Source organism: Thiococcus pfennigii, from assembly GCF_016583835.1.
Lineage (GTDB): Bacteria > Pseudomonadota > Gammaproteobacteria > Chromatiales > Chromatiaceae > Thiococcus > Thiococcus pfennigii.
Window position 1 is genome coordinate 1 of record NZ_NRRW01000013.1, and the last position, 56125, is coordinate 56125.

At 68.7% G+C, this 56125-nt stretch carries 54 protein-coding genes (1 of these 54 cut by a window edge); 21 read left to right on the forward strand and 33 right to left on the reverse strand.

Annotation, left to right across the window (positions count from 1 at the left end):
• The first annotated feature begins 222 nt into the window (after positions 1 to 222).
• Complete coding sequence (guaB, locus tag CKO41_RS06310; protein ID WP_200381587.1) at positions 223 to 1689, forward strand: IMP dehydrogenase; 1467 nt, start codon at positions 223 to 225, stop codon at positions 1687 to 1689.
• 10 nt (positions 1690 to 1699) lie between these two features.
• Positions 1700 to 3280 carry a glutamine-hydrolyzing GMP synthase gene (guaA, locus tag CKO41_RS06315; RefSeq protein WP_200381588.1) on the forward strand — a complete coding sequence of 527 codons (1581 nt, stop codon included), beginning with the start codon at positions 1700 to 1702 and terminating at the stop codon, positions 3278 to 3280.
• A 236-nt stretch (positions 3281 to 3516) separates the two neighbouring features.
• Here the strand turns inward: guaA and CKO41_RS06320 are convergent, their stop codons facing one another.
• From CKO41_RS06320 to zapD, 6 genes are all read right to left on the reverse strand, one after another.
• Positions 3517 to 4740, reverse strand: a complete 1224-nt coding sequence (locus CKO41_RS06320) for an LbtU family siderophore porin (protein ID WP_200381589.1) — start codon at positions 4738 to 4740, stop codon at positions 3517 to 3519.
• Positions 4741 to 5469: 729 nt separating this feature from the next.
• Positions 5470 to 6477: an NAD-dependent epimerase gene (locus CKO41_RS06325; RefSeq protein ID WP_200254483.1), complete on the reverse strand. Its 1008-nt coding sequence runs from the start codon at positions 6475 to 6477 to the stop codon at positions 5470 to 5472.
• A 262-nt stretch (positions 6478 to 6739) separates the two neighbouring features.
• Positions 6740 to 8074: an FGGY-family carbohydrate kinase gene (locus CKO41_RS06330; protein WP_200381590.1), complete on the reverse strand. Its 1335-nt coding sequence runs from the start codon at positions 8072 to 8074 to the stop codon at positions 6740 to 6742.
• Positions 8074 to 8463, reverse strand: a complete 390-nt coding sequence (gene queF / locus CKO41_RS06335) for a preQ(1) synthase (protein ID WP_200381591.1) — start codon at positions 8461 to 8463, stop codon at positions 8074 to 8076. Before queF ends, CKO41_RS06330 begins: the two co-directional genes overlap by 1 nt.
• A gap of 236 nt (positions 8464 to 8699) precedes the next feature.
• Positions 8700 to 8891, reverse strand: coding sequence for a DNA gyrase inhibitor YacG (locus CKO41_RS06340; protein WP_420826463.1), 192 nt, complete (start codon positions 8889 to 8891; stop codon positions 8700 to 8702).
• A 37-nt stretch (positions 8892 to 8928) separates the two neighbouring features.
• Positions 8929 to 9696, reverse strand: a complete 768-nt coding sequence (gene zapD, locus CKO41_RS06345; protein WP_200254348.1) for a cell division protein ZapD — start codon at positions 9694 to 9696, stop codon at positions 8929 to 8931.
• A gap of 328 nt (positions 9697 to 10024) precedes the next feature.
• Between zapD and CKO41_RS06350 the strand changes: the two genes are divergently transcribed.
• Genes CKO41_RS06350 through ruvA form a run of 5 tightly spaced genes read left to right on the forward strand, consistent with a single transcriptional unit; the run spans position 10025 to position 14496 of the window.
• A complete protein-coding gene (locus CKO41_RS06350) occupies positions 10025 to 11563 on the forward strand; it encodes a thymidine phosphorylase family protein (RefSeq protein ID WP_200381593.1) in 1539 nt (512 codons plus the stop codon).
• Entirely contained in the window at positions 11560 to 12501 is a 942-nt protein-coding gene (locus CKO41_RS06355; RefSeq protein ID WP_200381594.1) for a ribose-phosphate diphosphokinase, read from the forward strand. Before CKO41_RS06350 ends, CKO41_RS06355 begins: the two co-directional genes overlap by 4 nt.
• Before the next feature lie 53 nt (positions 12502 to 12554).
• Positions 12555 to 13304 (forward strand): YebC/PmpR family DNA-binding transcriptional regulator, encoded by a 750-nt coding sequence (locus CKO41_RS06360; RefSeq protein ID WP_200254351.1) that lies wholly within the window; start codon positions 12555 to 12557, stop codon positions 13302 to 13304.
• Between the two features lie 50 nt (positions 13305 to 13354).
• Entirely contained in the window at positions 13355 to 13891 is a 537-nt protein-coding gene (gene ruvC / locus CKO41_RS06365; protein ID WP_200254352.1) for a crossover junction endodeoxyribonuclease RuvC, read from the forward strand.
• On the forward strand, positions 13888 to 14496 hold the full coding sequence (gene ruvA, locus CKO41_RS06370; protein WP_200381595.1) for a Holliday junction branch migration protein RuvA: 609 nt from the start codon (positions 13888 to 13890) through the stop codon (positions 14494 to 14496). Before ruvC ends, ruvA begins: the two co-directional genes overlap by 4 nt.
• A gap of 293 nt (positions 14497 to 14789) precedes the next feature.
• On the opposite strand, the gene CKO41_RS06375 is transcribed toward ruvA, so the two are convergent.
• Together CKO41_RS06375 and CKO41_RS06380 are read right to left on the reverse strand one after the other, a co-directional pair.
• Positions 14790 to 16211, reverse strand: coding sequence for an SUMF1/EgtB/PvdO family nonheme iron enzyme (locus CKO41_RS06375; RefSeq protein WP_200381596.1), 1422 nt, complete (start codon positions 16209 to 16211; stop codon positions 14790 to 14792).
• A 118-nt stretch (positions 16212 to 16329) separates the two neighbouring features.
• Entirely contained in the window at positions 16330 to 16869 is a 540-nt protein-coding gene (locus CKO41_RS06380; RefSeq protein WP_200381597.1) for a retropepsin-like aspartic protease family protein, read from the reverse strand.
• Positions 16870 to 17021: 152 nt separating this feature from the next.
• On the opposite strand from CKO41_RS06380, the gene ilvB reads away from it, so the two are divergent.
• Complete coding sequence (gene ilvB, locus CKO41_RS06385; protein WP_200381598.1) at positions 17022 to 18755, forward strand: biosynthetic-type acetolactate synthase large subunit; 1734 nt, start codon at positions 17022 to 17024, stop codon at positions 18753 to 18755.
• 45 nt (positions 18756 to 18800) lie between these two features.
• Here ilvB and CKO41_RS06390 read toward each other — a convergent pair whose 3' ends face one another.
• The 3 genes from CKO41_RS06390 to CKO41_RS06400 all read right to left on the reverse strand — a co-directional run bounded on the left by CKO41_RS06390 (position 18801) and on the right by CKO41_RS06400 (position 20315).
• Complete coding sequence (locus tag CKO41_RS06390; RefSeq protein WP_200253921.1) at positions 18801 to 19307, reverse strand: Hsp20/alpha crystallin family protein; 507 nt, start codon at positions 19305 to 19307, stop codon at positions 18801 to 18803.
• 82 nt (positions 19308 to 19389) lie between these two features.
• Positions 19390 to 19785, reverse strand: coding sequence for an Hsp20/alpha crystallin family protein (locus CKO41_RS06395; RefSeq protein ID WP_200253923.1), 396 nt, complete (start codon positions 19783 to 19785; stop codon positions 19390 to 19392).
• Positions 19786 to 19871: 86 nt separating this feature from the next.
• Positions 19872 to 20315: an Hsp20/alpha crystallin family protein gene (locus tag CKO41_RS06400; RefSeq protein WP_200253925.1), complete on the reverse strand. Its 444-nt coding sequence runs from the start codon at positions 20313 to 20315 to the stop codon at positions 19872 to 19874.
• Positions 20316 to 21333: 1018 nt separating this feature from the next.
• Between CKO41_RS06400 and hemE the strand changes: the two genes are divergently transcribed.
• The gene (gene hemE, locus CKO41_RS06405) at positions 21334 to 22398 is read left to right on the forward strand and encodes a uroporphyrinogen decarboxylase (RefSeq protein WP_200253927.1); all 1065 of its coding nucleotides are present in this window, start codon (positions 21334 to 21336) and stop codon (positions 22396 to 22398) included.
• 362 nt (positions 22399 to 22760) lie between these two features.
• Here hemE and rpoH read toward each other — a convergent pair whose 3' ends face one another.
• The 4 genes from rpoH to ftsY form a co-directional block, all read right to left on the reverse strand.
• Positions 22761 to 23600 (reverse strand): RNA polymerase sigma factor RpoH, encoded by an 840-nt coding sequence (gene rpoH / locus CKO41_RS06410; protein ID WP_200381599.1) that lies wholly within the window; start codon positions 23598 to 23600, stop codon positions 22761 to 22763.
• Positions 23601 to 23776: 176 nt separating this feature from the next.
• Positions 23777 to 24733, reverse strand: coding sequence for a permease-like cell division protein FtsX (gene ftsX / locus CKO41_RS06415; RefSeq protein WP_200381600.1), 957 nt, complete (start codon positions 24731 to 24733; stop codon positions 23777 to 23779).
• Entirely contained in the window at positions 24730 to 25407 is a 678-nt protein-coding gene (ftsE, locus tag CKO41_RS06420) for a cell division ATP-binding protein FtsE (RefSeq protein ID WP_200250312.1), read from the reverse strand. Before ftsE ends, ftsX begins: the two co-directional genes overlap by 4 nt.
• Positions 25404 to 26525, reverse strand: coding sequence for a signal recognition particle-docking protein FtsY (ftsY, locus tag CKO41_RS06425; RefSeq protein ID WP_200250314.1), 1122 nt, complete (start codon positions 26523 to 26525; stop codon positions 25404 to 25406). Before ftsY ends, ftsE begins: the two co-directional genes overlap by 4 nt.
• Positions 26526 to 26736: 211 nt before the next feature.
• Here ftsY and CKO41_RS06430 point away from each other — a divergent pair, with 211 nt between their 5' ends.
• The 6 genes from CKO41_RS06430 (at position 26737) to CKO41_RS06455 (ending at position 32056) form a co-directional block, all read left to right on the forward strand.
• Positions 26737 to 28104 (forward strand): M16 family metallopeptidase, encoded by a 1368-nt coding sequence (locus tag CKO41_RS06430; RefSeq protein ID WP_200381601.1) that lies wholly within the window; start codon positions 26737 to 26739, stop codon positions 28102 to 28104.
• Entirely contained in the window at positions 28094 to 29443 is a 1350-nt protein-coding gene (locus CKO41_RS06435) for a M16 family metallopeptidase (protein WP_200381602.1), read from the forward strand. The genes CKO41_RS06430 and CKO41_RS06435 overlap by 11 nt, the downstream gene beginning before the upstream one ends.
• Positions 29436 to 30005, forward strand: coding sequence for a 16S rRNA (guanine(966)-N(2))-methyltransferase RsmD (rsmD, locus tag CKO41_RS06440; protein WP_200381603.1), 570 nt, complete (start codon positions 29436 to 29438; stop codon positions 30003 to 30005). Before CKO41_RS06435 ends, rsmD begins: the two co-directional genes overlap by 8 nt.
• 96 nt (positions 30006 to 30101) lie before the next feature.
• The gene (gene coaD / locus CKO41_RS06445; protein ID WP_200250347.1) at positions 30102 to 30578 is read left to right on the forward strand and encodes a pantetheine-phosphate adenylyltransferase; all 477 of its coding nucleotides are present in this window, start codon (positions 30102 to 30104) and stop codon (positions 30576 to 30578) included.
• 60 nt (positions 30579 to 30638) lie between these two features.
• Positions 30639 to 30890, forward strand: a complete 252-nt coding sequence (locus CKO41_RS06450; protein ID WP_200250323.1) for a YfhL family 4Fe-4S dicluster ferredoxin — start codon at positions 30639 to 30641, stop codon at positions 30888 to 30890.
• Positions 30891 to 31264: 374 nt separating this feature from the next.
• A complete protein-coding gene (locus CKO41_RS06455; protein ID WP_200381604.1) occupies positions 31265 to 32056 on the forward strand; it encodes a Cof-type HAD-IIB family hydrolase in 792 nt (263 codons plus the stop codon).
• Positions 32057 to 32195: 139 nt separating this feature from the next.
• On the opposite strand, the gene CKO41_RS06460 is transcribed toward CKO41_RS06455, so the two are convergent.
• The 17 genes from CKO41_RS06460 to CKO41_RS06540 form a co-directional block, all read right to left on the reverse strand.
• Entirely contained in the window at positions 32196 to 32897 is a 702-nt protein-coding gene (locus tag CKO41_RS06460; protein ID WP_200250349.1) for a M48 family metallopeptidase, read from the reverse strand.
• A 5-nt stretch (positions 32898 to 32902) separates the two neighbouring features.
• Positions 32903 to 36118: a type I restriction endonuclease subunit R gene (locus CKO41_RS06465; RefSeq protein WP_200381605.1), complete on the reverse strand. Its 3216-nt coding sequence runs from the start codon at positions 36116 to 36118 to the stop codon at positions 32903 to 32905.
• Between the two features lie 9 nt (positions 36119 to 36127).
• A complete protein-coding gene (locus CKO41_RS06470; protein ID WP_200250326.1) occupies positions 36128 to 36610 on the reverse strand; it encodes a hypothetical protein in 483 nt (160 codons plus the stop codon).
• Positions 36610 to 37932, reverse strand: coding sequence for an AAA family ATPase (locus tag CKO41_RS06475; RefSeq protein WP_200250327.1), 1323 nt, complete (start codon positions 37930 to 37932; stop codon positions 36610 to 36612). Before CKO41_RS06475 ends, CKO41_RS06470 begins: the two co-directional genes overlap by 1 nt.
• A 193-nt stretch (positions 37933 to 38125) precedes the next feature.
• Entirely contained in the window at positions 38126 to 38878 is a 753-nt protein-coding gene (locus tag CKO41_RS06480; protein WP_200381606.1) for a Fic family protein, read from the reverse strand.
• A gap of 310 nt (positions 38879 to 39188) precedes the next feature.
• Positions 39189 to 40367 (reverse strand): RNA/DNA-binding domain-containing protein, encoded by a 1179-nt coding sequence (locus CKO41_RS06485; RefSeq protein ID WP_200381607.1) that lies wholly within the window; start codon positions 40365 to 40367, stop codon positions 39189 to 39191.
• Positions 40349 to 42994 carry a TrlF family AAA-like ATPase gene (locus tag CKO41_RS06490; protein ID WP_200381608.1) on the reverse strand — a complete coding sequence of 882 codons (2646 nt, stop codon included), beginning with the start codon at positions 42992 to 42994 and terminating at the stop codon, positions 40349 to 40351. Before CKO41_RS06490 ends, CKO41_RS06485 begins: the two co-directional genes overlap by 19 nt.
• 12 nt (positions 42995 to 43006) lie before the next feature.
• Positions 43007 to 44239, reverse strand: coding sequence for a restriction endonuclease subunit S (locus CKO41_RS06495; protein WP_200381609.1), 1233 nt, complete (start codon positions 44237 to 44239; stop codon positions 43007 to 43009).
• Positions 44236 to 45246 carry a virulence RhuM family protein gene (locus CKO41_RS06500; protein WP_200381610.1) on the reverse strand — a complete coding sequence of 337 codons (1011 nt, stop codon included), beginning with the start codon at positions 45244 to 45246 and terminating at the stop codon, positions 44236 to 44238. Before CKO41_RS06500 ends, CKO41_RS06495 begins: the two co-directional genes overlap by 4 nt.
• Entirely contained in the window at positions 45243 to 46817 is a 1575-nt protein-coding gene (locus CKO41_RS06505) for a type I restriction-modification system subunit M (RefSeq protein WP_200381611.1), read from the reverse strand. Before CKO41_RS06505 ends, CKO41_RS06500 begins: the two co-directional genes overlap by 4 nt.
• Positions 46814 to 47410 carry a restriction endonuclease subunit S gene (locus CKO41_RS06510; protein ID WP_200381612.1) on the reverse strand — a complete coding sequence of 199 codons (597 nt, stop codon included), beginning with the start codon at positions 47408 to 47410 and terminating at the stop codon, positions 46814 to 46816. The genes CKO41_RS06505 and CKO41_RS06510 overlap by 4 nt, the downstream gene beginning before the upstream one ends.
• Before the next feature lie 94 nt (positions 47411 to 47504).
• Entirely contained in the window at positions 47505 to 47816 is a 312-nt protein-coding gene (locus CKO41_RS06515; RefSeq protein WP_200381613.1) for a phage virion morphogenesis family protein, read from the reverse strand.
• A gap of 115 nt (positions 47817 to 47931) precedes the next feature.
• Positions 47932 to 48276 carry a hypothetical protein gene (locus CKO41_RS06520; protein WP_200381614.1) on the reverse strand — a complete coding sequence of 115 codons (345 nt, stop codon included), beginning with the start codon at positions 48274 to 48276 and terminating at the stop codon, positions 47932 to 47934.
• A gap of 83 nt (positions 48277 to 48359) precedes the next feature.
• Entirely contained in the window at positions 48360 to 49175 is an 816-nt protein-coding gene (mutM, locus tag CKO41_RS06525) for a bifunctional DNA-formamidopyrimidine glycosylase/DNA-(apurinic or apyrimidinic site) lyase (RefSeq protein WP_200381615.1), read from the reverse strand.
• A 30-nt stretch (positions 49176 to 49205) separates the two neighbouring features.
• Positions 49206 to 49712, reverse strand: coding sequence for a methyltransferase family protein (locus tag CKO41_RS06530; RefSeq protein ID WP_200250345.1), 507 nt, complete (start codon positions 49710 to 49712; stop codon positions 49206 to 49208).
• A 52-nt stretch (positions 49713 to 49764) separates the two neighbouring features.
• The gene (locus CKO41_RS06535) at positions 49765 to 50733 is read right to left on the reverse strand and encodes an MBL fold metallo-hydrolase (protein WP_200381627.1); all 969 of its coding nucleotides are present in this window, start codon (positions 50731 to 50733) and stop codon (positions 49765 to 49767) included.
• Positions 50734 to 50813: 80 nt separating this feature from the next.
• Positions 50814 to 51476: a sulfotransferase family 2 domain-containing protein gene (locus CKO41_RS06540; protein ID WP_200381628.1), complete on the reverse strand. Its 663-nt coding sequence runs from the start codon at positions 51474 to 51476 to the stop codon at positions 50814 to 50816.
• A gap of 108 nt (positions 51477 to 51584) precedes the next feature.
• Here CKO41_RS06540 and CKO41_RS06545 point away from each other — a divergent pair, with 108 nt between their 5' ends.
• The 3 genes from CKO41_RS06545 to CKO41_RS06555 all read left to right on the forward strand — a co-directional run bounded on the left by CKO41_RS06545 (position 51585) and on the right by CKO41_RS06555 (position 53713).
• Positions 51585 to 52085 carry a hypothetical protein gene (locus CKO41_RS06545; RefSeq protein WP_200250346.1) on the forward strand — a complete coding sequence of 167 codons (501 nt, stop codon included), beginning with the start codon at positions 51585 to 51587 and terminating at the stop codon, positions 52083 to 52085.
• A gap of 72 nt (positions 52086 to 52157) precedes the next feature.
• Positions 52158 to 52874 carry an SDR family oxidoreductase gene (locus tag CKO41_RS06550; protein WP_200381616.1) on the forward strand — a complete coding sequence of 239 codons (717 nt, stop codon included), beginning with the start codon at positions 52158 to 52160 and terminating at the stop codon, positions 52872 to 52874.
• Positions 52875 to 52900: 26 nt separating this feature from the next.
• Positions 52901 to 53713, forward strand: a complete 813-nt coding sequence (locus tag CKO41_RS06555) for a methyltransferase domain-containing protein (protein ID WP_200381617.1) — start codon at positions 52901 to 52903, stop codon at positions 53711 to 53713.
• Between the two features lie 21 nt (positions 53714 to 53734).
• Here CKO41_RS06555 and CKO41_RS06560 read toward each other — a convergent pair whose 3' ends face one another.
• On the reverse strand, positions 53735 to 54082 hold the full coding sequence (locus CKO41_RS06560) for a hypothetical protein (RefSeq protein ID WP_200381618.1): 348 nt from the start codon (positions 54080 to 54082) through the stop codon (positions 53735 to 53737).
• Between the two features lie 408 nt (positions 54083 to 54490).
• Between CKO41_RS06560 and CKO41_RS06565 the strand changes: the two genes are divergently transcribed.
• The 3 genes in view from CKO41_RS06565 to serB are tightly spaced (at most 15 nt apart) and all read left to right on the forward strand, a layout consistent with a single transcriptional unit that may run on beyond the window.
• Positions 54491 to 55021, forward strand: a complete 531-nt coding sequence (locus CKO41_RS06565) for a Slp family lipoprotein (protein WP_200249167.1) — start codon at positions 54491 to 54493, stop codon at positions 55019 to 55021.
• A 6-nt stretch (positions 55022 to 55027) separates the two neighbouring features.
• Positions 55028 to 55603 (forward strand): Slp family lipoprotein, encoded by a 576-nt coding sequence (locus CKO41_RS06570; RefSeq protein ID WP_200381619.1) that lies wholly within the window; start codon positions 55028 to 55030, stop codon positions 55601 to 55603.
• A 15-nt stretch (positions 55604 to 55618) separates the two neighbouring features.
• Positions 55619 to 56125, forward strand: the beginning of a protein-coding gene (gene serB, locus CKO41_RS06575; RefSeq protein ID WP_200381620.1) for a phosphoserine phosphatase SerB. The gene runs 780 nt beyond the window's last position; only the first 507 of its 1287 coding nucleotides appear in the window; the start codon lies at positions 55619 to 55621; its stop codon lies beyond the right edge, outside the window.

The window sequence follows — 56125 nt, forward strand, 5'->3', positions numbered from 1 at the left end:
ATGGGCCTCCGCGGCCGCCGTCTCGACCGCTGCGAGAGGCGAGCATTCGCCTGCGCACCACCCAGTCGAGGATCGACCGCCAACCCTTCACCCTCAGCGAAAAAGGCCGCAGAACGGATCAGCCCTGCTGGCAGGCGAGATCAAGATTTACCTTTGCGCAGCAGTCGGCTATTATTCCCGGTTATCTTTTCGATTTCGCCACCTCCGATCGGAGGCCCGCCCATGCGTTTGATTCAGGAAGCCCTCACCTTCGATGATGTCCTGCTGATCCCGGCCCACTCGCAGGTGGTGCCGAAGGACACGGACCTCACCACCCGCCTGACCCGCGGCATCGAGCTCAAGATCCCGGTGGTCTCGGCCGCGATGGATACCGTCACCGAGGCCCGCCTGGCGATCGCGCTGGCGCTGGAGGGCGGCATCGGCATCGTCCACAAGAACATGAGCATCGAGCGCCAGGCGCGCGAGGTCCTCACCGTCAAGAAGTACGAGAGCGGCATCATCCGCGACCCCGTCACCGTCTCCCCTGGCATCAGCGTCGGGGAGGTCATGCAGATCACCCGCGCCAACAACATCTCGGGCGTCCCCGTGACCGAGGGCGGCCAGCTCGTCGGCATCGTCACCAGCCGCGACCTGCGCTTCGAGACGCGACTCGACGAGCCGGTCGCCAGCATCATGACCCCGCGCGAGCGCCTGGTGACGGTGCGCGAGGGGGCGAGCCGCGACGAGGTGATCGCGCTGCTGCACAAGCACCGCATCGAGAAGGTGCTGGTCGTCAATGACCGCTTCGAGCTGCGCGGGCTGATCACGGTCAAGGACATCCAGAAGGCGAAGGACTTCCCGAAGGCCTCGCGCGATCCCCAGGAGCGGCTGCGCGTCGGCGCCGCCGTCAGCGTCGGGCCCGGCAACGACGAGCGCATCGCGGCCCTCGTCGAGGCCGGCGTCGACGTCATCGTCGTCGACACCGCCCACGGCCACTCCCAGGGCGTCCTCGATCGCGTCGCCTGGGCCAAGCGCCACTATCCGGACGTCCAGGTCATCGGCGGCAACATCGCCACCGCCGCGGCCGCGCAGGCCCTGGCCGAGGCCGGCGCCGACGCGGTCAAGGTCGGCATCGGCCCGGGCTCGATCTGCACGACGCGGGTCGTCGCCGGGGTCGGGGTGCCGCAGATCACGGCGGTCGCCAACGTCAGCGAGGCCCTCCGCGGCACCGGCATCCCGCTGATCGCCGACGGCGGGCTGCGCTACTCGGGCGACATCGCCAAGGTCATCGCCGCCGGCGCCCACAGCGTGATGATCGGCGGTCTGTTCGCCGGCACCGACGAGGCCCCCGGCGAGGTCGAGATCTACCAGGGACGCTCCTACAAGTCCTACCGCGGCATGGGCTCGCTCGGCGCGATGGGCGGGCAGGACGGGTCGAGCGACCGCTACTTCCAGCACGACACCGATAAGGAGAAGCTGGTGCCCGAGGGCATCGAAGGGCGCGTGCCCTACAAGGGCAGCGTCATCAACGTGATCCACCAACTGGTCGGCGGCCTGCGCTCGAGCATGGGCTACACGGGCTGCGCCACGATCGAAGAGATGCGCACCAAGCCGCAGTTCGTGCGCATCAGCGCGGCCGGGGTTCGCGAGTCGCACGTCCACGACGTGCAGATCACGAAGGAAGCGCCCAACTACCGCATCGACAACTGACGCACCGCCGATGAGCCCAGTCAACATCCACGCCGACCGCATCCTGATCCTGGACTTCGGCTCCCAGTACACGCAGCTCATCGCCCGCCGGGTGCGCGAGGCCGGCGTCTACTGCGAACTGCACCCGCACGACCTCGACCCGCAGGCGATCCGCGACTTCGGCGCCAAGGGCGTGATCCTCTCCGGTAGCCCGCAGTCGGTGCATGCCGCGGACAGCCCGCGTGCCGCGCCCGAGGTCTTCGAGCTCGGCGTGCCGGTGCTCGGGATCTGCTACGGGATGCAGACGATGGCCGCCCAGCTCGGCGGCCAGGTGGCGGCGGCCAGCCACAAGGAGTACGGCTACGCGCAGGTGCGCGTGCGCGGCCACTCGGCGCTGCTGCGCGACATCGAGGACCACGCGAGCGCCGAGGGCTTCGGCCTGCTCGATGTCTGGATGAGCCACGGCGACCGCGTCGAGACGCTGCCGGAGGGCTTCCGGGCCATCTGCGAGACCGACAACGCACCGCTCGCCGGCATCGCCGACGAGGCGCGCCGCTTCTACGGCCTCCAGTTCCACCCGGAGGTCACCCACACCCGCCAGGGCCAGCGCATCCTCGGGCGCTTCGTCCACGCGATCTGCGGCTGCGGCGCGGCCTGGACGCCGAGCAACATCATCGCCGAGAGCATCGCGCGGATCCGCGCCCAGGTCGGCGACGACCAGGTCCTCCTCGGCCTCTCCGGCGGCGTCGACTCCTCGGTCGTCGCGGCCCTGCTGCACAAGGCGATCGGCGAGCAGCTGACCTGCGTCTTCGTCGACAACGGCCTATTGCGTCTGGACGAAGGCGACCAGGTGATGCGCACCTTCGCCCGCCACATGGGGGTGCGGGTGATCCGCGTCGATGCCGAACGGCGCTTCCTCGACCGCCTGCGCGGCGTCCAAGACCCCGAGCAGAAGCGCAAGGTCATCGGCAACACCTTCATCGACGTCTTCGACGAGGAGGCCAGCCGCCTGACCAACATCCAGTGGCTGGCCCAGGGCACCATCTACCCGGACGTCATCGAATCGGCCGGGGCCAAGACCGGCAAGGCCAAGGTCATCAAGTCCCACCACAATGTCGGTGGGCTGCCCGATGAGATGAACCTGAAGCTCCTCGAACCGCTGCGCGAGCTCTTCAAGGACGAGGTCCGGCGGATCGGCATCGAACTCGGCCTGCCCTCGGAGATGGTCCAGCGCCACCCATTTCCCGGTCCCGGGCTCGGCGTGCGGATCCTCGGCGAGGTCGACAAGACCTCGGCCGACACCCTGCGGCTCGCCGACCACATCTTCATCGAGGAGCTGCGCCGCGCTGGCCTCTACGACCAGGTCTCGCAGGCCTTCGCCGTGTACCTACCGGTGCGCTCGGTCGGCGTCGTCGGCGATGCCCGCCAGTACGAGCCCGTCGTTGCGCTGCGCGCCGTCGAGACCGTCGACTTCATGACCGCCCGCTGGGCCCACCTGCCCTACGACTTCCTCGACACCGTCTGCCGACGCATCGTCAACGAGGTCAAGGGCATCTCCCGCGTCGTCTACGACATCACGGGCAAGCCGCCTGGGACGATCGAGTGGGAATGATCCGCATCGCCTGAAGAAGCCGGCGCGGCACCGGCCGAGCGGCCCGTTGCGACCGCTCGGCAGACGCGCGCCGCGGTTAGGCGATTTCTGTCAACAAACCTACCGTCTGGCTTGTCTTCTCGCCCGCCTTCTGTGTCGCGAGCGCACTCACATCGCTGGGCTAGGCTCCTGCGCTCGCTCCTTGAAGACAAACGAACGTCCGGCGTCATCCGGTAGGTTTGTTTCCGGCAATCGCCTTAGAACTCGACCGCCAACTGGGCGACGAAGCTGTCGGCGGACTTGCCGGTGCCGCCGTCCGATTGGCCGTAGTCGCTGTCGTGCGCCCACTCGAAGGACAGGGCCGTGTTGTCGAAGATCTCGACCGACCAGCCGACGAGCCAGCGCTCCTTCGGCAGCTCGATCCCGAGGGCCTCGCGCGTCCCCTGGTAGGCGACCGCGGCGACCGATTCGCGCCCCATGACCTCGAAGCCATAGCCCGCCTCGATATTCCAGGCCGATGGCTTGGCCCCTTTCCCATTGAAGCTCAACGCATCGGCATCGAACTCCTCGGTGGCCGACAGGTATTCGCCGATCAGCGAGACGGGGCCGAGGGCGCCCATGGCATGGATCGTCCAGCCCCCGGTGCGCTCGGATGGATCATCGATGCCGACGGCGGCGAGGTTGTCGTAGATCAGGTCGTGCAGGCTGTCGGAGTCGCCGAGGTCGCTGATGTAGCCCGCCCCGAAGGCCCAGGCACGGTCCTCTTCCTCGTGGGCGAGGCCGAGGTTCGCGCCCCAACTGCCGATCTCGTTCTCGCCGTCGATCTTGTTGTCGCCGTTGAAGACGTAGACGCTGCCGAAGAACTCTTCGTGGACGAAGCCCAGCTGGGCCGCGGTCTCGCGGGTCTCGCCGATCTCCAGCGTCAGCGGATCGGAGACCAGGTTGGTCTCGTAGGCGCCGAAGGGGACATAGATCTGACCGGCCGTCAGGAAGACCGGCGAGACATCGGGGTTGGCCAGCGTGATGTAGGCCACGTCGACCTCGAGGTCGGTTTCGTCCTCCTCGTAGAGGAAGGCGACGCCGACCTCGACCCAATCGTTGACCTGGGAGCTGATGGCCAACTCGACGGTCGCGAGGATGATGTCGCTCTCGCTGTCGCCCTCGTAGGGCGAGACATAGCCGACCTCGACCTCGACCAGGCCAGCGATCTCGATGTTGCGGAACCAGTCACCGGCGGACGACGCCCCGGCCGCACCCTGGTCCTCCAGATTCTCTTCGAGCGCCTGGAGGCGCTCGGGCGCGCCCGTCATCGCCGCCTGCTGCTCGGCGATCGTCGCCTCGTGGCGGCGCACCGTCGCCTCCAATGCCCGATTCTGCGCCTCGAGCCGCTCCAGACGCGCCTCGACGGTCTCGCCAAAGGCCGCCGGGGCCTGGGCCGCCAAGGCCAGCGCGACCGAGGCCGCCAATACAGATGCCTTCATGTTGTCAATTCTCCCGCGTCAAGCAATGCCGTCTTTGTGTGTTGCACATAAAAAACATGTTGCCTAGAGGCGCCATCACCCCGTCTTCGATCGCCACCCCCGAAGGCGGGGCGCCCACCTGCGCCGACCGCGCAGGGAAACGCCGTCGAAGGCGTCAGCGCAGGACACCCTAAAAATCAGATGGGCGTTCCTCGGGCAATGAAGGGGGCGATTATTGCTAATAGCGATTTTTTATCGCTATTAGTTATTATTCTCATGTGCGCAACTGTTGTAAAGCGGCGCCTTCGTCTCTGTTTACGCACAACCGCACTAATAACACAATTATAATTTTTTTGTGCAGATCGATGCGCGGTGGCGCGGACAGGTGCCGCAGGGATGGGCGGGGAGCGCTGGGTGCTGAGGATCAATGGGCATCGTCGATGCAATGGCCGTCCGCGGCCCGGCGGCCGAGATCGCCGAAGCCCCATGGGAACGACCTAGGTCGACCCGAAGCGCCTGTAGGAGCCCTCTTTGGGGGCGACAGGGCCCCAGAGGAGGCATTGGCAGTCAAGTGCCTCTTGGCGGTGCGGCCAGAGAGCGTCTCGTCCCTGGCGAAAGGGCGAAGTCGCCCCCAAGGGGGGCTCCTAACACACCCAGCCCAGCCGGGAGGGCGGATTGAGCAACGCGATGCCCGTGCGCCCTGGTTGCAGTGCGGATCCAGGCATGCGTCGCGGTCGGCGCGAGCGCCGCTCAGACTTGGTAGTAGTCCCGATACCAGTCGACGAAGCGCGCCACGCCGACGGCGACCGGCGTCGTGGGACGATAGCCGGTATCGCTCACCAGGTCCTCGACGTCGGCGTAGGTGTCGGGCACGTCGCCGGGTTGCAGCGGCAGCAGGTCCTTCTGCGCCTCGCGCCCGAGGCAACGCTCCAGCGTCTCGATGTACTCCATCAGCTCGACCGGGCGGTTGTTGCCGATGTTGTAGAGACGATAGGGCGCCAGGCTGGTCGCCGCGTCCGGGGCCTCGCCGGACCAGTGCGGGTTGGGCTCGGCCGGCCGGTCGAGGGTCCGGATCACCCCCTCGACGATGTCGTCGATGTAGGTGAAGTCGCGCCGGTGGCGGCCGTAGTTGAAGACCTCGATCGGCTTGCCCGCGAGGATCGCGCGGGTGAACTTAAAGAGCGCCATGTCCGGCCGGCCCCAGGGGCCGTAGACGGTGAAGAAGCGTAGCCCGGTCACCGGGAGCCGATAGAGGTGGCTGTAGGTGTGGGCCATCAGCTCGTTGGCCTTCTTGCTCGCGGCGTAGAGGCTCAGCGGATGGTCGACGTTGTCGTGGACCGAGAACGGCATCCGGGTGTTGGCGCCGTAGACCGAGCTGCTGGAGGCGTAGACCAGGTGTTCGACGCCGGTCTGGCGACAACCCTCCAAGATGTGGGCGAAGCCGACCAGGTTGGTGCCGACATAGGCCATCGGGTTCTCGATCGAGTAACGCACGCCGGCCTGGGCGGCCAGGTTGACGACCCGCTGCGGGCGGTGCGCGGCAAAGGCGGCGGCGACCCCGGCGCGATCCTCGATGTCGAGGTGCAGGTGGCTGTAGCCGGGCCGCGCCAAGAGGCGCCGCAAGCGCGCCTCCTTCAGCGCCACCTCGTAGTAATCGTTGAGATTGTCGACGCCGATGACCTCGTCGCCGCGCTCGATCAACCGCAAGGCCAGCGCCGCGCCGATGAAGCCGGCGCTGCCGGTGACCATGACCTTCATGGATACCCTCCTCAATCTGTAAGCGAATGGTTCGAGCGGAGGCGCGGATCGCCGCCACCAGCAGACGCAGCCCCGCCCCTCGTCGTCGTCGCCGTGACGATGAGAAGGCGGACCGGGCAACGCGGCCGCAAGGATAGCAGACCGTATCCGGGCCCGGCCTGCGGCGTGTCGGGTCGTGCGGGGGCTGAGGCCAGGGGGCTGGCGGCTGGCGGCTGAAGGCTGGAAGCTGCCGGCTGCCAGCTGCCCGCCCTACGCACGCCCTTCACCGTCGCCGGCGCGCGAGCAGCGCGGCGCCGTAGGCGGCCTCCTGGTGGTCGGCCGGATACACAGGGATGCCGAGCGCGCGCACCCGGATCCGGATCCAGGCGGCGTTGCCGGCGCCGCCGCCGATCGTCGCCACGGCCCTCGGCGCCGGCGCCCCGAGGGCCTGCAGGCGCCGGTAGCCGGCCCCCTCGATCGCCGCGATCCCCTCGAGCAGCCCCTGGAGGAACCGGGCGTCGTCGCTCGGACGTGGCGTCAGCCGCGGCGGCAGGTCCGGATCGGCGACGGGGAAGCGCTCGCCGGGATTCGCCAGCGGGTAGTAGTCGAGCCCGGTGGCCTGCTCCGGCACGAGCCGCGCCGATAGGCGCGCGAGGGCGTCGTCGTCGAAGAACCGGCGCAGCACGGCCCCACCGCTGTTCGAGGCCCCGCCGGCCAGCCAGAGGTCGCCGAGGCGGTGGCTGTAGACGCCGTGGGCCGGGTCGTCGATCCGCGTCTCGGTCAGGACCTTGACGACCAACGTGCTGCCGAGGCAGGTCACCGCCTCGCCGGGACGGGCGATGCCGGTCGCGAGCACGGCCGCGGTGCTGTCGGTCGTGCCGGCGACGACGCGGGTACCGACGGCGAGGCCGGTGGCCGCGGCCGTCGCGGCATCGACCCACCCGAGCGGCGTGCCCGGGGCGACGACCTCGGGCAGCCGCAGCGGCCCCAGCCCGAGCGCCGCGAGCCAGTCCGGCCAGCGCTCGGCCGCCGGATCGAAGCCGAGCTTCAGGGCGTTGTTCCAGTCGCTGCGCCCGAGCGCGCCGCCGAGGCGCGCAGCGAGCCAATCGGCCTGGTGCAGGACCCAGGCCTCGGCGCCGGGCGGCAAGGTGGCCTTCAGGTGCAGGGCCTTCGCCAGGCCCGAGGTCGCGCCGCGCGCGGGGCTCGTCGGCGGGGCGACGGCGGCGATCCGCGCGGCCGCGGCCCGGGCGCGCCGGTCGTTGTAGAGGAGCGCCGGCCCGAGCGGGGTACCGTCCCGATCGGCGAGCAGCAGGGTCGCCGACGTGGCCGCGACGCAGACGGCGACGCTGCGCCGCGCGGCGAGCGCCCCCGCGAGTCGCGTCAGGGCGGCGCGGGCCGCCTCCCACCAGAGGTCGGGTGCCTGCTCGACGCCGCCGTCCGGGCGCGCCCGAGGCGCCGGCAGCGGGACGCTGGCACGGGCCAGTTCGCGGCCGTCGGCATCGATGGCAACGGCCCGGCAGGCGGAGGTACCGACATCGAGCCCGATCCAGCAGGGCGGCGCCGGTCGCACCGACCCACCGGCCCCGGGGGTCGGCGCCGCGCCCAGCCGCCCGCCCATCAGGGCAGATCGATGCGCGGCGGGATCGCCCAGGCGGGGTCGCGGTGCTCGGCGACGACGGTCGTGTAGATGCCGCCGCGGACATTGAAGTCGGCGGTCAGGCGCATGAAGCGCGGCGCAAGGGCGGCGACCAGATCGGCGAGGATCCGGTTCGTGACGGACTCGTGAAAGGCGCCCTCGTCGCGGAACGACCAGATGTAGAGCTTCAGGGACTTGAGCTCGACGCACAGGGCGTTCGGCACGTACTCCAACGTCAGCTCGGCGAAATCGGGCTGACCGGTCTTCGGGCACAGGCAGGTGAACTCGGGGACGCGGATGCGCACCGTGTAGTCGCGGCTCGGCTCCGGGTTCGGAAAGGTCTCGATGTCTTTGGTCGGTCGGGTCGACATGGGCAGCTCGGCTAGGTGGTCTAATTTTTGCTCTGGGTAGTGACCCGAGAGCACTCTGACCCTGCGACGCATGGTTCCGGCACTCTCGCCTCGCCGCACTAGGGTACGGCGATCGGGCTTCCGGTGTCAGGGGGTTGCTCTCCACAAGCGATTGGCGTGTGTGAATGCCGGCCCTGGAAAAACCGACCAGCGCCGTGCACACCGCGCCGGACTGACCGGCACCTCGGCGGGCAGCGTCAGCTGGGGGACCTCGGGGCGGGATCCTCGTTCGCATCCAGGTCGGACCAGGGCGCGTCCTCGGCCGGCAGGCGGCGCTCCTCGCTCAGCCACTCGCCCAGGTCGATCAGCCGGCAGCGCTCGCCGCAGAACGGCCGCCAACGGGCCTGGCCATCCCAGACGACGGCCTTGCCGCAGGTCGGACAGGACACGATGGGCGGGGTCGGTGGCATCGCGGTCGCGAGGCGCTCAGAAGGCGCAGCAGGTCAGGCCGAAGGCGACGTCCTCGCGGCTCTGCACCGGCCGGCCACCGTCGACGACCTCCATGAACCGGATGCTGAAGCGGTTCTTGTGGCCGCTGATCTCTGGATACAACCGGCCCTCGGCGTCGAGGGCAACCCGGATCATCTGCGCCGGCGCCTGGGCGTCGAGCGCCTCCTGGAAGAAGCCCAGCGGGGCCATGGCGGGACGCGGCGAGGCACTGGTGCGCGTGAGCGACAGGATCAGACCGATCGCCTCGACGGCCGGGCGCATATCCGCCATCCAGGCATCGAGCCGCGCGCGGCGCGCGGCGACCGGCTGGGCCAACCAGCGGTGATAGAGCGGCAGGTCGAAACTGCACTGGCCGCCGGGGATGGCGGTGCGCTGCGCGACGGCCTTGAGCAGATCGTCGTCGCGGGCGCATTGGCCGATCTGCCCGGGCAGGCCGTGCAGGGCGCCGACGGCCTCGCCGAGCTCGGCGAGGATCCGATCGAGGGTCGGCATGTGCACGCCGGCCTGGCTGCGGATGCGGTTGAGCGACGCCCCGTGCCGGTCGAGCTCGCGCAGCAGCTCGGCCTTCACGTCGGCGCGGCCCGTGATCGTGACGATGTCGAGCAGGGCCTCGATCGCGACACGGGTCTCCAAGGGTTCCTCGCCCGCGAGGAAGTGCTCGGTCTTGGCGAACAGGTGCTCGAGCCGCAGGAAGGTGCGGACCCGTTCGTTCAGCGGATGTTCGTAGACGAGCTTCTGGGACACGGAATTTCCTGGATGGCCGGAGAGCGGGAGGCGATCGACGGCGGTGCGCGGTGCGCACTGCGCGCCACGAGCGGTGACGGCGATTGTCCGGAATATCGCGGGCGCGGTAAAGGGCGGCAGGCGCCGTCGGCGCGCGAAAAAGGCGTCGCGCGCCCCGTCTCGGGGCGGTAACGTAGAGATCTGATGCGGAACCTGACGAAGGGGCCGACGGCCCCGCCGCGCGTCCGCCGAACCCCCGTCCAGCCGCGCGTGGCACACGGGGTTCGGCCCTCGGCGCCAGGCACCGAGCCATCCGCGCCGGCCCCGCCGGTGCCGCCGGAGACCAGACATGCCCGAAACCCTGATGCTGCGCCGGGTCGCCATCGACACCTATCACGAGAATGTCGCCTATCTGCACCGCGACTGCCGCGCCTACCGCAGCGAGGGCTTCCAGGCCCTGAACAAGGTCGAGATCCACCCCCCGGGCGGCGGCCCGCTGGTGCTCGCCGTCCTCAACGTCGTCGACGACCCGGCCATCACGGCCCCCGACGAGCTCGGCCTCTCCGAGCAGGCCTTCGCCCAGATCGGGGTACCCGCGGGCACGCCGGTGCAGATCGCCCAGGCGCGCCCACCCAGCTCGCTCGAGGCGGTCCACCGCAAGATCCAGGGCGAGCGACTCGAACGCGCGGAGTACCGGGCCATCGCCGCCGACATCGCCCGCAACCGCTACTCCAAGATCGAGATGTCGGCCTTCATCGTCGCCTGCGCCCAGGCTGGACTGGAGCGCGACGAGGTCCTGTCGCTGACCGAGGCGATGATCGCCAGTGGCGAGCGCCTCGATTGGGGCGAGCCGCTGGTCGTCGACAAGCACTGCATCGGCGGCGTGCCGGGCAACCGCACCTCGCTCATCGTGATGCCGATCGTCGCCGCCCATGGGCTGCTCTTCCCGAAGACCTCGAGCCGCGCGATCACCTCGCCGGCCGGCACTGCCGACACGATGGAGTGCCTGGCCCGCGTCGACCTCGATCCCCGTGAGTTGCGCGAGATCGCCCGGCGCGAGCGCGGCTTCCTCGCCTGGGGCGGCACGGCCCGGCTGGCCCCGGCCGATGACGTCCTGATCGCCGTCGAGCGGCCCCTGTCGCTCGACTCCCCGGGGCAGATGGTCGCCTCGATCCTGGCCAAGAAGGTCGCCGCCGGTTCGACCCACCTGATCGTCGACATCCCGATCGGGCCGAGCGCCAAGATCCGTCAGGGCCGCGACGCCCTGTATCTGCGCAAGCTCTTCGAGTTCGTCGGCGACCGCCTCGGCCTGCACCTGGAGGTCCTGCTCACCGACGGCGCCCAGCCGATCGGACGCGGCGTCGGCCCGGTGCTGGAGGCGCGCGATGCGATGCAGGTCCTGCGCAACGACCCGCAGGCACCCGCCGACCTGCGCGAGAAGGCGCTGCTGCTCGCCGGGCGGTTGCTCGAGCTCGACCCGGCCGTGCGCGGTGGCCAGGGGCGCGCGGTGGCCGAGGAGATCCTGCGCTCCGGGCGCGCGCTGGCCAAGATGGAGGCCGTCATCGAGGCCCAGGGGCGCAATCGCGCGCCGCCGGCCCTCGGCGGCCTGCGCCACGAGGTGCCGGCCGCGAGCGACGGCGTCGTCACCGCGATCGACAACCGCCAGATCGCGCGCATCGCCCGCCTGGCCGGGGCGCCGCTCGACCCGGGCGCCGGCGTCGACCTCTACCGCCGGCTCGGCGACCCGGTGCGCGCCGGCGAGGCCCTCTACGCGATCCACGCCGAGTTCCCGGCGGACTTTCACTTCGCGCGGGCGCTGGCCGGGCGCGACCCCGGCTATCGCATCGGCGAGCCGAACCACGATGGCCAGAATGGAGCCGACCGATGAGCGGCGCCGACGCGGGCCTGATCCTCGCCTTCCCGGAGGGGCTGGACGCGGCGCGCCGCCTGGCCCAAGCCGCCGGCCGCCCGTGGGCGCCGGTCGCGCTGCACCACTTCCCGGATGGCGAGAGCCGCGTGCGGCTGCCGGCCGAACTGCCGCCGGACGTCGTCCTCTACCGCAGCCTCGACGACCCGAACGCCAAGCTCGTCGAGCTGGCCCTGGCGGCGCACACGGCCCGCGCCCTCGGCGCTCGGCGCCTGACCCTGGTCGCCCCCTACCTGTGCTACATGCGCCAGGACAAGGCCTTCGCCCCGGGCGAGGCGGTCAGCCAGCCGATCGTCGGCCGGCTGCTCGCCGACTGGTTCGACGCCCTGATCACGGTCGACCCGCACCTGCATCGCGTCCATGACCTGGCCGAGGCCGTGCCGGTCGAGCGGGCCGTCACCCTCAGTGCCGCCAGCCTGATGGCGGACTTCGTCGCCGCCCGCTTCGCCGGCAGCGGCGCCGCTGGCCCGGTGCTCATCGGACCCGATGCCGAGTCCGAGCAGTGGGTGGCCGCCGTCGCCGCCCACCGCGGGCTCGACTGGCGCGTCGGCGTCAAGGAGCGGCGCGGCGACCGCGACGTCGCGGTCCGCTTCCCGGGCGGCGCGGGGCGCGGGCGCCACCTGGTCCTCGTCGATGACGTCGCGAGCACCGGCCGCACGCTGGCCGTCGCCGCCCGCGCCCTGGCCGCCGAGGCCCCGGCCTCGATCTCGGTGCTGGTCACCCACGCCCTGTTCGTCGGCGACGCCCTCGCCCAGCTCGCGGCGGCCGGCGTCGCCGACGTCTGGAGCAGCGACAGCATCCCGCACCCGACCAACCGCCTGGCCCTCGCCCCGCTGCTCGCGGCGGCCCTCGCGCCACCAGGCCGCGATGATAGAATTTCGCCCAGCATCGCAACATGACGAGCCCGGGCCGCGCCGCCGGCGCAGGCCTTTGCCAAACGACGAGGAACATCATGGCCGGTCACAGCAAATGGGCCAACATCAAGCACCGCAAGGCGGCCCAGGACAAGCAGCGCGGCAAGGTCTGGACCAAGCTGATCCGCGAGGTCACGGTCGCCGCGCGCCAGGGCGGCGGCGACCCGAACGCCAACCCGCGCCTGCGCCTGGCGATGGACAAGGCGTTCGGCGCCAACATGCCGCGTGACACGGTCGAGCGCGCGATCAAGCGCGGCGCCGGCGACACGGACGCGGAGAACTACGAGGAGCTGCGCTACGAGGGCTATGGGCCCGGCGGCACCGCGGTGATGGTCGACTGCATGACCGACAACCGCAACCGCACCGCCGCGGACGTGCGCCACGCCTTCACCAAGTACGGCGGTAACCTGGGCACCGACGGCTCGGTCGCCTACCTCTTCACGAAGCAGGGGATCATCAGCTTCCAGCCCGGCACGGACGAGGACGCGGTCATCGAGGCGGCGCTGGAGGCCGGCGCCGAGGACGTGATCGTCAACGATGACGGCTCCCTCGACGTCATCACGACGCCCGAGGGCTTCGCCGCGGTCAAGGACGCGCTGACCGCGGCCGGTTTCGACACCGAGGCCGCCGAGGTCACCTTCAACGCCGCGACCCAGGCCGAGCTCGACGCCGAGACCGCCGAGCGGCTGCTCAAGCTCGTCGACGCCCTGGAAGACCTCGACGACGTGCAGGCCGTCTACCACAACGCCGACATCGCCGACGAGATCATGGCGGCCCTCGATGCCTGAGTGCCGTAGTTGCCCGGCGACTCGGCACCGGACCCGATAGGCCACCGCCCGTGTCCGATCCGGGCGCGCTGCGCCACCGCATCCTCGGCATCGACCCGGGCTCGCGCACGACCGGCTATGGCCTGATCGACACCGATGGGCGGCGGAGCGTGCGCCTGGCGAGCGGCGCGATCCGCGTCGGCCACGAGCCCTGGCCAGCGCGGCTCGGCACCATCTTCGACGCCATCGCCGAGCTGGTCGCGACCCACCGCCCGCACGAGATGGCCGTCGAGCAGCTGATCTTCGCCCGCGACCCGACCGCGGCGCTCAAGATCGGCCAGGCGCGCGGCGCCGTCCTCTGCGCCGGTCTCAAGGGCGGGCTGATCGTGCACGAGTACAGCCCCAAGTCCGTCAAGCTCGCCGTCGTCGGCACCGGCGGCGCCGACAAGCTCCAGGTCCAACAGATGATCCGCATCCTGCTCGCGCTGCCCGCGACGCCGGCCGAGGACGAGGCCGACGCGCTCGCGATCGCGCTCTGCCACGCCCACTCGATGGGCATCCCGGCGCGCCGCCGGGCCGCCGCCTCCTGGCGGGACTGGCGGCCGTGATCGGGCGCCTGCGCGGGGAGATCCTCGCCAAGCATCCGCCGTCGCTGCTGCTCGACGTCAACGGCGTCGGCTACGAACTGGAGGCGCCGATGTCGACCTTCTACGACCTGCCGGCGGTCGGCGAGACGGTGACCCTGGTCACCCACCTGGCCGTGCGCGAGGACGCCCACGTCCTCTACGGCTTCCTGCGCGAGGCCGATCGGGCGCTGTTCCGCCACCTGCTCAAGATCACCGGCGTCGGTGCCCGCATGGCGCTCGCGATCCTCTCCGGCATGAACGCCAACCAGTTCGCACGCTGCATCGCCGCGGCCGATATCGCGGCCCTGACCCGCCTGCCCGGGATCGGGCGCAAGACCGCCGAGCGGCTCGTCATCGAGATGAAGGATCGCGTCGCCGTCCTGATCGAGGGACCGACCGCCGTCGCCGGCCGGGTGGCGCTGGCCGCGGGTGGACGCGAGGCCGAACTGGCCGACGCCCTGAGCGCCCTGGTCGCGCTCGGCTACAGGCCGGCCGATGCCGAGCGCATGGTCGAGGCCGTCTCCGAGGAGATCGCCACCTCCGAGGAGATCATCCGCGCCGCCCTCAAGGCCGTCGGGCCGCGCTGAGGCGACACGATGCCCAGCGAGGCCGCTGTCGGGTTACGGCGCGCGCCGGCCTATTCATGCTCAGCGACCGCCGCGGTGGCGCGCCTAACCCGACCTACAGGCCGTGCCGATGTCGCCGGGGCCGTACCTCGGGGCGTAACCCGACGGCTGGCGACGCCGCACCCGCTGTCGGGTTACGGTGCGCGCTGGCCTGTTCGTGCTCAGCGACCGGCGAGGTGCGCGGCTTATCAGGAGGCGATGCCTTGTTCTTCCAAGGCCCTTGGCGTCTTCGGTTCCAGATGCCGGATTTGGGTTCAAGGATCGCGGGCGACGCGAAAACCCAGCATGTCGAGGCGCGTGTCCGGGGCCAGGCGGCTGCGCGCGAAGTGCCGCATCGAACTGGCCGGGCGCGAGAAGGCGCCGCCGCGCACGACGCGCTGCGTGCAGCCGGCCGCCTCCCAGGGCCGCCCATCGGTCGGGGCGCCGCGGTAGTTCGGACGGTAGCAGTCGGCGACCCATTCGGCGACATTGCCGGCCGTGTCGTAGAGGCCGAACGGATTGGCGGCGAAGGTAGCGACCGGGGCCGGCGATCGATTGTCCCAGGCGGTGCCGCAGTCGAAGCAGACGGCACGGCCGGTCTCGGGGTGGCTGCCCCACCAGTAGGGCGTCGTGACCCCGCCGGCGGCGGCGAACTCCCATTCGGCCTCGCTCGGCAGGCGATAGCGCTCGCCGGTCTCGCGCGAGAGCCACTCGGCGTAGGCGTTGGCGTCGTCCCAACCGACGTCGACGACCGGCCGCCGGCCGCGACCCCAGCCAAAGTCGTCCGGTAGGCGCCGGCCCGTGGCGCGGGCGAAGCGATCGTAATCGTCGAAGGTCACCTCGTGGGCGCCGATCAGGAAGCCCGACAAGGCGACCTCGCGGGCCGGCGCGGTGTCGCCGCGTGTCAACGCATCGTAGCCCATCGTGAAGCGCTCGCCCCGCAGGGCCACCATCAGCGGCCCGTCCTGACCGCTGCGCAGCGGGTCAAGGACGGTACCGAGCACGGTCGGCCGCGGCCGGCCCGCGGCCTCGCCGGCCGCCTCGCTGTCCGGCTCGGTCTCGGCCTCGCCCCTCGCGACGGCCGTCGCGGCCGGCGGCGGCTCGGGCTCGCGCAGCGGAGCGCCCGACTGCCACCAGAGGATCGCGCCGACCCCAGCGATCAGCACCGCGGCCAGCCCGCCAATGGCGACGGACTTGAGGGAGCCGGGCACGCCGCCCCGCGCTGGCCCGGCGGCACCATCGCCGCCGTCGATGCCGGGGAACAGCCAACCGCTCGGCGCCGCGGCACGCAGGGCCGCGAGGGCACGCTCGTGCTCCTGGATCCGCGCCTCCGCCTCGTTCAGCGCCTGGACGCGCCGATCGAGACGCTGCTTGAGCTTGTCGTAGGCCGAATGCTGGTCTTCGAGGCGATCCTCGAGCCGGCGGCACTCGGCGGTCATCGCCTCGAGGGCGCGCTCCTTCTCCGCCAGTGCCCGGCGCAGACGATCGACCTCCTGCTCGAGGGCAACGAGGTGGGTGATGGAGTCGAGCGATTCGCTGTTCGCCGCGTCCATTGCCGACGCGCCGTCCGGCGGCCGGCTCTCGTCCGACTTGTCGATGGGGTCGTCACGCACGTTGGCACCGCTGGTCACGAGGTTCTGACGTCCATTGCCGACGAGCCCAAGGGCACCGGACAGCGGCCGCCGCCCCCCGGCCATGGCTTCGCCGTTCGGCGCACCGCCCGCGGGGCTGTGTCGATTGTGGCAATGCGCCGCCCGCGCTGCAACGTGGACGTGCGGCGGCCCGCGCCGACCGGCCGGTGAACCGGCACCGCGCTCAGTCGACGATGCGACGCAGCGTCAGGGCCTCGCCGCGCTGGAGGATCTCGAAGTGCTTCAGGTAGTTCATACCGAGCAACACCTCGTCGCCCGGCAGATTGGGCAACACCAGCGCGCGCACGTCGGACACCTCCAGGCCCCCGACGTCGACCGAGCGCAGGACTGTGCTCCAGGTGGACACGACGCCATTGGCCGTCCGGACCTGCCCGCCCGGGCGCAGCGGCAGGTCGAGGCGGCGCGCCAACTCCAACGACAGGGCCACCATGGTCGCCCCGGTGTCGAGCAGGAAGGTGACCCGGTGCCCATCGATGCGACCGTCGGCCAGATAGTGGCCGGCGCGGTTGCGTTCGAGCACCAGTTGCAGGGCCCCGCCGGCGCCGACCTCCGCCTCGGGGTGGCGATTGGGGTTGCGCTCCCCCTCGATGACACCGTGGAAGAGGAACCACAGCAACCCGAGGCCCGCCGCCCAGGCACCGATCATCATCCCCTTGCCGAGGCGGGTGGGCAGGTCTGCGGCGCGTGGGTCTGGACGGGTCATGGCAACGGATCGACGGTCTCTCGAAGGGGGCGGCGCGACGACCGCGGACGCGGACCGCGGCGATCGCGCCCTTTGCATTTGCGGTCGCGTGACAGAATGAAGATCATTGGGGCTACCGATCCGACTCCAAACTCGATGTGATGACCGCCGCAATGAACAGTTCGACCCGCACCGGTGCCGCCCTCCTCTTCGACGTGCTGAACGACCTCGGCGTCGAATACATCTTCGGCCACACCGGCGGCGCCGTCATCCCGCTGCACGTCGAGCTCAACAAGCGCATGCGCCGCGGCGCGCCGGTGCCCAGGTTCATCCTGTGCCGCCAGGAGGGCGGCGCCGGACACGCCGCCGAGGGCTACGCCCGCGCGAGCGGGCGAGTCGGCGTGGCCCTCACGACGTCGGGCCCCGGTGCGACCAACCTGGCCACGCCGATCGCCGACGCCCACAAGGACTCGGTACCGACCGTCTTCATCACCGGCCAGGTGCCGAGCTTCGCGATCGGCAGCGACGCCTTCCAGGAGGTCGATACGGTCGGCATGACGCGGCCGATCTCCAAGCACAACTATCTGGTCAAGGACGTCGCGGACCTGGAGTGGATCCTGCGCGAGGCCTTCGCGTTGGCCGCCGGCGGGCGGCCCGGCCCCGTGGTGGTCGACATCTGCAAGGACGCGCAGCTCGCGACCCTCACCCGCCAGAGCCCCCCGCGGCGCCGTCACCGCGAGCCGATCCCGTTCGATGCGACCATGGCCGATGCGATCCTCGCCGCCCTGATCGCGGCCGAGCGGCCAGTGATCAAGGCCGGCGGCGGCATCATCCATGCCGGGGCCTCGAGGGCGCTACGGGCCTTCGTCGAGCGTTTCGACGCACCGGTGACGACGACCTTCAACGGCCTCGGGACCGTGCCCTTCGCGCTGCCCCACAACCTGGGGATGCCCGGCATGCACGGCACCATCCCGGCCAACTACGCGTTGCGCGAGGCGGACCTGATCCTGACGCTCGGCGGGCGCTTCGACGACCGCGTCGCCGTAAAGGGCTTCGGCGCCGGCCAGCGCATCGCCCACGTCGACATCGACCCCTCGGAGATCGACAAGACGATCCGCACGGACCTGGCCCTGGTCGCACCGCTCGATACCTTCCTCGACCACGCGCTCGCCTCCGGCCTGAGCGCCCGCCACCCGGGCTGGCTGGCCCAGATCGCCGAATGGCGCAAGCAGATGCCGGCACCCTATGGTCGGGGCGACTACATCAAGCCGCAGGCGGTCGTCGAGTGCCTCTCCGAGCTGACCGAGGGCACCGCGACCCTGGTGACCGGGGTCGGCCAGCACCAGATGTGGGCGGCCCAATACTATCGCTTCAACCGGCCGCGCCAGTGGATCAGCTCCGGCGGCCTCGGGACGATGGGCTTCGGGCTACCCGCGGCGGTCGGCGCCTGGTTCGCCAACCCCGACCACCCGGTCGTGCTGATCGACGGCGACGGCAGCTTCCAGATGAACATGCAGGAGCTCGCGACCGTCGTGACCAACGGCATCCCGCTCAAGATGTTCGTCCTCAACAACAGCTTCCTCGGCATGGTGCGCCAGTGGGAGGACATGATGGACGGCGGCCATCACTACGAGACCTGCCTCGCGCGCAACGGGGACTGCGCGCCCGACTGCGTCGAGCTCGACCAGACCTGCCGCCGCCAGGTGCCGAACCTCACCGGCCTGAGCCAGGTCTTCCCGCGCCTGACGACCCGTCGCGTCAAGGAGCCCGAGCGCCTGCGCGAGGCGCTCGAGGAGGCGCTGGCGATCGATGGCCCAGTGGTCGTCGACGTCTGGGTCGACAAGGCCGAGAACGTGCTGCCGATGGTACCGCCGGGCCAGGGCCTGGCGCAGATGATCGAGTCTTGACGCCGAGCGTGCGGCCCGGCGGGCGGCCCCTTCGGCGAACGACGCCTATTGCACCTCGACCTTGATCGCGCGCCGTCGCGCGGCCGTCTTCGGCAGTTGGACGCGCAGCACGCCGTCGCGGTAGGCGGCGCTGGCCTTCTCGCTGTCGACCTCCTCGGGCAGCGGGATGGCGCGCTCGAAGCAGCCGTAGGCGCATTCGGTGATGTGGTAGCGCCCGATCGTCTCCTCGCGATCGAGCCGCTTCTCGCCGCGCACGACCAGATAGTCGTCCATGACCTGGAGATCGAAGTCGTCCTTGCCCATCCCGGGCACCTCCAGGCGCACGACCACCTTGTCGTCGTCGTCGAAGACCTCGGCCGCGAGCACGCCCCAGCCGGCGCTGCGCTCGGCCATCTCGCGGGCCTCGGCCGCGCTGACCTCGGGCGCCTCCCGCCCGCCATGGGTGAAGCGGGTGATGGCCCCGGTGGCGCGGCGATAGAGCCGCTGCCAGCCCTCGAAGAGGGCCTCCCAGGCATGGCCGATGTCACGACGGATCTGTTGCATTGTCGACATCACGGATTCCTCCCAGCTTGAATACCCCAGCATCCCCGCCGCTCCGGCCGATGCGACACGGCCGAAGCGGCGCCGGAGCGGCTCAGCCGACGCTGATCTCGATCTTGCGCGGCCGCGCCTCGGCACGCTTGGGGACCTGCAGCGTCAGGACGCCGTCCTTCACCTGCGCAGTGATCCTGTCTGCGGCCAACTCGGGGCTCAGCGTGAAGCTGCGCCGGAACCGGGTGCTGCGCAGGTCCGCGTAGAGCGCCTGCATGCCCTCGGGCATCTCGATCGCCGCCTCGCCCTCGATCGTCAAGGTGTCCTTGTCGACCTGGATCGTCAGGCGCTCGCGCGAGACCCCGGGCAGGTCGGCCTTGATCGTGATGCCGGCGGCATCCTCGTAGATATCCACTGGCGGCAGCAGGGTCGCCTCGCTCGGGGCGGCGCTCGACATCTCGCCGGCCTCCCGGCCCTTCATCGCGGTGCTCTCGTTCATCGGCAAGCTCCTCGATTGCGCTCGTGAACCATTGCCCATCCCGCTCCACGACGGGCGAAGAGGGCCCGTCGCCGGGGCGGATCTCACTATTCGACCTGGATCTGCCGCGGCTTGACCTCCTCGCGACGCGCCACGGTGATGTGCAGCACGCCATCTCGGTAGCGGGCCTCGACCCTGTCGGGGTCCACGTCCTCGGGCAGCGAGATCACCCGCCGAAAGTCACCGGCGAAGCGTTCGCGCCGGTAGAACTGGGCCTCGGCCGGCGCCTCGGCCGGGCGCTCCCCCGCGATGCTCAGCAGATGCTGCTGAAGCGAGATGTCCAAGCTCCGGGGGTCGACGCCAGCGGCGAAGAGATAGACGTCGACCCGATCCGAGGCGGCACCGACGTTGATCGCCGGATAGGTCCCGGACGTCACCGACCGGATCCCCATCGGGCCGGGGGGGCCGCTGAAGAGCGCATCCATCTCCCGACGCATCCGCTCGAGCTGGCCGAACAGGTCGTTCTCGAAGCTGCTCAGGTAACCGAACATGAAGAACCTCCACTTCAGTGCCAAGGATTCACGGGCGCCTTGAACCCGGAAACGGCAGTCGCCCGCTTCGCCAGCGATTCAACCCAAGAACGTCCGTTGACCGCGTCCTCAGGGATGGAAGTTGTTGAAATCGTGAAGAGGCTATACGTGGGCCCTGCTCACCCCCTCGATGAAGGCCGCCACGGCGCCCGATGCAGGTCGCGCGCGGCACACCTCGGGCACCGCCCAACGGCCGCTCTTAGGTTCAAAGTCACTGCAACAGCGAAGATGTCTCGCGATCGCTGTGGTCACCTCCCGGGCGATGGCCGCCCGACCCGGCGCACGCAGGCGCGAGACCGGCCGCCGGGATACGGGATCGACCTCGCCTCTACGGTGCCGGCCTTGGGGACCGAGTCATCGTTTTTCAAGACCCGCAGTGGGGATGAGGAACGAGGCGAGAACGCGCGGCACAGACTCGGCCCCGATCGCGATCGACGCCGCGGGGGCCAACCCGACATTGGACCCGGCGAATATCGGACGGCCTGTCGGGTGAGGCGCGCCGGCACGGCGGTCGCTGAGCAAGAAGGGCTTTCGCGCACCGTCACCCGACAGCGGCCTCGGTGGGGACGGCGTTGGCGGTCGTCGGGTTACGCCCCGAGTGCACGGCGGGATGCGCTGCGCTTTCCCGCCCTATGTTCTAACCCGACGGCCGCGCACCCGAAAAATAGATCTCGCGCAGAGACGCAAAGGCGCCGAGAAGGAACGGCCCGGCGCGCGCCGTCACCCGACAGCGGCCTCGCTGGCGCCCGCGTCGCCGGCCGTCGCGTTACGCCCCGAGGGGCCAGCCCGGCCTACGGCCCCAGCGGCGTCATGCCCCCCGCAGGCCACGCGCCGGCCGCAAGCGGATGCACCACAAAGGATTTGGAGGACCGGGCAAGGCGCCAACGGGTGCCCTCGGTGGGCACGCGCGTTGTAGAATCCCCGGCCATGGACCTGCTTCGGCACCTGATCACACCCACCAACCGGAAGCCTCGACCTCGTGACTGAACTGAAAAACGATACCTTTCTGCGCGCCCTGCTGCGTGAGCCCGTCGACTACACCCCCGTCTGGATGATGCGCCAGGCCGGGCGCTACCTGCCCGAGTACCGCGCGACCCGCGCCCGCGCCGGCAGCTTCATGCAGCTCTGCATGGCGCCGGAGCTCGCCTGCGAGGTCACGCTGCAGCCTCTCGAGCGCTTTCCGCTCGATGCCGCGATCCTCTTCTCCGACATCCTGACGATCCCGGATGCGATGGGGCTCGGGCTCTATTTCGCCGAGGGCGAGGGGCCGCACTTCGAGCGCCCGGTGCGCACCGCCGCTGATATCGAACGGCTCGGCGTCCCGGATCCGGAGCAGGACCTGCGCTATGTCGTCGATGCCGTGGCGCTGATCCGCCGCGAACTCGGCGGTCGGGTGCCGCTGATCGGCTTCTCCGGCAGCCCCTGGACGCTCGCGACCTATATGGTCGAGGGCGGCGGGGCGAAGAACTTCTCGCGCATCAAGGCGATGATGTACGACCGCCCCGACCTGCTGCACGCGCTGCTGGCCAAGGTCGCCGATGCGGTCATCGTCTACCTCAACGCCCAGATCGCCCGCGGCGCCCAGGCGGCGATGGTCTTCGACACCTGGGGCGGGGCGCTGGCGCCGGCCTGCTACCAGGAGTTCTCGCTGCGCTACATGGAACGCATCGTCGCCGGCCTGACCCGCGAGGCCGAGGGTCGGCGCGTGCCCGTCATCCTCTTCACGAAGAACGGCGGCCAGTGGCTCGATCGCATGGCCGCGACCGGCTGCGACGCCCTCGGCGTCGACTGGACCACCGACCTGGCCGACGCCCGCCGCCTGGTCGGGGATCGCGTCGCGCTCCAGGGCAACCTCGACCCCTGCGTCCTCTACGCCTCGCCCGAGCGCATCCGCGCCGAGGTCGCCCGGGTCCTGGAGAGCTATGGGCGCGGCCACGGCCACGTCTTCAACCTGGGCCACGGGATCACGCCGGACGTCGATCCCGAGCACGCCGCGGCCATGATCGCCGCGGTCCACGAGCTGAGCCCCGCCTACCACGCCTGAACACCGCCCAAGCCGCTCGACAGGCCCCCAAATCGGGACCTGTGCAGTCGTTTCGGAACGGCGCGGAAACAACCGATGCAGGCACGCGGAAGACAAGAAACTACGAAATGCTCGAAAGTCGCGAAAAAATGGCGCCTTCTCCCGCCAATGCTCTGCTTTGCGCGAGTTTCGCGTGTTTCGTAGTTTAAGCGAAGATGCGCCGGTCGTTTTTTAATCGACCCTTAGGCGACTGAACATGGCGGGGCCCCTTGCACCGCGGGAGCACCTTGAGTGTTTCAAGGCGCCGGAATGCGACGACCCGCCTCGTGGCGGGTCGTTCGGTCAGGTCGATGCGGCGCCCGGGCGACCCGGGCGTCGGGGGATCAGGCCTCGAGCTGCACGCGCAGCTTCTTCATCGCGTTCTTCTCGATCTGGCGGATGCGCTCGGCCGAGACGTCGAACTGCTGGGCCAGTTCGTGCAGCGTCTGCTTCTTCTCGCCGAGCCAACGGGCCGCCAGGATGGTCTTGCTGCGCTCGTCGAGGCCGGCCAGCGCCGCGTAGAGCCGCTCGCGCTGGTCCTGCTCCGTGTCCTCGCGCTCCAGGGCGGCCGCCGGTTCCATTCGACTGTCCGGCAGATAGGTCGCCGGGGCGGCAGGACCCTCGTCGTCGTCGGAGTCGTCGCCGTCGAAGGCGAGGTCCTGGTTCGCCAGCCGCGATTCCATCTCCAGCACCGTCTCGGGCTTCACGCCCAGATCGCGGGCGACCTCCTCGACCTCTTCCCGCGAGAACCAGCCGAGCCGCTTCTTCGCGCTGCGCAGGTTGAAGAACAGCTTGCGCTGGGCCTTGGTCGTCGCGACCTTGACGATCCGCCAATTGCGCAGGATGTACTCGTGGATCTCGGCGCGGATCCAGTGCACGGCGAACGACACCAGCCGCACCCCCATATCCGGCTCGAAGCGCCGCACGGCCTTCATCAGGCCCACGGTGCCCTCCTGGATCAGGTCGGGCAGGGGCAGGCCGTAACCGAGATAGCCGCGCGCGATCCGGATCACGAAGCGCAGGTGCGAGAGCACCAGGCGACGCGCCGCCTCGCTGTCGTTGTCGTCCCGCAGCCGCAGGGCCAGGGTCCGCTCTTCCTCGGGCGAGAGCACCGGGATCTGATACGCACCGCTGATGTAGGTCTCGATGCTGCCGGACGGGAGGAGCGCGAAATCTCTGTTCATGGTCCTATCCCCTAGTAATTTGGTCTGGGAAATAGCCTAGCACCAAGCTCGGACTTTTGCCAATACCCAGATCACGGTTTTTTTGACGGAGCGGATCGGCACGAAGTTCCTACTGAAAATGTAGCAAGGGAGATGCCGCCCTGCTCGGCGCCGAGCGGGGCCGGGGCCCGAGCGAGCTATTCGGGCTTGGAGGCGCGCAGGTGCCAGCTCACGGCCAGCCAACTGCCGAGGTAGCCGAGCAGGGTGCCGATACCGAGCATGGCCGCGAGGACCGGCAGGCTCAGGCCGATCAGCGGAAAATCGGCCTGGTAGAGGCTCGCGACGCGCGAGACCGGCGCCTGGATCAGCAGCAGACCGACGATGACCAACAGGCAGGCGACCAGCCCGCCGAGCAGGCCGTACCAGAGGCCGGCGTAGACGAAGGGCCGGCGGATGAAGGCATTGGTGGCCCCGACGAGCTCCTGGATGCGGATCTCGTCGCGGCGGTTCTCGATCTCGAGGCGGATCGTGTTGCCGACGATCAGCAGCAGCGCGAGGCCGAGGACGGAGGCGAGGATGCTCACCCCGCGCTGGGCCAGCTCGACCAGGGCCTGGAAGCGGTGCACCCAGTCGGCATCGTGCCGGACCAGATCCGTCTCCGGCAAGCGCTCGAGGGCGGCGGCGAGCCCCTCCAGCGCGGCCGCGTCGCCGGCCGCCGGGGGCGGGACGATCGAGAGGACGACCGGTAGCGGATTGCCCGGCAGGCCCGCCAGCACGTCCTCCAGGCCACTGTAGGCGCGAAACTCCGCCAGCGCCTCGTCCCGGCCGATGACGCGGACCTCGGCGACGTCGCGCCGCTCGCGCAGTCGCGCCGCGAGCCGCTCGGCGTCGGCCTCGACGACGCTCGGCACGAGGAACACCGACAGGGCGGCATCGCGTTCCCAGCCGACGGCCAGGGCCTTGATGTTGATGGTCACGACGAAGAGCCCGCCGGGCAGCGCGATCGCGACACCGAGCATCGCCACCGTCATCAGCGTCGGCAGCGGCGTGCGCAGCAGTCGCCCGAGGGCCGCGAGGGCGTTCTGGGCCTGATGGCGGAGCCAGACCTTGGGCAGCTCGTGGAGCCGCGCGGTGCGGCGGCGACGACCGGTCATCGCCGGCGCCTCGGCGGTGCGTCGCTGACGAGGCGACCGTCGCTCAGGGTCAGGGTCCGGTACGGCAGCGAGCGGATCAGCGCAATGTCGTGGGTCGCGATCAGGAGGGTCACGCCGACCTGGTTGAAGCGCGCGAACAGATCCATGATCTCCCAGGACAGGTCCGGATCCAGGTTGCCGGTCGGCTCGTCGGCGAGCAGCAGTGGCGGGCGGCCGACGATCGCGCGGGCGATGCCAACCCGCTGCTGCTCACCGCTCGAGAGGGCCACCGGGCAGGCCGCCTCGTGGCGCAGCAGGCCGACCTGCTTCAACGCCGCCCGGGCGCGGCGGGCGACCTCCTCGGGGCCGAGCCCGGCGGCGACGAGCGGCAACGATACGTTGTCGAGGACGGTGCGGTCGACGAGCAGGCGGTGGTCCTGAAAGACCATCCCGACCTCGCGCCTGTGATAGGGGATGCGCCGGGCCGGCAGCCGCGCGAGGTCGCGGCCGGCGACCCGGATCTGGCCGCGGGTCGGGCGCTCGAGGAGCCCGATCAGCTTCAACACCGTACTCTTGCCGGCCCCGGAGTGGCCGGTCAGGAAGACCATCTCGCCCGGCGCCAGCGCGAAGTTGACGTCGCGCAGCGCGTCGCCACGCGCCGGATAACGCTTCGTGACATGCTCGAAGCGGATCACGGCCCCCCCGGCTCGGACGAGAGCAGCGCGTCGATCAGCTCGTCGGGGTCGAACGGCCGCAGATCCTCGATGGTCTCGCCGACGCCGACGAAGCGGATCGGCACCGCTAGCCGCTCGGCGATCGCGAACAGGATGCCGCCCTTGGCCGTGCCGTCGAGCTTGGTCAGCGTGATGCCGGTCAGGCCGACCGCGGCATGGAACTGCACCGCCTGGTTCAGCGCGTTCTGGCCGGTCGTCGCGTCGACGACGAGCATCACCTCGTGCGGCGCCTCGGAGTCGATCTTCTTCATCACCCGGGCGATCTTCGCGAGCTCCTCCATCAGGTTGCTCTTGGTGTGCAGGCGCCCGGCGGTGTCGGCGATCAGGACATCGACTTCGCGTGCCGTCGCGGCCTGAAGGGCATCGAAGATCACCGAGGCCGGATCGGCGCCCGGGTGCTGGGCGACGACCTGGATCCGGTTACGCTCGCCCCAGACCTGGAGCTGCTCGACCGCGGCCGCGCGGAAGGTGTCCCCGGCGGCGAGCATGACGCGGTTGCCCTCGCCCTGGAGGCGGCGCGCCAGCTTGCCGATCGTCGTCGTCTTGCCGGCGCCGTTCACGCCGACCATCAGGATGACCTGCGGCCGGCCGGGGGCCGGCTGGCGGACCTCGGTCGTGCAGCGCACGAGGATCGCGCGCAACGCGTCTCGCAGGGCCGCAACGAGGTCGGCCGGCTCGATGAGCTCGCGCCGCGCGACCCGCAGGCTCAGGTCGCGGATGATGCGGGTCGTGGCCTCGACGCCGACGTCGGCCATCAGGAGCAGGGTCTCCAGCTCCTCGATCATCTCGTCGTCGATGCGCTGGCGCCCGCGCACGAGGTTGCCGAGCCCCTCGCCGAGGTTGGTCCGGGTGCGGGTCAGTCGCTCCTTCAGGCGTGAAAACAACCGCGGCCGGGGGGTTTTGCCCCGCCCTTCGGCCTCAGGCGGCTCGCCCTGGGGCGCCTCGCTCGGCCGTGGTTCGCTCGGCAGCGGTCCGCTCGGCGCCCGGGCCGCGTCGGCCGGCGCCTCGCGCTCGACCGTGCTGGCCGCCTCGCTCGTCGTTGGGGGGGTCGCGCGCCTCTTTTTGCCGAATCCGAACATGAACCCTTAATCTCTGTCGCTGGTTGGGGAACCGAAGCGGGCGGCGTCGGTCCACTGAGGGTGTCTTTCGAGGAAGGGCCGCCCATCGCCAGGGCGCGGGCGGAGCCGAGCCCCGTCGCTGCGGCAATGCTACCAAAAGCCCCGGGCCTCTGTCGGATCCCGCGCGCCGCGGCGCCGGCCCCCCTGTCAACCCACCCGATGCGGAGCCGTGATGAAGAGAGTTTGGCTGCTTTCGGCGCTGTTGCTGATCCCGCCGCTGTCCTGGGCCGACGGGCCCGTGCACGAGCGGGAGCTCGATAACGGTCTCAAGGTGATCGTCAAGGAGGACCATCGCGCCCCGATCGTCACCTCCCAGGTCTGGTACGGGGTCGGCTCGAGCTACGAACAGGGCGGCACGACCGGCATCTCCCACGCCCTCGAACACATGATGTTCAAAGGCACGGAGCAGCTCGCCCCGGGCGAGTTCTCGCGCATCGTCGCCGAGAACGGCGGCGAGCAGAACGCCTTCACGAGTCGCGACTACACGGCCTACTACCAGAACCTCGCCAACGACCGCTTGGCCATCGCCTTCGAGCTGGAGGCCGATCGGATGCGCCACCTGGCCCTGCCGGCGGAGGAGTTCGCCAAGGAGCTGGAGGTCATCAAGGAGGAGCGACGCCTGCGCACCGAGGACGACCCCGAGTCCTTGACCTTCGAGGTCTTCAACGCCGTCGCCTACGCCGCCTCGCCCTACCGCAACCCGGTGATCGGCTGGGGCGACGACATCGCCAACCTGACGGTCGCCGACCTGCGCGACTGGTACCGCCAGTGGTACGCACCGAACAACGCGACCCTGGTCGTCGTCGGCGACGTCGATCCCGAGGCGGTCTTCGCCCTCGCCGAGCGTCACTTCGGGCCGCTCGAGGCGGAGACCGTGGTCGCACCCCGGCCACGCGGCGAGCCGCCGCAGTACGGGGAGAAGCGCGTCCAGGTCAAGGCCCCGGCCAAGGAGCCCTACCTGCTGATGGGCTACAAGGCGACCGCCGTCGGCCATGCCGACGCCACCTGGGAACCCTATGCGCTGGAGATGCTGGCCTCGGTGCTCGATGGCGGCGCGAGCGCCCGGATCCGGCGCGAGCTGGTGCGCGGCCAGGAGATCGCCGCCTCGGCCGGGGCCGGCTACAGCGCCTTCTCGCGGCTGCCGGGGATGCTGCTGCTCGATGGGGTCCCGGCCAACGGCCACGACGTCGCGGAGCTCGAGCGTGGCCTGCGCGCCCAGATCGCGCGGCTGCGCGACGAGCCGGTCGGCGAAGGGGAACTCGCGCGGATCCGCAACCAGCTCGTCGCGGACAAGGTCTTCAAGCTCGATTCGGTCTTCTATCAAGGGATGGAGATCGGCAAGCTCGAGACCCTGGGCCTCGGCTGGCGACTCATCGACGAGTACCTGGAGCGACTCGCGGCCGTCACCCCCGAGCAGATCCAGGCCGTCGCCCGCAAGTACCTGGTCCCGGAGAACCTGACCGTCGCCGTGCTCGACCCCCAGCCCATCGAGGACCGGCCGTCGCACAGCATCGCAGGAGGCCACCCGCATGTCCGCTAAGTCCCGCCTCGTCCTGCTCGCGCTGCTCCTCTGGCTGCCGCTGTCGGCCGCCCGGGCGACGCCGGCGATCGAGACCTGGGAGACCCCCAACGGCGCCCGCGTCCTGTTCGTCGCCGCGCCGGCCCTGCCGATGGTCGACGTGCGGGTCGTCTTCGCCGCCGGCGCCAGCCGCGACGGCGCCCGGCCCGGCCTCGCCTCGCTGACCGCCGCGATGCTGACCCAAGGGGCCGGCGACTGGGACGCCGATGCGATCGCCGAGCGGCTCGACGATGTCGGCGCCTCGCTGAGCACGGGCGTCGACCGGGACATGGCCTCGGTCGCCGGGCGCAGCCTGACGAGCGAGCCGGCCTATGGTCGGCTCGTCGAGACGATGACCGAGGTCCTCGCCGAACCGACCTTCGCCGAGGCCGATCTGGCCCGCCTGCGCGAGAACCGGCTGATCGGGCTGCGCCGCGACGAGCAGGACCCAGGCACGGTCGGCGAGAAGGCCATCTATCGTCAGATCTACGGCGACCACCCCTACGCCGCCGACCCGAGCGGCACGCCGGCAGCGGTCGCGGCGCTGACCCGCGAGGATCTCGTCGCCTTCCACCGCCGCTGGTACACGGCGGATAATGCCGTCGTCGCGATCGTCGGGGCGCTCGAGCGCGACCAGGCCGAGGCGCTGGCGACCCGCCTGGCGGCCGGACTGCCGCGCGGCGAGGCGGCCCCGGCGCTGCCGCCGGTCGCCGATCCGGCCGGCGCAGCGGTCCAGGCGATCCCCTTCCCGTCCAGCCAGACCCACGTCTACGTCGGCCAGCCGGGCATGCGCCGCGGCGACCCGGACTATTTCCCCCTCTACGTCGGCAACCACATCCTCGGCGGCAGCGGCCTGGTGTCGCTGCTCGCCGAGGAGGTCCGCGAGAAACGCGGTCTCTCCTACAGCGTCTACAGCTACTTCCTGCCGCTCGCCGAGCGCGGCCCGTTCCTGATGGGGCTCCAGACCAAGGCCGAGCAGGCGACCGAGGCCCAAGCCGTGTTGCGCGAGACCCTGGGGCGCTTCATCGCCGAGGGGCCGAGCGACGAGGAGTTGACGGCGGCCGTGAAGAACATCACCGGCGGCTTCCCGCTGCGTATCGCGAGCAACGGCAGCATCGTCCAATACCTGGCCGTGATCGGCTTCTACGACCTGCCGCTCGACCACCTCGAGCGCTTCAACGACCGGATCTCGGCCGTGACCGCCGAGCAGATCCGCGACGCCTTCGGGCGCCGCATCGACCCCGAGCGACTCGCCGTCGTCACGGTCGGCCCCACCCCGAACCCGGCCGCCGATCCGGGGGTGACACCGGCCGATGGCTAGCGGGGGGCTGCGCATTGTCGGTGGCGAGCTACGCGGCCGGCGGCTCCCGGTCCCCAGGCAACTCGGCCTGCGCCCGACCCCGGACCGCGTGCGCGAGACCCTGTTCAACTGGCTGCAGCCGGTCATCGCCGGCAGTCGCTGCCTGGACCTCTTCGCCGGCAGCGGCGCGCTGGGCCTGGAGGCCCGCTCGCGCGGGGCCGCCCACGTGGTCCTGATCGAGCGGGTCGAGTCGGTCGTGCGCGCGCTGCGCACGACGGTGCGCGACTGGCAGCTGACCGGGGTCGAGGTGCGACGCGCCGAGGCGCTACGCTGGCTCGAGGGCACGCCGCAGGCCTTCGACATCGTCTTCCTCGACCCGCCCTTCGCCGCCGGTCTGCTGGGACCGGCGTGCGCGCGACTCGCCGCCGGCGGCTGGCTCGCCGCCGGCGCCCAGGTCTACCTCGAGGCGGCGGCCGCGGACGGCCTGCCGCCGCTGCCCGCCGACTGGGCGCTGGTCCGCGAGGGCCGAGCCGGGGATGTCGCCTTCGGACTGGCCATGTACGACGTGCCGCCCGCGGGCTGACCGGGGATTCCCCCACCGAGGGAATGCGGATTTTTCAAGGTACCTTATCGACCTGCGTCGCGTGGTATCATCGCGCCCTCAATGAGCCAGCAGCCAATGCGTAGCGTCGTCTATCCAGGGTCGTTCGACCCCGTCACCAACGGGCACACGGATCTCATCAGTCGAGCCGCGCGGCTGTTCGATCGGGTCGTCGTGGCGGTCGCCCAGGATACCGGAAAGGTCACGACCTTCTCCTCGGAGGAGCGGGTCGCGCTCGTGCGCGCGTCGGTCGAGCACATCGACAATGTCGAGGTGGTCGCCTTCTCCGGCCTGCTCGTCGAGTTCGCCCGGATGTTGCAAGTGCGGGTCATCATGCGCGGGCTGCGCGCGGTGTCGGACTTCGAGTACGAGTTCCAGCTCGCCGGGATGAATCGGCGCATGGCGCCGGACATCGAGACCCTTTTCCTGACGCCGGCGGAGACCTATTCCTATATCTCGTCCTCTCTCGTTCGGGAGATCGCCCGCCTGCACGGCGATGTCTCGGCGTTCGTCTCGCCACAGGTCGTGGCGGCATTGAAGGAGCGGTTTGGCTGAAGGTCAGGCCAAACCCGTCATCACCAACGTCCAGCCCTGCTGTAACCTAGGAGCAATACCATGGCACTCATCATCACCGACGAATGCATCAACTGCGACGTGTGCGAACCGGAATGCCCGAACGGCGCCATCTCGCAGGGCGATGCGACCTACGTCATCGACCCGGCACTGTGCACCGAGTGCGTCGGCCACTACGAGACCTCCCAGTGTGTCGAGGTCTGCCCGGTCGACTGCATCATCAAGGACCCGAACCACGAGGAGTCCGAAGCGGAGCTGCGCGCCAAGTTCGAGCGCATCACCGGCGCGGCCTGACCCCGGGGCGCCATCGGGCGGGCCGAGCGGCCGCGCCTTCGGTGCGCGCCCTAAGGCGATTTCTGTCAACGAACATACCGTCTGGCTTGTCTTTTCGCCCGCCTTCTGTGTCGCGAGCGCACTCACATAGCTGGGCTATGCTCCTGCGCTCGCTCCTTGAAGACAAACGAAAGTCCGGCGTCATCCGGTCGGTTTGTTTCCGGCAATCGCCTAACGGCATGACCGCGAGGTCGGCGCCGCCAATCCCGGACGGCGCGCGCCGGACCGGGCGGAGACGGCACCAGGGGTGCACCGCCACCGCCGCGCGTGCGAGGGTTCAGGGCCGGCGCCACCGCCTCGACACCACCCCGTTGTCGGCCCCGACGGCATCGCCGATGTACAAACTCGTCGTCTGCGACCTCGACGGCACCCTGCTCGACGCCGAGCATCGCCTCGGGGGTTACACGCGCCAGGTGCTCGATGCCCTGCTCGCGCGGGGCATCCACCTGGCGTTCGCCACCGGGCGGCACTTCGTCGATGTCCACCGGCTCTCCGAGCTCCTGTCGCACCGCCCCTACCTGATCTCCAGCAACGGCGCGGCCGTCCACGACCGATCGGCCAGGCCGCTCCACTGCCGGCCCCTGCCGCCCGAGTCCCTGAGCGACCTGCTGCACGGCCCCCGCTTCGACGGCGTCCACATCAATGTCTACCGCCAGCACGACTGGCTGGTCGAGGAGGCCAGGCCCGCGCTGCTGCGCTTCCACCGCGACTCGGGGTTCGCCTACCGGGTCGTCGACTTCCGGGCGCTGGACGCCACCCCCGTGCTCAAGGTCTTCTACCACCACCCGGATCCGGCACGGCTCGCGGCCCTGGAGCCCGAGATCCTGGCGCGTCACGGCGCGCGCGTGACGACCACCTTTTCGCTGCCGATGATCCTCGAGGTCATGGCCCGGGGCGTCTCGAAGGGCGAGGCCCTGGGGCGGGTGCGCAAGGCCCTCGGGCTGCGGCCCGAGGAGGTCATCGCCTTCGGCGACGCCCCCAACGATCTGGAGATGCTGCGCGGCGCGGGCAAGGGGGTGCTGATGGCCAACGCGGCACCGGAACTGCGCGCGGCCCTGCCGGATCTGGAGGTCATCGGCTCGCACGCCGACGAGGCGGTCGCGCACTACCTGGCCCGGTGGCTCTGAACCGGCGCCGCCGAGCGTCAGAACCCGCGCCAGTCCCGAGGTGACCTCGCGCGGGAGCGGCTCGCCGGCGCACTGCAACTGCCGACAACGCCGATCGCCCGCAAGCGGGCTCCTACCCTTGCGGTCTCTGGACGCCTCCTCACAGCAGCGCCGCTTCCAACCGCTGCTTGCGTCGTTCCCAATCCGGCATCAACTGCCCAAGCCGCTTGAAAAAACGCGCATCGTGGTCGCGGTGCTCGATGTGGCACAGCTCGTGGACAACCACGTATTCGATGCAGGGACGAGGAGCACGCACCAAATCGACATTCAACGTCATAATGCCGGCGCGCGACAGGCTGCCCCAGCGGGATTGCATGGCGCGCACGATCAGGCGCGGCGGCTCCACGCCCTTGAAGTGGCACAGGCTGGCGTCCAGCACCTCGCCGAAGGTGACCCGGGCGCGGTCGAGGTACCAGCGGTGCAGGAGTGCCTTAACGCGCTCAGCCTCCGGCTCCCCAGGCAGCGCGACCAGAAGCTGGCCGCGCGTGAGTTTCACACTGACCGCATCGCCCGGCACCAGCTTCAGCCGGTACTGCCGTCCGAGATAGAGATGCGATTCGCCGTTGACGTACTGCCGTGCCGGGGTGCGGGGCCGGTAGCGCTCGAACTCGGCCAGTTGCCGGCTGATCCAGCGGGCCCGCCTCTGCACCCGTTCCGCGATCAGGGCCTCGGGGCAACCGACCGGCGCCCGCACCAGTACGCGGCTGTCGGGGTGCACCTCGATGGCCAGGGTCCGCCGGGATGCCAGAAAGCGCACCTCGTAGCGGATCCTGTCGGTGCCGTAGCTCAGGGTACCGACCATGGTCGTCACCCGGGCATCCGGTGGCGGGCGAGCTGCATCGTCTTTTCGATGATCTCGTCCATTTCGTCGGTCGAGAGCGCGATACCCCGCGCGCCCTTCACCTCGTCATAGAGGTAGTCGTCGATCTCGTTCATCGTCCGGCGCTGGGCGTCGAGGTCATCCCAGTAGCCCACCTTGCGGTTGCGCCGGAAGATGTCCCACACCGCCATGGCCGCGTCGGCGGCGGTCGCCAGGGCCTGCCCGGCGTCGCTCTGGTGGTTCTCGACGAAGGGGCGCAACAGCCCATAGACGGCGGCCGCGTCGGCGTCGCCATTCAGCGCAGGCGGCAGGTCATCGCCCTGGCGCGAGACCACGGCATCCCGGATCTCGGTGACGCGCCGCAGGTACTCCAGATCGGATAGGCGCCTGGCGCGGTAGTCGTCGATCGCCTCCTGGATCAGCTTGGAGAATTTCGCGTAGAAGGCCGGGTCCTGCTCCAGCCGTTCGGTGATGGCGCGCTTGGTGGCGTGGGCGATCGTGTCCGCCTTGGCACCCAGTCTCTTTGCGCTGCCCGCGGCCTGCTCCTCGACCACTTTCCGGAACGCGGCCTCGTCGAAGATGTTCACCGGCGCGTTCAACCGCACCACCTCGGAGGCCGAGATGTGCGTGTCGAGCAGCTTCTGGATGCGCGGCTCGAAATCGCGGTAATCCACGGATTCCGCATAGCGCAGCTTCACCGCTGCCTTCAGGTTGACGAAGCGTTTCAGGTCGCCCTTGTAGGCGCGCAGCTTCGGCTCGGGCGTCTCGGTGATGAAGCGTTCGCTGGAGAGCGCAATCGCCAGGGTCTTGGCATAGGCCGACAGCCGTTCGTAGAAATCGGCGCGCAGCTTCTCGTCGGCCAGCAACTGCTCGAAGGCCTCCTCGTCCTGACGGTTCTTGACCGTCTTGAACAGGTCCCACAGCTCGGCATGGCGCTGCGGCAGGGCCCGGGTCTCTTCATGGATCGCGGTCAGCGCGCCCGCGAGATCGGCCGCCTCGAAGCCTTCCAGGGCGCTGTAGGTGGTCAGCGCCTGATCCAGCTCACCCAGTACCCCCACGTAGTCGATGACGTAGCCGAAGTCCTTCACCCGGCAGCCAGTTTCGTCCTCGTACAGGCGGTTCACCCGGGCGATGGCCTGAAGCAGCGTGTGATCCTTGAGCCTTCGCGTGAGATAGAGCACCGTGTTGCGCGGCGCATCGAAGCCGGTCAGCAGCTTGTCCACGACGATCAGGACTTCCGGCTCGTCACCGAACTTGAAGGCGTTGACGATATTCTTGTTGTAGTCGTCCTCCGAGCCGTAGCGCTTCATCATGCGTTGCCAGAAGGCCACCACCGCATCGGTGGATTCCTCGGCGTCGACCTCATCGAAGCCTTCGCGCTCGTCGGGCGGCGAGATGATCACCTCGCTGGAGACCGCGCCCAGCTCGTCCAGAAAGGCCTTGTAGCGCAGCGCGGCGGCCTTGTTGGGTGCCACCAGCTGCGCCTTGAAGCCGGTGCCCTGCCAGTTCTGCCGGTAGTGCTCGCTGATGTCGAAGGCGCGCATGTAGATCACCTGCTCGGCCTTGTTCAGCATCTCGGCACGGGCGTACTTCTTCTTGAGGTCCGCCTTCTGTTGGTCGGTCAGGCCCTGGGTGTGGCGCTCGAACCAGATGTCGATGGCCGCCTGATTCTGCTCCAGCTCCACCATGCGCCCTTCGTAGAGCAGCGGCACGATGGCGCCGTCGGCCACCGCCTGGTCGATGGCATAGGTGTGGATGACGCCCCCGAACTTGGCCACGTCGCTCTTCTCGCGGGTCAAGAGCGGCGTGCCGGTGAAGCCGATGTAACAGGCGTTGGGGAACATCTGGCGCATCCGCGCCGAATAGCCGCCCAACTGGGTGCGCTGGGTCTCGTCCACCAGCACGAAGATGTCCGGAGAGGGATCGCTGAATCGCTTATGGGCCAGCGCCTTGTCGAACTTGTGGACCAGCGTGGTGACGATGTGCGCCTTGCCGTCGGCCACCAGCTCCACCAGGTGGCGGCCGCTCTCGGCCCGCTCGGGCGAGAGGCCGCAGGCGGCGAAGGTGTTGCCGAGCTGCTTGTCCAGATCCACCCGGTCCGTCACCAACAGGATGCGCGGGTTGCGGATCGTCGGCTCCAGTGCGAGCGCGCGGGCCAGCATCACCATGGTCAGCGACTTGCCCGAACCCTGGGTGTGCCAGACGATGCCGCCGCGACGCTTGCCAGCGTCGTCCGTCTGGCGGACCCGACGCAGCACCTCCTGAATCGCGAAGACCTGCTGATAGCGCGCGATCTTGCGCACGCCACCGTCGAAGACCGTGAAGGCCCAGGCCATCTCCAGCAGGCGTTCCGGCCGGCACAGGGCGTAGAGCGCCCGGTCCTGGTCGGTCGGCATCCGGTGGGTCGGATAGGCCCCGGCCTCATCACCGATGCCCAGCCCGGCAAAGGCCAGATCGAACAGCGAGACCTTCACCGTGTCCGGCAGCGGGCGTTCCAGCAAGGGCGCGAGTTCGGCGTCCGCCACGGCCTCCTTCCACTTCGACCAGAACTTGGCCGGCGTGCCGGTGGCGGCGTAGCGGGCCTCGTTCTTGTTCACCGCCAGCACCGTCTGCGCATAGGTGAACAGGCGCGGGATGTACTCATCGCGCTGGTTGCGGATCATCTGCGAGATCGCCTGGCCCACCTCGACCCCGGGCGACTTGCACTCGATCACCGCCAAGGGGATGCCATTGACGAACAGTACGATGTCGGGCCGGCAGGTCTCGACGCTGCGGGTACGCTCCACCGCGAACTCGGCGGCGATGTGATAGACGTTGTTGGCCGGGTTGCGCCAGTCCACGTAGCTCAGCGTGAAGCTCTTCAGATCGCCCTCGATGGACTGCTCCAGCGCCACCCCCAGCGTCAGCAGGTCGTACACCGCCTCGTTGGTCTTGAGCAGGCCGTCGTACTTCAGGTTCTTCAGCCGCTGGATGGCGCTCTGGAGGTTCTCCTCGCTGAAGAGCCAGCTGCCGCCCTTGTGATGGATGCGGTTCAGCCGCTTCAACTGCTCGCGCAGGATTTCTTCCAGCAGCAGGTTGCCCGCCCTGCCGCCCCGGGCAGCCAGCGCCTCGGCGGGCGTCAGGTACTGATAGCCCAGGTTCACCAGGACCTGGATGGCCGGGATCTGGGACAGGTATTTTTCGTCGAAGCAAAAGGTATCCATCCGATTCCCCTACGCCTGGCGGTCGTAGCAGGACAGATCGCTGTCCAGAGACCAGACCCGTACTCGGCTCATCGGATGCAGCCGGCAGTTCCGTTCCCACTCCTTGATGATGGAGAGGTCGGCCAGGCTCACCCCCTCGCGGAACTTCTTTGCCGATTTGCTGCGCATGGCCATGTCGGGAAACGCGCCAAGCCAATCCAAGAACTCTTCACGTTCAGGAAAGTGCGTCGCGCGGTAAGGCACCTCGCCATTGAATGCCTTGGCGACATCCTCGACCAATCGCCGCGCGTAGCTGCGCCGCGTCTGACCGTCGCCCAGGTCCGCGATATGATTGCCAGTTTCCCAGACCGTCGCCAAGGGCAGCAGGAAGTGGTCGTTCTGCTCTATGCAGGCGGCGAATTCCTCAAGGATGGAGTCCCTGTCCTGGTTGAGCGTCGGAATGTCCAACACATTGAGATAGACGGAGGTATCAAGCAACAGGATCGCACTCATTACCCGCCTCCCTGCTTCAGATTCTCCAGCCAGGCAAGCGCTCGTGCCTGCCGGTCACCGGTGCGACGCTGCTTGACGAAGCGCTCAAGTGCGCCACTCGTCACCAGCCCGCCGAGTGAATCCTGCGCAATCAGCTCCGGGTAGTCCGGCGCATCCTGCAAACGCAGCAGCCGGCTCGTTCCGTCTTGCGGCTCGCGGTAGCAGAACACGACATCAGGCAAAGCGGAATCGGGCAGGGCGTCGAGCAGTGCCGGGTTATGGGTCGACAACAACACGCGCAAGCGGCGCCGCTCGGCGATCTCTCGAATGTTCTCTAGAAGGCGCCGTGCGCGGCTTGGATGCACGCCGTTGTCAATTTCCTCGATCACGACGAGGCTGTCTTCAGGCGCCGAAAGCATGGCAGCAGCGATGGAAAGCACGCGAAGCGTTCCATCCGAAAGCAACGAGGCGTCGTAGTCGCGGGTATGGCCGCCGAAGGTCTCGGTCAGTTTGACCATCACGCCGCCGCGCGGCTCTTCGAGAAACGAGATACTGGCGATGTCCTGTTCCGGCAGGCTCTGGATGAAGCTGAGAATCGCCACGCGCTGCGATACATACGGCTTTTCGCCCGCTTGTTCGTCCCTTCCCCATAGGTTGAACAGCACCGCCGAGAGATTGCGGCCGTCGCCCTGAAGGTTGGCATCCGAAGGGAATGCGTACTCGCGCATCCGGGCCGGCACAGGGTCGAGAAAGAGCATGCCGGCGAGCCACCGCTCGAATTGCCTGGCGACAGGGGGAATCCGCTTGCGCGATTCGGCGTGACCGGCATCGAACGTGGCCGGACTGGTCAACTGAGTGAAGATCGCCGTCTGGTCGCTACAGGTCACATGCGGTTTACGCCCCCCGCGCGCAAAGTTGTTGTATGCCACCCCCACATCGGTGCCGCGATCCTTCGACGGCTGATCCAGCGCGTAGAGGGGCACATTGGCCCCGTCATGGGTGAGTGTTTCACCCGTGACATGCAGGCCGTCCACTCGACGCTCGAACGTCATACTCAAGCGGTTCCACTCGGCGGCGCCCGTCTCCGCGCCCAGACCGAAGGATAAGCCGCGCTCATAGGCCAAGTGCTCGACGGTACCTCGAACGACCCGATCGCCACTCTGCACCACATACTGGATTGCCGAAAGCTTCTGGCCTTGGGCCAGCCAGGAAAGCAGGCGCATGCCTTCGATAGCATTGCTCTTGCCCGAGGCATTGGCACCGATCAACACCGTCAGCGGTGCCAACGGCAATCGCGCCTGCCGGTAACTCTTGAAGTCGTTCAGCGTGATACTGGTCAACATGCGGCAAGACCCTCTTCAGTCGCTCTTCGCACCGGCTGCCGCGACCGCCCGGTGAACCGTCCCTGGATCGGCCGACGCCGATGGGGGTTCGGGGCGGTCCCCGGGGGCGGCAGGACCTGATAGCCAAGGCTCGCCAAGACCAGCGGGGCCGGGACTTGGGGCAGGTATTTTTCGTCCAAGTGGAAGCCGTCCATCAGGCCGCCCCCAGACGTTCCAGCAGGGTTTGGATGGCGTGGTGGACGTGACCGGCGATCAGGGTGATGAAGTCGGTCTTGTCGCCCTCCAGGTTGGCCCTTTCGAGGGCGTCGTAGTAGGCGCGGCGGCTGTCGGTATCGCCAGGGATGTTGGCGATGGCATAGCCATTGGCCAGCAGGATCAGGTTCATGACCAGCCGCGCCGTGCGGCCATTGCCGTCGATGAAGGGATGGATCGTCACCAGCCGCTGGTGGGCCTCGGCGGCGCGCACCACCGGGTGCAGGCGCAAGGATTGGTCCGTGAGCCACAACCCATAGTCCTCCATCAGCTTGGGCACGGCCCAAGGCTGCGGCGGCAGGTGGCGGCTGCCCGCAATCATCACGGGCAGGTTGCGGTAGCGCCCGGCGTTGTCGCGGTCGATCCCGCGCAGCACCAGCGCATGGAGGTTGCGCACCTCGCGCTCATCGAGCGCGGCGCCTTGGTCCGCCAGCTCGCGGATATGCAGGATGGCCTCGTAGTGGTTGATCGCCTCGAGATGCTCGCGCAGGGGCTTACCGCCAATCGTGAGGCCCTTGTTGACCACCAGATCGGTCTCGCGCAGGGTCAGCGTATTGCCCTCGATGCGGTTGCTCTCAAAGGTGTATTCGATATCCAGCGCCTGTTGCAATTGTGCGCTGGTCAGCGGGCGGGCGGCATCGAGGCGGATCTTCAATGCGTCGATCCGTGTCAGGAGGGTGTCGAGCTCAGACATGTATCTCGTCTCCTTGCGTGACCGGCCGCCTCCGGAGGGCGAACCGCCTTTGCCATGGGGCCGTGCCGACGCCGCTATCCCGCGCATCCAAGCCGTCCGCGGAGCCGGGGCACCGGAAACCCGGTTCGCCCGGCATCCGGATCGTCGTGATCCGGCAGAGGCATATTTCGTCGAAGCGGAAGCGGCGCTCGCCGGCATGTCCGTCGGGACTGTTCATACGCGACACTCTCGCCTCAAAGGTTCCTCGCCGGCGACAAGTGCCCAAGGGGCCCTTTCGGGCCGCTGTCCGGATAGCTGGCGAGGTCATCTTTTATGGCCTGCTCTGCCTGTTCGTCCGTTCGACTGCGCGCATGACGTTGGCCTTGAATAGATTCCCCACGCGGTCGTCGATCAGATCGATGTGCGGCCAGGCACGCAGGGCGCGCAGCAGACCGCTACCCAGTCCGCGATAAGGCAGAAGCTTGGCGGCAAACGAAGCAAGGATGGGATTGCGCATATTGGAGTTGCCGGCCTTGATGTTCTCGATGGTCAGGTTGTTGGGCAGGTGGCCGGGGCTGACGATCTCGACGCGATCCGCAAACACCAGCACGCGCACCGGGGCGCTGATGAAGTAGTCGCGGTGGATGAGGGCGTTGGCGACCAGCTCTTCCCAGACGATGCGCGGAATCTCGGGCTGGCCTTGGGAGTTGAAGCCCTGCTCGCCTTGCGTGGCACGGGTGTTGGCGACGATGAAGCCCAGCGTCTGCTGGAACACATCGGCCAGCTTGCCGGTAAGGTCGCGACTGTCGATGTAGCGTTCGTCCTCGATCCGGGTGCCGACAAAGGCGACGGCCTTGACGATGAAGGCAGGCAGGGCGTACTGCGGCGCCTTGGCGAACAGCAGGCTGCCCGCCAGATTGAGCTGCCCCTGGTTCATCAGGTTCATGTTGCTCAGCAACTGCGGCAGTGGCAGATTTTGCTGGGCGAGCGGCTCGCCGAATTGCTGTTCGAAGAAGGCTTCGAAATAGGGCATGTCCAGATCACCCACGCCCAAGCCCGCCACCGGCGTTTTGTCGGCATGCACCAAACCCGCCTGCTGGAACAGGCGCTGGATTTCTTCACGTGAGGTGGCGCGGCGCTTGTCCGAGCCGTTTTTCACCCAGATGACGCCGTTCTTGTCCATGTAGGGCCTGCTGACGCCTTCCGGAATGGAGACCACCATCACAGTGCCATTCGGGTGCGGCACGTTCTCCGTGAGTGGATTCACAGCGGGGCGCACGTTGTGAGATGCACTGTTGGAAATGAGCTGGTTCAAGCGGTCGATATCTGCGCCGGACAGGCCAAGCACCGAGCCATCGTTCTGCACGCCAATGAAAATCTTCCCGCCAGCGGTGTTGCTGAAGGCGACGATCTCGGCCGCCAACGCATCCGCATTGGTCAAGTTCGCCTTGAACTGATGGCGGCTGTCCTCGCCCCGGCTGAGCAGGTCGATCAGCTCTGTGGTTTCCATAGGTTGTAAACCTCTTTGCGTCGGTTGAACGCCTCCTGGCCTCCTTCCATGATATCGATGATGGCGTCCTGCACCGGGCGGGCGTCGATGCTGCCGCTTTGCACGGCGACCTTCTCGTCCTGGTACTGGCAGGCGTGCACCTGCTCCGCATCACCCAGCACCGGGAAATTGGCGTTGTGGGTGGCGAAGATGAATTGGGCGTGCGGTTTCATCTCGCGCAGCAGCTTGATCACATCGTCGTAGATGGTCTGGTTGTCCAGATCGTCTTCCGGCTGGTCGATGATGATCACGTCGTTCTGGCGTTGGCTGAGCACGTACAGCAGCAGCGCCGAAGCCCGCTGCCCGAGCGAGTGATGTTTCAGCTCCTTGCCGCGATAGCGGATGACGAAACGGTTGGGCACCTGCCAGGTGACGAGCTCGACCAGATTCTGCATGAAGGTCTTCTCGAAGACCTCGGGGGTACTGCCGGCCTTGGCCAACGCCCCCGGCAGGGCGCGCAACAGCCCGCCGAAGTCGGCGTAATCCTCCATGACCGCGCGCAGGGTGGTCTCGCGGATGTTGCTGCCCTTGAAGAGCTGCTGCATGAGGCCGATGGCCGCCTCCTTGTCGCCCTTGAAGTCAGCTTCGATCTGCAGGGCGGTGTGGCCGGCGTTCACGCGATGCAACTCGGCCTTGATGGTGTTGAATTCGCGCAGCCAAAGCGCGTTGAGTTTGTCGATCTCGGCAAGCAGGGCATCGTGGATGCCGGTTTGCTGTGACTCCTGCTTGGCCAGCGCCGCCAGCATCTGCTCTGCCTTGGTTTTACGCTGTTGCTGGGCCAGGAAGTCGTCTGGCTGGATGGCGGTCATGCCGGTTTGCCTGAGTTCCTGAGCCAGTTGCCGCTCGACTTGGGCGAACTCCTCCTGAAGGCTGGTGCGCGCACCTTCAAACTCTCCCTGTTTGGTGTGGAGACGGTCCGTAATGGCGCGAGCATCCTGCTCGATGCGCTTGAGTTGCTCTACCTTGGCGACGAGATCGAAAAACTCGGCGTAGTAGGCCGTGAAGAAGTCCGGGTTCTGCTTGGATACGTAGCTCGTGGCGTTACGCAGTTCGTCCTCGTGCTCAGCGATCAATTGCCCCAGGGCGGAGATGAAGCTGTCTGCCCGCTCCTTCATGCGTGCGAGCGCAGCGGCATCCTGCTGAAAGCCAAGGCGCTTCTGGAGCTTGTCGGCGACACCGTACTCCTCGAACTTCTTCAACCGGAAGTTGGCATCGGTGAGTTGGGCCGCGTAGTCGCGCTCGAGTTCGCCGGTATTGGCGAGTTTGAGCCAGCGCTGAGCGGCTTCGCGCACGTGCTGGCGCTGGACTTCGATTTCGTCGCGCAGAACGCGGAGCTTCTCGCCCACCAGCTTTTCCACCAGGTCCGTCTCGAAGCCTTCGCCGGTGCTGGAGAGGTCTTTCTGTCCGAAGTAGATCGGGCGGCGCACCAGGGTTTCCCGGATCGACAGGCCGGGCTGCAACTTGCCGCCCAAGTAGACGTTCGGCGCTTCTCTATAGATGCGAGAGATGGTGAACTCCTGCCCGTACAGATCGCAGGCCGTCAGCGTCACCTTGCCACCGCTGCCGAGGGTATGGCGGATCAACTCATCCTTGTACTTGGTGTCCTGTGCCTTCTCGCCCCTGGGAATGTCCAGGGCGTAGCGCACTGCCTCCAGGATCGACGACTTGCCGCTGCCACGGATGCCAATCAGCGTGTTGAGTTCGGGAGAGAAATGCAGCGTCTGCCCGTCGAGGATGCCGCCGTCGAAGTGGATGCTGCGAATGTGCGATGCCTGATGCTTGGGCGGTTCTACGGCGACCCGCGCAGCGGGATCGCTCAAGGCGAACTTGACCGCTTGGAAGGACAACTCGCCCAGCTTCAGGTAGCTGGTCCTGCCTCGACCGATTTCATCGATGCACTTGGGGTCGCTGCCTTCTAGTTCGGCGGGGTACCAGTCATTGAGATGCTGCTTAACTTTAGTCCGGCAGGGTTTGTCCCTCTCTTGCAGCTTGTTATAGGTGCGAACTTTCTGGAAGCCAAGAGTACGGCGCCGGAAAAACTCGTTTTGGCCTAGCTCGGCAAGCCGCCCGCCGCCCAGCTCGGACCAAAGTCCGCTGGGAGCTTCGACATGGGCAAAAACGAGGAAAAAGTCGCGGTGGTAAATTTCCAGCTTCTCGATGGTTCCCAGAAGCGAAAGCGATGAGCGCCCGTTCTCCTGCTCGTAGTGCGCGGGAATCTTCCCCGCAAAAGCAACGCTTAAAAATGGATTGATATGGTCATGCCCCTCCGCCAACCAGTCATCGGAAAACACGACTAGCGTGTGGATGCCATTCTCACCGTCATCGACCGACAGTTCGACACCCGGCAGCAGCGCAATGCCTTTCTTTCGGGCTGTCTTGCGCAGCGCCTTGAACTCATCGAGTTCGAACTTGTTGTGGTTGGCGATCACGCCCAGCCGGATACCTGCCCTCTCCAGCGCCTCCAGATAGTTGCTGTTGTAGAATTCGTCGTCGCCGGCGTACTTGAACTCGCGATCGGCGCGGGTGTGCAAATGGAAGTCCGCACGGACCCATTGTGCGCCCTGTTCGAAAACGATAGGGATAGGCATCCGTCTCTCTCCTCAAGGGTTGCCTTGCTCTGGCTGGGGCGGCGATACGGGTAGCCGCCACTGGCCGGTGAGCAGCTTCTGCATCAGGCCGCGCTTTTGGGTCTTGAGCGCCGCGACGGACTGGCCAAGCAGGTCGATCTCCTCGCGCAGGGCGTTGAGGTAGCTGGCGATGGCGGTTTGGGTGGCGAGATCGGGCAGCACGACCGGGAAGGCTTCGATGTCCGATTTCTGGATGTTCGGCAGTCCAGAGCCGACGCGCAGGGCCATGACGCGAGCCTGCCTGCCCTTCAGGTAGTGAAACAGGTAATGAGCGTCCACACCCTTCGCCAGTTTCTTGAGGGCGTAGCAGTGACCGCCGCACCAGAAGGGCTCGCTGTTATAGGACACGAACCCACAGGAATTGCCCCCTTCGCTGATCGTGATCGTGTCCGCCTCGCAGTTCCATTCCGTCGTACGGCCGGAAGGCTTGATGCCGCCGTTGAGGGCATAGTAGGCACCATCCTCGACCATGGAGTCCTTGTTGAGCTGCTGGCCTTTCCAGATCGTGGCAATGTCCGACAGCGCCGCCGTGCGCCATGCGCTACCCCGATAGCGGGCAGAAACTTCCTCGGTGAAAGTGCCGATATGACCGTGTGGGTGCTGGCCCCGGCTGATCAGGCGCGACAGTTCGTGGCTGTAGTGCCGCTCCTTTGCCGCGATCAGTTGCTCGGTCTTCTGGATGGCACCGAACCAATCCAGAAGCAGTTCGGCGATCTTTTTCTGTCTTTCCAGCGAAGGGACAACTACAGGGATGGATTCAACCGTTGCTTGGTTGATCTTTTTCATGCTGCCACTTGTGCCGGTGGCATGCTGCCGAATGAACTTGATCGCCGCATCGCACTTGAGATAAGTCTCCAAGTAGAGCGGGTGCACTTTGCTGGAATCCGGACGAAACCTCATCATCAAGTCGGGGTATGAGCAGTTCTCGAGCCCCCCGCGAAAGACTCCGACGCGGCCAACCTTTTCGAAGGTGTTCGAACGACTGATTAGAAAATCGCCAGGTCGCAGCATAAATTTGTCGACGAGCGGGTCGTTTGCGGGTGCAGGTTTCGGTTCTGACAAGTCAAGGCCACGGCCATCAAGAGCTGACAGGCCGAGCACCCACTTCCCGGTTGGTAACTCCGGACAGACGGGTGAATATCCGTTGCGAGGTGTGTCCTCAAGAAGTGCGCCGAGCGGCACGATGTCGCACTTATTGCGCTTCATTTCTTCTTCCCCCGCCCTTTACCCTCCAGTTGCCGTTCGGCCTTCTCCAGCGCCGCCATATCCTCCGCATCCGCCGCCAGCCGTGCCGCCTCGCGCCGGGCGGCGTCGAAGCTCTCGTAGCGTTCTAGCGCCAGCTTCTCCGCGACGTCGGCGCGCAGCCGGCCGGCGTGCGTCAGCACCTCGCGTTCGTTGAATCGCAGGAAGGCGTCGAGCTTGTCCTCCCAGTCTCGCATGGTCATCGTCTTGCGGCGCCTGGCCTGATCCTCGGCGTAGTCGAGGTACATGACAACGATGCGGTCGAGTTCCTCGATCTCCTTTTGGTTCAGGTAGTTCTTGGCGATGGTGACATCCTGCTTGCGCACCCTGTCGCCCTTCCAGGTCATGACTCCCATGTTCGGCAACCGGGGGTTGGCGCGTTCGGCGATAAGCTCGGGCGCGGTGTGGCCGGTGACGGCCCAGAGCATCTTGTTCTGCACCTTCTTGAAGAAGAGCTGGGCGGCCTCGGACCGGCTGTCGTAGTCCACGGCGGTGGCGTAGATGTCGCGGATCTTCTGGTAGAAACGCTTCTCCGACGCGCGGATGTCGCGGATGCGCGCCAGCAGCTCGTCGAAGTAGTCCCAGCCGCCGGGCTCCTTGAGGCGGGCGTCGTCCAGCACGAAACCCTTGACCAGGTATTCCCGCAGGTGGGTGGTGGCCCACTGCCGGAACTGGGTACCGCGCGGGGAGCGCACCCGGTAGCCGACGGCCAGGATCATGTCCAGGCTGTAAGTCTTTGTTTTGTATTTCTTCCCGTCACTGGCAGTTGTCAAGTATTCCTTGACGACTGCCAGTGATAGTTCGCCCTCGGCCAGGATGTTCTTGATATGCAGGCTGATGTTCTGTTTGGAGGTGTCGAACAGGGTGGCCATTTCGAGCTGGGTGAGCCACACCGTGCCCCCCTCGGCGCGCAGCTGGATGGCGGCGCTGCCGTCATCCAAGGTGTAGAGGATCAGTTCGCCGCCGCTCATACGCCCAACTCCTTCAGGTATTGCTTCATCCGCGCCCGTACCTCGGCCAGCTCGCCTTCCAGGCGCTGGATCTCCCGCTCGACGGCGGCGACGTCGATCTCTTCCTCTTCCTCGAAGGTATCCACGTAGCGCGGGATGCTGAGGTTGAAGTCGTTGTCGGCGATCTCCTGGAGGCTGGCGACCTGGGCATATTTGTCGACCGGCTGGCGGGCGCGGAAGGTTTCCAGGATGCGGGCCATGTGATGGTCGAGCAGGGCGTTCTGGTTCTTGCCGGACTGGTAGTCGCGGCTGGCGTCGATGAAGAGGACGTCCCGGCAGACGTCACGGGCGCCGCCCTTCTCGCGGGCGCGATCGAAGACCAGGATGGCGACCGGGATCGAGGTGGTAGGGAAGAGGTTGCCCGGCAGGCCGATGACGGCATCGAGCAGGTTCTCCTCGATCAGGGCGCGGCGGATGCGGCCCTCGGCGCCGCCTCGGAACAGCACGCCGTGGGGCACGACCACGGCGACGCGGCCCGCCTGCGGCAGCGCGGTCTCGATCATGTGGGTGATGAAGGCGTAGTCGCCCTTGGACTTGGGCGGCAGGCCGCGCCAGAAGCGGTTGTAGCGGTCGGCCTGGGCCTCGGCGGCGCCCCATTTGTCGAGGCTGAAGGGCGGGTTGGCGACGACCACGTCGAAGCGCATCAGGCGGTCGGTCTCGACGAGCGCCGGACTGTTGAGGGTATCGCCCCATTCGATGCGGGCGCCGTCCTGGCCGTGCAGGAACATGTTCATGCGCGCGAGCGCCCAGGTGCTGCCGTTGACCTCCTGGCCGAACAGGGCGAAGTCCTTGTTCGGATTGCCGGGGCTGCCTTGTGCCTCGACCAGTGCGGCGGCCTCGATCAGCAGGCCGCCGGAGCCACAGGTGGGGTCGCAGATGCGGTCGCCGGGCCTGGGCGCGGCGAGTTGCGCCAATAGCTTGGACACCTGCTTGGGCGTGTAGAACTCGCCGGCCTTCTTGCCGGCGTCCGAGGCGAAGCGTTCGATCAGGTAGATATAGGTGTTGCCGATCAGGTCCTCTTCGATGCGCGACGGACGCAGGTCGAGCTTGGCGAAGTCGCCCAGCAGGTTTTCCAGGCGACGGTTGCGGTCGCGGGTCTTGCCGAGGTTGGCCTCGGAGTTGAAGTCGATGTTGCGGAACACGCCTTCGAGCTTGGCCTTGTTGGCCTCTTCGATGTGGTCGAGGACGATGTTGATCAGTTCACCGAGGTTGGCCGCCTTGCGCCGCTCGTGCAGCGCGTGGAAGTCGGCCAGGAAGCGGTCCGTGACCTCACCGGTCTTCTCGTCCCTGAACTCGACGTAGGGCAGGATGAAGCGCTCGCGCGCCAGCCGACGGCGGATGCGCTCCTCGTTGTCGCCGTACTCCTTCTTGTACTCGGCGTAGTGGTCGGCCCACAGGTCGCTGATGTACTTGAGGAACAGCATCACCAGGATGTAGTCCTTGTACTGCGCCGGATCGATGACGCCACGGAAGGTGTCGCAGGCGGCCCAGGCGGTGTTGTTGACGTCCTGCTGGGTGAGTTGGTCGGTCATCGGGCGGCCTTTTCTAGGGATAGGTGGACTGGGGATGGATGGGCAAGCTGCATCAGACGGTGGGAGGTCAGGCGCTGGCGCAGGCTGGCGATCCGGGCCACCAGCGCCTGTTCCTGTTCGGCCAGGGCGGCGATCTGCACGATGCGCTGCTGCATGGCCGGTGGCGGCAGCGGAACCTCCAGCGCCCTCAGTGCCTCGGCGCTGATCATCCGCACCGAGGTGCCTTCGGCCAGCGCCGCCAGTCGCGCCTGGGTGACTGGCGCGTTGATGTACCAGCACAGGTACGCGGGCAGCACGGAGTGGGGCCGTATCAGCAGCATCGGCGCCGCGAGCACGGCCGCCTCGATGCCTTCTTGCACATGTGCCGCGCCATTGCGGCCACCACGCGAGCGGAACAACAGATCCCCTGGGCGTAGCAGGTGATGCGACTTGCCCTTGGGCAGGGCCACCCGGATCGCCTCCTCTGCGTGCAGCCGGTTCGCGTCGTCGATGTCTCGCATCTGGATCACCGCGACATCCCCTTGCGGATCGTGCTCGACACGCGACCGGAAGGGATAGCCCATCTGCACTTCAGCCAGCTCGCCGAGATTCATGGTACGAAAATGCCTTTACGACAAAAGCCATGACGGCGACCTTACGCGCCCGGATTGCATCCGTCAATCGATATATTTTGTAGTAAAAGCGTTTTTATAGATTGCTCTCGTGGCGAGTAGAGGCGGTGTCATCGGCATCCCCTCGAGGCCGACGCAGCGCGGTGTGGCAGGGGAAGGCCAGGCCGCGCGCTTGCGGCAGATTCCGACCGGCGGTGGTCTTGCTCAGCGCCTCCGAGGGCTCGCCGGCGACGGGGTCCTGCTCGTCGCGGAACGCCCGCTCCGGAATGTCGGCCAGCACCTCGGCGATGGCGTGCATCGTCGGGCGCAGATCGCCGACGACCTCACTCAGCCGGCGCAGCCCGTCGCGGGCGGCGCCGATATCGGCCTGGACGTCGATGCTAGGCATCAGTCGGCCCCATCGCTATATTGATGCGCGCGCCGTGGCGACCGCTGGAAATCAGACGGCGAGCCAGCGACCGAGCCCCAAGTCGGGGAAGTGATGGCGGACAGCCGGCCGCCCGTCACGGCGCACCCCGATCAAACGGCCGAAATCGGCCGCGATTCGCCAGGCGCTCGGGCGTGATCTTGTAGGCATTGACCAGCGCATTGAACCGCCCGCGCTTCTTCGCCGCGCGCCCCGGCGCCACGGGGACGAAGATCACCCGCCCGTCCTCGGCCGCGCGCGTATAGACCAGCGTGCTGTGATCACGGTCCCAATAGACCGCGTCCGGTCGGGCGACAACCTCCGGCAGGCCCAGCACCCGCACGGGTTCGGCGCCGTGGACGCGGGCGAAGGCGGCGACGTCCTCAGCTACGAAGTCGATCGCCTGTACGTCCAGCCCCGGGCGGCGCTGCTCGCGGGGCATGCCGAGCACCTCGTCGACCCACGCGGCGAATCAGACTGGCCAAGCAGGCACGGCGGCTCTCGGTCAGCCGTCGGCGGCCCGGCTCAGCGCTGGCAGCGGGGGCAGTAGACGCTCGTGCGCTGGCCGATCCGCTCCTCGCGCAGCGTTGTCCCGCAGCCCGGACAGGGCTCGCCGCCGCGGCCATAGACGTGCAGCGACACCCGGAAGTAGCCGGGCCGGCCGTCCTCCTGGACGAAGTCGCGCAGGCTGGTGCCGCCCTGGGCGATCGCGTCGGTCAGGACCGCGCGGATCGCCTCGGCCAACCGCTCGTAGCGCGCCAGTCCGATCCGCCCGCTGGCGCGCCCTGGGTGGATCCCGGCCAGGTGGAGGGACTCGTTCGCGTAGATGTTGCCGACCCCGACGACATGGTGGGCGTCCATGATGAAGGGCTTGACGGCGAGGCGCCGGCCCTGGGCCAGCCGATGCAGATGGGCCCCGTCGAAGCCGGGGTCGAGCGGCTCGGGCCCCAGGTCGCGGAGCAGCGGATGGGTCTCGGGCGGCTCGGCGGTCCACAAGAGCGCGCCGAAGCGACGCGGATCGCGCAGCCGCACCGCCAGCCCGCCCTCGAGACACAGGTCCAGGTGGTCGTGCGGGCCGGGCGGCGCGTCGGCCGGGACGATCCGCAAGCTGCCCGACATCCCCAGGTGCAGCAGCAGGGCGCCCCGCTCCAACTCGAAGATCAGGTACTTGGCGCGCCGGCGCAGCTGCCGGATGCGCTGCCCGGCAACGCTCGCGTCGGTCGCGACCGGGATCGGGTAGCGCAGACGCCGCTCGCGCACGACCAACTGCGCGATCCGCGCCCCATCGACATAGGGGCACAGGCCGCGCCGGGTCGTCTCGACCTCGGGCAGCTCAGGCATACGGCCCCGCGCCAGCCCGCGCGCCGTCGCTCAGTAGACCCAGGGGACGAACTTGCGGACCCGACGCGCGTAGTCGGCGTACTCGGGGTGACGCTCGGTCAGCCAGCGCTCCTCGCGACCCGCCTTGTAGTCGAAGAAGACGAAGCCGACGATCAGGATCGCCAGGTGCGGGAGGCTCGCCGTGAAGGCGACCCAGCCGAGGGCGGCGAAGAGCTGGCTGCTGTAGAGGGGGTGGCGCACGAGGGCATAGACGCCGTGCTGGACGAGCCGGTTGTGATTGACCGGATAGGGCAGCGGCGTCAGGTACTCGCGGATGTGCAACGACCCCAGGGCACCGAAGGCCAGGGCGACGAGCCAGGTCGGCACCAGGACCGCCCAGCGCAGGGGCGCCCAAGCGGCGAGCTGCTCGGGCGTGGTCAGCGGGCTCCAGGTCGGCGTCAGGATGAAGCCGAACATCAGCGCGAACTGGATGACGACCAGGACCTCGCCGCGGCGGCCGTACCAGGGTTTGGGTCTGCGGGTAGCGGATGGACTCATAGACGCTGTCCTGCTGGGGATCCTTCTCGAGGACCGGATGGCGGGTCGAGTGTCAGGCCTGGGCGGCGCGCTTGGCCCGCCGGCGTAGCCAGACCTCGAGCCCCTGGGAGTTGAGCTGCCGATCGACGCTGAACAGCCGCTCGAGCTCGGCCTCGTCGAGGGCGGTGCCGTGGGCCTGCGCGCGCTCGATCAGGTAGGCGCCGACGGCGCGGGCGAGGCGCGCCTCCCGCTCGGCATCGGCCCGCCCCTCTTCGGCCAGGGCCAGGGCGGCCATGTCGCGGACGCTCTGGCGCAGCCCGTCGACGAGCTCGGCCGGGCGGTCGACGCGACCGTAGTGGGTCAGGTACATCGCCTGCGGGTCGAAGGACATGAGCCGGTCCAGGCTCGCGAGCCAGAGGTCCGGGTCGAAGGCGACCGGGGTCGTCGGCGCGTACAGGAACGGCCCGCGGTCGGTGTCGAGCTCGCGGTAAGAGATGCCGAAGGTGTCGCCGGTGAAGAAGCCGCGGGTCTTCTCATCGAAGATGCAGCCATGGTGGTTCGCATGGCCCGGGGTGTCGATGAAGACCAGCTTGCGCCCGGCGAGGTCGAGCGTCAGCCCGTCCTCGGCGAGCGTCGTGCGCTCGGCCAGGACCGGCACCAGGCGCTCGAAGTCGCGGGCGAAGCCCTCCTCGCCATAGACCTCGATCGCCCCGGCCGTCAGCTTGCTCGGGTCGATGAGGTGCGGGGCGCCCTTCGGGTGGACGATCAGGCGCGCCCGCGGGCAGGCGGCCATCAGCGACCCGCTGCCGCCGGCGTGGTCGAGATGCACGTGGGTCGGGATCACATAGTCGACGTGCGCCGGGGTCAGGCCCAGCTCGGCGATGACGGCCAGCAGGGTCGGGACCGAGCGGGCCGTGCCCGTGTCGACGAAGGCCAGGCGGTCGGCCTCGCGCACCAGATAGCAGGCGGCCAGGCCGTGGCGATAGAGGCCGGTGTCGATGCAATAGATCCCGTCGGCGATCTCTTGATAGGGCAGGGACATCTTGGTCATCTCCAGGGTCTTCGCCCGGCTCGCCGCGCCGCATGGCGCTCGATCCGGCTCGAACAAGGGTCGAAGTGGGCTCAATCGGGGTCGAATCGGTAGTCGAGCAGCGCGACGTCGCGGGCGAAGTGCCGGGCGACCAGCTCGGCCGTCTCCTCGTCGTAGTAGGCGCGGTAGTCGCGCCGGCGATCGGTCGCCTGACGGCGGTGCGGCAGCGGTGGCGGGGCGATCCCGATGTGGCCGCAGGCCGTCGCGAAGTCCTCGACGAGGCGCTCGTAGCGGCCGATGAAGTCGACGACGACGCGCCCATGCAGGTCGATCAGATAGTCCGATTGCAGCTCGATCGAGGTATCCAGGTGATACTGATATGGGCGCTGCGGGTCGAGCTTCCAGCGCAGGAAATCGGCGAACTCCGTGTGTCCGCCGAGGAACTGGGGGCGCTCACGACGGATGTGGTGGAACGAACTGACCTGCAGATCCCACGGGTTGCGCACGAACGCGAACTTGAACAGCGACGCGAAGACCTCGTGGGGCAGGAGCTCCTTCGCCGCGATCACCTTCGCGTGGCGCGGCAGCTTGACCGCCAGGCGATGGCCGCTCAGGTGGCTGAAGCGGTTGCACAGATAGATCGGCAGCGCCCAGGGGTCGCGCCAGCGCTGGCGCTGCAACGCGGCGCGCACGCTCGTGCCGCCGGTCTTGGCGATGTGGACGAAAAGGAATTTATACTTGGGCGAGAGCAGCATGGGGTGCCATTCTATCAGCATCGCCGGGCCGCGACGGCCGCGGCGGGATCGTTGCGGGCCGAGCCCACTCGGACCGGGCCCATTTCGGGGACGCTTGCGAGGGAAGCGATGAACAGGATCACAGCGTTTGCGGGCGCCGCCGCGCTCCTGGCCGGCGGCTGCACGACGGTCGAGCCGATGGATTACGCGAGGACGCTCTGCGAGACGGTGCCGCGCGCGGAGTTCAGCACCTGTGCGAGCCGCGTGCTCGACCACTACCGCGCCTCGGCCCGGATGACGGACACGCCGTTCGGCTACAGCACCTCCGGCCCGTTCGCGATGGTCATCGCCGACCAGCTCTACCTCGGGCGCTATCGCTCCGACCCGTTCGCGGCGGCCTTCGAGGCGGCCCACGACGGCGAGGTCTGCCGCGGCCACTACGACGCCGGCGCCGGCTCGTTCGACGCGATCCTCGCCGTGCGCTGCGACGACGGGCGCACCGGCACCGCCGACCTCGTCCTCGACCAGGGCGGGCGCAACGGCATCGGCACCGTCCAATTCGACGATGGCACCAGGGGACGGATCGTCTTCGGCCATGGGGCCGCCGGCGCGGCGCCGTCGGGGGCCTGATCCGTCATCGCTTCACGGCGCCGCGGGCGTCACGGGGCGGCCGGCGCGGCGCCCCTCGCAGAGGAGATCGACATGTCGAACCTTCCCGTCGCCGTCGTCACCGGGGCCTACCGCGGGATCGGCCTCGCGACCTGCCGGGCGCTGGCCGAGCGCGGCTACGCCGTCGTCCTCACCGCGCGGCGCGAGGCGCCCGGTCGCGAGGCGGCCGAGGCCCTGCGGCGCGCCGGCCACGCGGCAATCCACTTCCAGCCGCTCGATGTCACCGACGGGGCCTCGATCGAGCGCCTGGCGCGCTTCATCGAGGAGACCTTCGGGCGGCTCGACTGCCTGGTCAACAACGCCGGCATCTTCCCCGACCCGGACCCGGCGTCCGAGGCGGCCAGCATCTTCGCGGCCGATGCCGAGGCGCTGCGGACCGGCTTCGAGACCAATACGATCGCACCGCTGCGCCTCTGCCAGGCGCTGATCCCGCTGATGCGGGGCGAGGGGCGGGTCGTCAACGTCAGCTCCGGGATGGGCCAGCTCCAGGAGATGAACGGCCGCTGCCCGGGCTATCGGCTGTCGAAGACCGCCCTCAACGCCGTCACGCGCATCTTCGCCGACGAGCTGCGCGGCACCGGGGTCAAGGTCAACTCGGTCTGTCCGGGCTGGGTGCGCACCGAGATGGGCGGCGCCGAGGCGCCCCGCTCGCCGGAGGAGGGCGCCCGCGGCATCGTCTGGGCCGCGACACTACCGGCCGACGGACCGAGCGGCGGCTTCTTCCGCGACGGCGAGCCGATCTCCTGGTAGCGACTGGTGGCGACGCGCACCGCCTCGTGACATCGGACTACATCCACGGCTACTCGCGCCGCGAGCAGCAGCGGCTCGTCGCCCAGGCGCGGGTGCTGGCGCCGCACGTCTTCGCCGGGCTCGACCTGGGCACGGGCGGGCGGCTGCTCGAGATCGGCTGCGGGGTCGGCGCCGAGCTCGACCTGATCCACCGCCAATGGCCGGGCCTGACCCTGACCGGCATCGACCGCAGCGCCCACCACCTGGCCGCCGCGCACGATCGGCTGGCGTCCGCGATCGCCGAGGACCGGGTGCGGCTCGTGCATGGCAAGGCCGAGCGGCTGCCGTTCGCCACCGGCTGCTTCGATCGGGTCATGACCGTCTGGCTGCTCGAACACGTCGCCGACCCGACCCGAGTCCTCGCCGAGGCCCTGCGGGTGCTCGCCCCCGACGGCGAACTGATCTGCACCGAGGTCGACAACCGCTGCTTCGGCTTCACCCCGGCACGACCGGCGATCGCCGCCTGGTGGCGGTACCTCAACGCCTGCCAGGCAGACGCCGGCGGCCACCCCTTCATCGGCGGGCACCTGTACCGGATCGCCAAGGACCTGGGGGCGCGCCGGATCGCCACCGAGACGATCGCCGTCATCGCCAGCCAACTCGACCCGGCGCGGCGGGCGCTCCAACTCGACTACCTCGAAGACCTGCTCCTCTCGGCGGCGCCGAGCCTGGCGGCGGCCCAACTGGTCGGGGGGGGCGACATCGCCGCGCTGAAGGCCGACTTCGCCGCGGCCCGCGCCGACGAGACGATCGAGTTCCGCTACTTCGCGGTGCGCCTGCGCTGCCAGACGCCGCGGTGACCGATCCGGCGGCGACGCCCGCTACGAATGATCGAAGCTCAAGGCGTCCAGGAACCGGCTGCGATAGGCGGCGGAGGCAAAGGCCTGCGCGACGTCGCGCAGCACCTGGACCCGGATCTCGCGGGTGCCCCAGACGCCCTCCTTGCGCAGCGTGAAGATCTCGGCGGCCCCACCGCAGACCAGCTCGCGGCCGCTCAGCCGATAGCCGGCCCCTTGGAGGGCGCCAAGCGTGCTCGTCAGTTCGGCGACAGGCCGGGGATTGGCGGCCGGCAGCTCGCCATGGACGGCCCGGGCGTCCAGATAGGCGGAGAAGACGGGTGCGCTGAAGGCGATCAGCAGGATCGCGGACAAGGACAGTCGATGACGCATCGGTGGACCCCCATATCAGGTCATGTCGGCAGGCGACGGAGGCGCGCAGGACGGTCTCCCGGCCCCCGGCTCGTCGGGCGATGGCATCGTGCTGACGACCTCGACGACGCGTGGCTGGCACGCACCGCCGAGGCGATTGGCTGGATCGGCCCCTGTCGGGATTATATGCAAATACGACTTGTTCGCGCTAAGCTATGCGAGGGGCGGTCGGGTCGCGGCGTGTAGAATTGGCCGAGCCGGCCCAGGCGGTCGTCGGGGCGCCGCCTTGAACGGGCCGCGAGCGGCGAAACAGGCCCCTGCCGGAGCCGAACCGGCAGCGGCGCCCGGGCCGTTCCCGGGATGCGGGCCGCCTCGCCCCGAGGCCCCGAGGGGGCCACCGGCGAGCTTCGACAGCGCAAGGGCGACATCATGCGATCCATCTCTGTCTCTTCTGTGTTGGCCGTGCTGCTGGCGCTCACCGGCTGCGCGACCGGGGTGCCGGAGGCGATCCGCCAGGCCCCACCCACCCAGGTCGCCGTCGCCGATGTCCAGCGCGAGGCACCCCGGTTCATTGGCCAGACGGTGCGTTGGGGCGGGAGCATCCTCGCCGTGCACAACCGCGCGCAGGTCACCGAGATCGAGCTGCTCGCCCGCCCGCTCGGCGTCGCCGGCGAACCCGACGCGCAGGCCACGGGTAGCGGGCGCTTCCTCGCCGAGATCCCGGGCTTCCTCGACCCGGCCGAATACCCGGAGGGCCGGCGGCTGACCGTGAGCGGCCGGCTCGTCCGGACCGAGACCCGCCCGGTCGGCGACTACCCCTACGCCTATCCGGTCGTCGCGACCGAGAGCTGGCACCTCTGGCCCGAACCGCCGGAGGCGCGCGACATCCCCTACTACGGCTATCCCTGGTACGACCGCTGGTACCCCTACCGACCCTGGCATTATCCCTACCCCTGGTGAACCTCGATGATCCGTGAACCGATCCCGCGCCCGATAAGGACCCCGGCGAGCTGGGCGGCCGCGACCGCGCTAGCGCTGGCGGCCCTGACGGGCCTGACCGGGTGCGCGACCACCGGCGACTGCCCGGAGGCGATCGGCAGCCGGGACCTCACGCCAGCGGCCATCGCCGCCACCGGGGCGAGCGCCCACACGGGGCGGCTCGTGCAGTGGGGGGGCGTGCTGATCGAGGCGCGCAACCGCCGCGAACGCACCGAACTGGAGGTGCTCGGCTATCCGCTCGATGGCTGCGGTCGACCGCGGGTGCAGGCCGAGTCGGTGGGGCGCTTCCTGATCGTCAGACCTGGCTACCTGGAGACCGCCGAGCTACGGCCCGGGCGCCTGGTCACGGCCAGCGGGTGCCTCCTCGGGAGCGAGGCCGCACGCGTCGGCGAGGTCCCCTACCCGCTCCCGATGCTGGAGAGCTTCAAGCCCCATCTCTGGCCGGCCGAGCCGACCGGCGGCCCGGCCATGCGGCCGTGGGTGACGATCGGCATCGGCGGCGGCAGCGGCGGGGTCGGCGGTGGCGTCGGCGTCGCCTTCTGAGTCACAATCGGCGGCATGAGCGAGATTGTTCTGATCAATGTCACGGGCCCCGATCGGCCCGGAATCACGGCGGGCCTGACCGGCGTCTTGGGGCGCTACGGCATCCCGATCCTCGATATCGGCCAGTCCGTGATCCACGACACGCTGGCCCTCGGACTGCTGGTCGAACTGCCCGACGACTCGGCCTCGTGCGCCCTGTTCAAGGACCTGCTCTTCACCGGGCACGGCCTGGGGCTGACGCTGCGCTTCTCGCCGATCCCGGCCCCCGACTACGAGGCCTGGGTGCAGGAGCAGGGCCAGCCCCGGCATATCCTGACCCTGCTCGGCTGGGAGATCAGCGCCCGGCACCTGGCGGCGGTCGCCGGAGTCGTCGCCGAGTACGGCCTCAACATCGACCAGATCACGCGCCTCACAGGGCGCATCTCGCGCGTGGCGCAAGCGCCGCGCCGGCCGGCCTCGGTGCAGCTCTCGCTACGCGGCCGCGTCGCCGACCTCGCGGCCCTGCACGGCGCCTTTCTGCGC

Bases quoted from the DNA above. Each gene is read 5' to 3' on its own strand.
- guaB (WP_200381587.1), top strand. From the start codon at position 223: ATGCGTTTGATTCAGGAAGCCCTCACCTTCGATGATGTCCTGCTGATC.
- guaA (WP_200381588.1), top strand. From the start codon at position 1,700: ATGAGCCCAGTCAACATCCACGCCGACCGCATCCTGATCCTGGACTTC.
- CKO41_RS06320 (WP_200381589.1), bottom strand. From the start codon at position 4,740: ATGAAGGCATCTGTATTGGCGGCCTCGGTCGCGCTGGCCTTGGCGGCC.
- CKO41_RS06325 (WP_200254483.1), bottom strand. From the start codon at position 6,477: ATGAAGGTCATGGTCACCGGCAGCGCCGGCTTCATCGGCGCGGCGCTG.
- CKO41_RS06330 (WP_200381590.1), bottom strand. From the start codon at position 8,074: ATGGGCGGGCGGCTGGGCGCGGCGCCGACCCCCGGGGCCGGTGGGTCG.
- queF (WP_200381591.1), bottom strand. From the start codon at position 8,463: ATGTCGACCCGACCGACCAAAGACATCGAGACCTTTCCGAACCCGGAG.
- CKO41_RS06350 (WP_200381593.1), top strand. From the start codon at position 10,025: ATGCCCGAAACCCTGATGCTGCGCCGGGTCGCCATCGACACCTATCAC.
- CKO41_RS06355 (WP_200381594.1), top strand. From the start codon at position 11,560: ATGAGCGGCGCCGACGCGGGCCTGATCCTCGCCTTCCCGGAGGGGCTG.
- CKO41_RS06360 (WP_200254351.1), top strand. From the start codon at position 12,555: ATGGCCGGTCACAGCAAATGGGCCAACATCAAGCACCGCAAGGCGGCC.
- CKO41_RS06375 (WP_200381596.1), bottom strand. From the start codon at position 16,211: ATGGCCGGGGGGCGGCGGCCGCTGTCCGGTGCCCTTGGGCTCGTCGGC.
- CKO41_RS06380 (WP_200381597.1), bottom strand. From the start codon at position 16,869: ATGACCCGTCCAGACCCACGCGCCGCAGACCTGCCCACCCGCCTCGGC.
- ilvB (WP_200381598.1), top strand. From the start codon at position 17,022: ATGAACAGTTCGACCCGCACCGGTGCCGCCCTCCTCTTCGACGTGCTG.
- CKO41_RS06390 (WP_200253921.1), bottom strand. From the start codon at position 19,307: ATGTCGACAATGCAACAGATCCGTCGTGACATCGGCCATGCCTGGGAG.
- CKO41_RS06395 (WP_200253923.1), bottom strand. From the start codon at position 19,785: ATGAACGAGAGCACCGCGATGAAGGGCCGGGAGGCCGGCGAGATGTCG.
- CKO41_RS06400 (WP_200253925.1), bottom strand. From the start codon at position 20,315: ATGTTCGGTTACCTGAGCAGCTTCGAGAACGACCTGTTCGGCCAGCTC.
- rpoH (WP_200381599.1), bottom strand. From the start codon at position 23,600: ATGAACAGAGATTTCGCGCTCCTCCCGTCCGGCAGCATCGAGACCTAC.
- ftsX (WP_200381600.1), bottom strand. From the start codon at position 24,733: ATGACCGGTCGTCGCCGCCGCACCGCGCGGCTCCACGAGCTGCCCAAG.
- ftsY (WP_200250314.1), bottom strand. From the start codon at position 26,525: ATGTTCGGATTCGGCAAAAAGAGGCGCGCGACCCCCCCAACGACGAGC.
- CKO41_RS06430 (WP_200381601.1), top strand. From the start codon at position 26,737: ATGAAGAGAGTTTGGCTGCTTTCGGCGCTGTTGCTGATCCCGCCGCTG.
- CKO41_RS06435 (WP_200381602.1), top strand. From the start codon at position 28,094: ATGTCCGCTAAGTCCCGCCTCGTCCTGCTCGCGCTGCTCCTCTGGCTG.
- rsmD (WP_200381603.1), top strand. From the start codon at position 29,436: ATGGCTAGCGGGGGGCTGCGCATTGTCGGTGGCGAGCTACGCGGCCGG.
- coaD (WP_200250347.1), top strand. From the start codon at position 30,102: ATGCGTAGCGTCGTCTATCCAGGGTCGTTCGACCCCGTCACCAACGGG.
- CKO41_RS06450 (WP_200250323.1), top strand. From the start codon at position 30,639: ATGGCACTCATCATCACCGACGAATGCATCAACTGCGACGTGTGCGAA.
- CKO41_RS06455 (WP_200381604.1), top strand. From the start codon at position 31,265: ATGTACAAACTCGTCGTCTGCGACCTCGACGGCACCCTGCTCGACGCC.
- CKO41_RS06460 (WP_200250349.1), bottom strand. From the start codon at position 32,897: ATGGTCGGTACCCTGAGCTACGGCACCGACAGGATCCGCTACGAGGTG.
- CKO41_RS06465 (WP_200381605.1), bottom strand. From the start codon at position 36,118: ATGGATACCTTTTGCTTCGACGAAAAATACCTGTCCCAGATCCCGGCC.
- CKO41_RS06470 (WP_200250326.1), bottom strand. From the start codon at position 36,610: ATGAGTGCGATCCTGTTGCTTGATACCTCCGTCTATCTCAATGTGTTG.
- CKO41_RS06475 (WP_200250327.1), bottom strand. From the start codon at position 37,932: ATGTTGACCAGTATCACGCTGAACGACTTCAAGAGTTACCGGCAGGCG.
- CKO41_RS06480 (WP_200381606.1), bottom strand. From the start codon at position 38,878: ATGTCTGAGCTCGACACCCTCCTGACACGGATCGACGCATTGAAGATC.
- CKO41_RS06485 (WP_200381607.1), bottom strand. From the start codon at position 40,367: ATGGAAACCACAGAGCTGATCGACCTGCTCAGCCGGGGCGAGGACAGC.
- CKO41_RS06490 (WP_200381608.1), bottom strand. From the start codon at position 42,994: ATGCCTATCCCTATCGTTTTCGAACAGGGCGCACAATGGGTCCGTGCG.
- CKO41_RS06495 (WP_200381609.1), bottom strand. From the start codon at position 44,239: ATGAAGCGCAATAAGTGCGACATCGTGCCGCTCGGCGCACTTCTTGAG.
- CKO41_RS06500 (WP_200381610.1), bottom strand. From the start codon at position 45,246: ATGAGCGGCGGCGAACTGATCCTCTACACCTTGGATGACGGCAGCGCC.
- CKO41_RS06505 (WP_200381611.1), bottom strand. From the start codon at position 46,817: ATGACCGACCAACTCACCCAGCAGGACGTCAACAACACCGCCTGGGCC.
- CKO41_RS06510 (WP_200381612.1), bottom strand. From the start codon at position 47,410: ATGAATCTCGGCGAGCTGGCTGAAGTGCAGATGGGCTATCCCTTCCGG.
- CKO41_RS06515 (WP_200381613.1), bottom strand. From the start codon at position 47,816: ATGCCTAGCATCGACGTCCAGGCCGATATCGGCGCCGCCCGCGACGGG.
- CKO41_RS06520 (WP_200381614.1), bottom strand. From the start codon at position 48,276: ATGCCCCGCGAGCAGCGCCGCCCGGGGCTGGACGTACAGGCGATCGAC.
- mutM (WP_200381615.1), bottom strand. From the start codon at position 49,175: ATGCCTGAGCTGCCCGAGGTCGAGACGACCCGGCGCGGCCTGTGCCCC.
- CKO41_RS06530 (WP_200250345.1), bottom strand. From the start codon at position 49,712: ATGAGTCCATCCGCTACCCGCAGACCCAAACCCTGGTACGGCCGCCGC.
- CKO41_RS06535 (WP_200381627.1), bottom strand. From the start codon at position 50,733: ATGTCCCTGCCCTATCAAGAGATCGCCGACGGGATCTATTGCATCGAC.
- CKO41_RS06540 (WP_200381628.1), bottom strand. From the start codon at position 51,476: ATGCTGCTCTCGCCCAAGTATAAATTCCTTTTCGTCCACATCGCCAAG.
- CKO41_RS06545 (WP_200250346.1), top strand. From the start codon at position 51,585: ATGAACAGGATCACAGCGTTTGCGGGCGCCGCCGCGCTCCTGGCCGGC.
- CKO41_RS06550 (WP_200381616.1), top strand. From the start codon at position 52,158: ATGTCGAACCTTCCCGTCGCCGTCGTCACCGGGGCCTACCGCGGGATC.
- CKO41_RS06560 (WP_200381618.1), bottom strand. From the start codon at position 54,082: ATGCGTCATCGACTGTCCTTGTCCGCGATCCTGCTGATCGCCTTCAGC.
- CKO41_RS06565 (WP_200249167.1), top strand. From the start codon at position 54,491: ATGCGATCCATCTCTGTCTCTTCTGTGTTGGCCGTGCTGCTGGCGCTC.
- CKO41_RS06570 (WP_200381619.1), top strand. From the start codon at position 55,028: ATGATCCGTGAACCGATCCCGCGCCCGATAAGGACCCCGGCGAGCTGG.